At 67.6% G+C, this 56,647-nt stretch carries 48 protein-coding genes (1 of these 48 cut by a window edge); 28 read left to right on the top strand and 20 right to left on the bottom strand.

All coding sequences use genetic code 11. The features are described from left to right. The 4 genes from HMPREF2581_RS09950 to HMPREF2581_RS09935 all read left to right on the top strand — a co-directional run. A protein-coding gene (locus HMPREF2581_RS09950; RefSeq protein ID WP_003137728.1) for a taurine ABC transporter ATP-binding protein crosses the window boundary here: on the top strand, positions 1–75 show its final stretch. Its footprint begins 717 nt before the window's first position; only the last 75 of its 792 coding nucleotides appear in the window; the start codon falls outside the window, past its left edge; its stop codon occupies positions 73–75. Beyond that, positions 65–883: an ABC transporter permease subunit gene (locus HMPREF2581_RS09945; protein ID WP_003114312.1), complete on the top strand. Its 819-nt coding sequence runs from the start codon at positions 65–67 to the stop codon at positions 881–883. Before HMPREF2581_RS09950 ends, HMPREF2581_RS09945 begins: the two co-directional genes overlap by 11 nt. Positions 884–989: 106 nt before the next feature. Next, positions 990–1,823, top strand: coding sequence for a taurine dioxygenase (tauD, locus tag HMPREF2581_RS09940; protein ID WP_003137729.1), 834 nt, complete (start codon positions 990–992; stop codon positions 1,821–1,823). Between the two features lie 162 nt (positions 1,824–1,985). Then, complete coding sequence (locus tag HMPREF2581_RS09935; protein WP_003137730.1) at positions 1,986–4,022, top strand: OPT family oligopeptide transporter; 2,037 nt, start codon at positions 1,986–1,988, stop codon at positions 4,020–4,022. 107 nt (positions 4,023–4,129) lie between these two features. Here the strand turns inward: HMPREF2581_RS09935 and betT are convergent, their stop codons facing one another. From betT to HMPREF2581_RS09920, 3 genes are all read right to left on the bottom strand, one after another. Then, complete coding sequence (gene betT / locus HMPREF2581_RS09930) at positions 4,130–6,091, bottom strand: choline BCCT transporter BetT (protein WP_003119234.1); 1,962 nt, start codon at positions 6,089–6,091, stop codon at positions 4,130–4,132. Positions 6,092–6,280: 189 nt separating this feature from the next. Then, entirely contained in the window at positions 6,281–7,255 is a 975-nt protein-coding gene (locus HMPREF2581_RS09925; protein ID WP_003093063.1) for a sigma 54-interacting transcriptional regulator, read from the bottom strand. A 175-nt stretch (positions 7,256–7,430) separates the two neighbouring features. Next, the gene (locus HMPREF2581_RS09920; protein WP_003093057.1) at positions 7,431–8,210 is read right to left on the bottom strand and encodes a MetQ/NlpA family ABC transporter substrate-binding protein; all 780 of its coding nucleotides are present in this window, start codon (positions 8,208–8,210) and stop codon (positions 7,431–7,433) included. A 437-nt stretch (positions 8,211–8,647) separates the two neighbouring features. Here HMPREF2581_RS09920 and cioA point away from each other — a divergent pair, with 437 nt between their 5' ends. The 3 genes from cioA to HMPREF2581_RS09905 are packed head-to-tail and all read left to right on the top strand — an operon-like array spanning position 8,648 to position 11,309. Then, positions 8,648–10,114 (top strand): cyanide-insensitive cytochrome bd quinol oxidase subunit I, encoded by a 1,467-nt coding sequence (gene cioA, locus HMPREF2581_RS09915; RefSeq protein ID WP_003093054.1) that lies wholly within the window; start codon positions 8,648–8,650, stop codon positions 10,112–10,114. Positions 10,115–10,117: 3 nt separating this feature from the next. Then, entirely contained in the window at positions 10,118–11,125 is a 1,008-nt protein-coding gene (cioB, locus tag HMPREF2581_RS09910; RefSeq protein ID WP_003093053.1) for a cyanide-insensitive cytochrome bd quinol oxidase subunit II, read from the top strand. Positions 11,126–11,138: 13 nt separating this feature from the next. Then, entirely contained in the window at positions 11,139–11,309 is a 171-nt protein-coding gene (locus HMPREF2581_RS09905) for a DUF2474 domain-containing protein (protein WP_003132613.1), read from the top strand. Positions 11,310–11,583: 274 nt separating this feature from the next. On the opposite strand, the gene HMPREF2581_RS09900 is transcribed toward HMPREF2581_RS09905, so the two are convergent. Beyond that, entirely contained in the window at positions 11,584–12,372 is a 789-nt protein-coding gene (locus tag HMPREF2581_RS09900) for an AraC family transcriptional regulator (protein ID WP_003137733.1), read from the bottom strand. Positions 12,373–12,473: 101 nt separating this feature from the next. On the opposite strand from HMPREF2581_RS09900, the gene HMPREF2581_RS09895 reads away from it, so the two are divergent. Next, positions 12,474–13,655 (top strand): MFS transporter, encoded by a 1,182-nt coding sequence (locus HMPREF2581_RS09895; protein WP_003137735.1) that lies wholly within the window; start codon positions 12,474–12,476, stop codon positions 13,653–13,655. A gap of 56 nt (positions 13,656–13,711) precedes the next feature. On the opposite strand, the gene HMPREF2581_RS09890 is transcribed toward HMPREF2581_RS09895, so the two are convergent. Beyond that, complete coding sequence (locus tag HMPREF2581_RS09890) at positions 13,712–14,887, bottom strand: acetyl-CoA C-acyltransferase (RefSeq protein WP_003137737.1); 1,176 nt, start codon at positions 14,885–14,887, stop codon at positions 13,712–13,714. A 181-nt stretch (positions 14,888–15,068) separates the two neighbouring features. Between HMPREF2581_RS09890 and HMPREF2581_RS09885 the strand changes: the two genes are divergently transcribed. From HMPREF2581_RS09885 to HMPREF2581_RS09870, 4 genes are all read left to right on the top strand, one after another. Continuing rightward, positions 15,069–16,751, top strand: a complete 1,683-nt coding sequence (locus HMPREF2581_RS09885) for a fatty acid--CoA ligase (protein ID WP_003137739.1) — start codon at positions 15,069–15,071, stop codon at positions 16,749–16,751. Positions 16,752–16,962: 211 nt separating this feature from the next. After that, positions 16,963–18,888 (top strand): DUF1302 domain-containing protein, encoded by a 1,926-nt coding sequence (locus HMPREF2581_RS09880; RefSeq protein ID WP_003132618.1) that lies wholly within the window; start codon positions 16,963–16,965, stop codon positions 18,886–18,888. Positions 18,889–18,948: 60 nt separating this feature from the next. Further along, entirely contained in the window at positions 18,949–20,316 is a 1,368-nt protein-coding gene (locus tag HMPREF2581_RS09875; protein WP_003103009.1) for a DUF1329 domain-containing protein, read from the top strand. A gap of 333 nt (positions 20,317–20,649) precedes the next feature. Further along, positions 20,650–23,370: a winged helix-turn-helix domain-containing protein gene (locus HMPREF2581_RS09870; protein ID WP_003103006.1), complete on the top strand. Its 2,721-nt coding sequence runs from the start codon at positions 20,650–20,652 to the stop codon at positions 23,368–23,370. Positions 23,371–23,401: 31 nt separating this feature from the next. Here the strand turns inward: HMPREF2581_RS09870 and copA1 are convergent, their stop codons facing one another. Then, on the bottom strand, positions 23,402–25,780 hold the full coding sequence (gene copA1, locus HMPREF2581_RS09865; RefSeq protein WP_003110791.1) for a copper-translocating P-type ATPase CopA1: 2,379 nt from the start codon (positions 25,778–25,780) through the stop codon (positions 23,402–23,404). A 503-nt stretch (positions 25,781–26,283) separates the two neighbouring features. Here copA1 and HMPREF2581_RS09860 point away from each other — a divergent pair. Together HMPREF2581_RS09860 and HMPREF2581_RS09855 are read left to right on the top strand one after the other, a co-directional pair. Beyond that, entirely contained in the window at positions 26,284–27,675 is a 1,392-nt protein-coding gene (locus HMPREF2581_RS09860) for a PhoH family protein (RefSeq protein ID WP_003093038.1), read from the top strand. A 116-nt stretch (positions 27,676–27,791) separates the two neighbouring features. After that, positions 27,792–28,568, top strand: a complete 777-nt coding sequence (locus HMPREF2581_RS09855) for a CHAD domain-containing protein (RefSeq protein ID WP_003110790.1) — start codon at positions 27,792–27,794, stop codon at positions 28,566–28,568. 9 nt (positions 28,569–28,577) lie between these two features. Here HMPREF2581_RS09855 and HMPREF2581_RS09850 read toward each other — a convergent pair whose 3' ends face one another. After that, positions 28,578–28,760 carry a hypothetical protein gene (locus HMPREF2581_RS09850; protein ID WP_003110789.1) on the bottom strand — a complete coding sequence of 61 codons (183 nt, stop codon included), beginning with the start codon at positions 28,758–28,760 and terminating at the stop codon, positions 28,578–28,580. 162 nt (positions 28,761–28,922) lie between these two features. Next, a complete protein-coding gene (locus HMPREF2581_RS09845; RefSeq protein WP_003093032.1) occupies positions 28,923–29,351 on the bottom strand; it encodes an arsenate reductase ArsC in 429 nt (142 codons plus the stop codon). Positions 29,352–29,568: 217 nt separating this feature from the next. Between HMPREF2581_RS09845 and moaC the strand changes: the two genes are divergently transcribed. From moaC to HMPREF2581_RS09795, 10 genes are all read left to right on the top strand, one after another. Then, complete coding sequence (moaC, locus tag HMPREF2581_RS09840) at positions 29,569–30,051, top strand: cyclic pyranopterin monophosphate synthase MoaC (RefSeq protein ID WP_003093030.1); 483 nt, start codon at positions 29,569–29,571, stop codon at positions 30,049–30,051. Continuing rightward, on the top strand, positions 30,048–30,299 hold the full coding sequence (moaD, locus tag HMPREF2581_RS09835; protein WP_003110788.1) for a molybdopterin converting factor subunit 1: 252 nt from the start codon (positions 30,048–30,050) through the stop codon (positions 30,297–30,299). Before moaC ends, moaD begins: the two co-directional genes overlap by 4 nt. 4 nt (positions 30,300–30,303) lie before the next feature. Further along, positions 30,304–30,756 (top strand): molybdopterin synthase catalytic subunit MoaE, encoded by a 453-nt coding sequence (gene moaE, locus HMPREF2581_RS09830; RefSeq protein WP_003093025.1) that lies wholly within the window; start codon positions 30,304–30,306, stop codon positions 30,754–30,756. Between the two features lie 101 nt (positions 30,757–30,857). Continuing rightward, on the top strand, positions 30,858–31,415 hold the full coding sequence (gene moaB / locus HMPREF2581_RS09825) for a molybdenum cofactor biosynthesis protein B (RefSeq protein ID WP_003137743.1): 558 nt from the start codon (positions 30,858–30,860) through the stop codon (positions 31,413–31,415). Then, positions 31,412–32,635, top strand: a complete 1,224-nt coding sequence (gene glp, locus HMPREF2581_RS09820) for a molybdopterin molybdotransferase MoeA (protein WP_003137745.1) — start codon at positions 31,412–31,414, stop codon at positions 32,633–32,635. The genes moaB and glp overlap by 4 nt, the downstream gene beginning before the upstream one ends. 114 nt (positions 32,636–32,749) lie before the next feature. Further along, a complete protein-coding gene (locus HMPREF2581_RS09815) occupies positions 32,750–33,745 on the top strand; it encodes a ubiquinone anaerobic biosynthesis protein UbiU (protein ID WP_003093020.1) in 996 nt (331 codons plus the stop codon). Between the two features lie 11 nt (positions 33,746–33,756). Next, positions 33,757–34,647, top strand: a complete 891-nt coding sequence (locus tag HMPREF2581_RS09810; RefSeq protein WP_003137748.1) for a U32 family peptidase — start codon at positions 33,757–33,759, stop codon at positions 34,645–34,647. Continuing rightward, complete coding sequence (locus HMPREF2581_RS09805; RefSeq protein ID WP_003137750.1) at positions 34,641–35,156, top strand: ubiquinone anaerobic biosynthesis accessory factor UbiT; 516 nt, start codon at positions 34,641–34,643, stop codon at positions 35,154–35,156. The genes HMPREF2581_RS09810 and HMPREF2581_RS09805 overlap by 7 nt, the downstream gene beginning before the upstream one ends. Positions 35,157–35,407: 251 nt before the next feature. Further along, a complete protein-coding gene (locus HMPREF2581_RS09800) occupies positions 35,408–36,970 on the top strand; it encodes an alkaline phosphatase D family protein (protein ID WP_003110915.1) in 1,563 nt (520 codons plus the stop codon). A 36-nt stretch (positions 36,971–37,006) separates the two neighbouring features. Further along, a complete protein-coding gene (locus HMPREF2581_RS09795) occupies positions 37,007–39,349 on the top strand; it encodes an endonuclease/exonuclease/phosphatase family protein (RefSeq protein ID WP_003137752.1) in 2,343 nt (780 codons plus the stop codon). A 321-nt stretch (positions 39,350–39,670) separates the two neighbouring features. Here the strand turns inward: HMPREF2581_RS09795 and tsiT are convergent, their stop codons facing one another. From tsiT to HMPREF2581_RS09765, 6 genes are all read right to left on the bottom strand, one after another. Beyond that, positions 39,671–40,390: a type VI secretion system immunity protein TsiT gene (gene tsiT, locus HMPREF2581_RS09790; RefSeq protein ID WP_003137754.1), complete on the bottom strand. Its 720-nt coding sequence runs from the start codon at positions 40,388–40,390 to the stop codon at positions 39,671–39,673. Next, complete coding sequence (tseT, locus tag HMPREF2581_RS31860; protein WP_003137755.1) at positions 40,387–41,172, bottom strand: type VI secretion system effector protein TseT; 786 nt, start codon at positions 41,170–41,172, stop codon at positions 40,387–40,389. Before tseT ends, tsiT begins: the two co-directional genes overlap by 4 nt. Continuing rightward, the gene (locus HMPREF2581_RS09780; RefSeq protein WP_003104238.1) at positions 41,169–41,552 is read right to left on the bottom strand and encodes a hypothetical protein; all 384 of its coding nucleotides are present in this window, start codon (positions 41,550–41,552) and stop codon (positions 41,169–41,171) included. The genes tseT and HMPREF2581_RS09780 overlap by 4 nt, the downstream gene beginning before the upstream one ends. Next, positions 41,545–42,072 (bottom strand): DUF4123 domain-containing protein, encoded by a 528-nt coding sequence (locus tag HMPREF2581_RS09775; protein ID WP_003110911.1) that lies wholly within the window; start codon positions 42,070–42,072, stop codon positions 41,545–41,547. The genes HMPREF2581_RS09780 and HMPREF2581_RS09775 overlap by 8 nt, the downstream gene beginning before the upstream one ends. After that, positions 42,069–42,464, bottom strand: a complete 396-nt coding sequence (locus tag HMPREF2581_RS09770) for a PAAR domain-containing protein (RefSeq protein WP_003093006.1) — start codon at positions 42,462–42,464, stop codon at positions 42,069–42,071. The genes HMPREF2581_RS09775 and HMPREF2581_RS09770 overlap by 4 nt, the downstream gene beginning before the upstream one ends. 384 nt (positions 42,465–42,848) lie before the next feature. Beyond that, positions 42,849–44,432 (bottom strand): peptide chain release factor 3, encoded by a 1,584-nt coding sequence (locus HMPREF2581_RS09765; protein WP_003093004.1) that lies wholly within the window; start codon positions 44,430–44,432, stop codon positions 42,849–42,851. Between the two features lie 220 nt (positions 44,433–44,652). Between HMPREF2581_RS09765 and ivy the strand changes: the two genes are divergently transcribed. Next, positions 44,653–45,114, top strand: coding sequence for a lysozyme inhibitor Ivy (gene ivy, locus HMPREF2581_RS09760; RefSeq protein ID WP_003093002.1), 462 nt, complete (start codon positions 44,653–44,655; stop codon positions 45,112–45,114). A gap of 99 nt (positions 45,115–45,213) precedes the next feature. Here ivy and fecA read toward each other — a convergent pair whose 3' ends face one another. The 4 genes from fecA to mdrR1 form a co-directional block, all read right to left on the bottom strand. Further along, positions 45,214–47,568, bottom strand: coding sequence for a TonB-dependent Fe(3+) dicitrate receptor FecA (gene fecA / locus HMPREF2581_RS09755; RefSeq protein WP_003137759.1), 2,355 nt, complete (start codon positions 47,566–47,568; stop codon positions 45,214–45,216). Between the two features lie 94 nt (positions 47,569–47,662). Continuing rightward, complete coding sequence (locus HMPREF2581_RS09750; RefSeq protein WP_003137760.1) at positions 47,663–48,616, bottom strand: FecR domain-containing protein; 954 nt, start codon at positions 48,614–48,616, stop codon at positions 47,663–47,665. Beyond that, positions 48,613–49,122, bottom strand: coding sequence for a sigma-70 family RNA polymerase sigma factor (locus HMPREF2581_RS09745; protein ID WP_003092999.1), 510 nt, complete (start codon positions 49,120–49,122; stop codon positions 48,613–48,615). Before HMPREF2581_RS09745 ends, HMPREF2581_RS09750 begins: the two co-directional genes overlap by 4 nt. Before the next feature lie 100 nt (positions 49,123–49,222). Next, positions 49,223–50,104, bottom strand: a complete 882-nt coding sequence (mdrR1, locus tag HMPREF2581_RS09740) for an efflux pump transcriptional regulator MdrR1 (protein WP_003132628.1) — start codon at positions 50,102–50,104, stop codon at positions 49,223–49,225. A 125-nt stretch (positions 50,105–50,229) separates the two neighbouring features. Between mdrR1 and HMPREF2581_RS09735 the strand changes: the two genes are divergently transcribed. Then, the gene (locus HMPREF2581_RS09735) at positions 50,230–51,132 is read left to right on the top strand and encodes a DMT family transporter (protein WP_003092997.1); all 903 of its coding nucleotides are present in this window, start codon (positions 50,230–50,232) and stop codon (positions 51,130–51,132) included. A gap of 17 nt (positions 51,133–51,149) precedes the next feature. Here HMPREF2581_RS09735 and HMPREF2581_RS09730 read toward each other — a convergent pair whose 3' ends face one another. Beyond that, positions 51,150–52,127 (bottom strand): 2-hydroxyacid dehydrogenase, encoded by a 978-nt coding sequence (locus HMPREF2581_RS09730; RefSeq protein ID WP_003137762.1) that lies wholly within the window; start codon positions 52,125–52,127, stop codon positions 51,150–51,152. Positions 52,128–52,221: 94 nt separating this feature from the next. Further along, entirely contained in the window at positions 52,222–53,175 is a 954-nt protein-coding gene (locus HMPREF2581_RS09725; protein ID WP_003092994.1) for a LysR family transcriptional regulator, read from the bottom strand. Between the two features lie 245 nt (positions 53,176–53,420). Between HMPREF2581_RS09725 and HMPREF2581_RS09720 the strand changes: the two genes are divergently transcribed. Beyond that, on the top strand, positions 53,421–54,911 hold the full coding sequence (locus HMPREF2581_RS09720; RefSeq protein WP_003137763.1) for an efflux transporter outer membrane subunit: 1,491 nt from the start codon (positions 53,421–53,423) through the stop codon (positions 54,909–54,911). After that, a partial coding sequence (locus HMPREF2581_RS09715; protein ID WP_070867318.1) for an FUSC family protein occupies positions 54,908–56,647 on the top strand: 1,740 nt, incomplete at its 3' end. The genes HMPREF2581_RS09720 and HMPREF2581_RS09715, both read left to right, overlap by 4 nt.

Genomic DNA, 56,647 nt, shown 5'->3' with positions numbered 1-56,647 from the left:
CCCGAGTTCGGCCGTTTGCGCCAGGCGTTGCTGGACGAATTCCTCGATGTCGCGGAGGCCGAACATGCCCACTGATACCCTCGGACTCGCCGTCGCCAATCCTGTCCCGCGCAAGCGGCGCCTGCCCGGCGACCGTCGGCGCTGGGCCGCCGGTGCCAGCGTGCTGGCCCTGGCCCTGCTGTGGTGGGCGGCGACCCGTTTCGGCTGGGTCGACGTGCTGTTCCTGCCGGCGCCCGAACAGCTCTTCGAAGCCCTGCAACGGCTATGGCAGGAGGGCTACCTCGATGCCAGCCTGCTGCAACACGTCGGCACCAGTCTGCTGCGGGTGCTCCTGGCGCTCGGCGCGGCGGTGCTGACGGCGATCCCGCTGGGCGTGCTGATGGGCCTCAACCCCTTGGCCGGAGCGGCCCTCGATCCGCTGGTGGAGTTCTACCGGCCGATCCCGCCGTTGGCCTACCTGCCGTTGATCGTCATCTGGTTCGGCATCGGCGAGCTGAGCAAGGTGCTGCTGATCTACCTGGCGCTGTTCGCGCCGCTGCTGATCGCTACCGCCGCCGGCGTGCGTCGCGTCGACCGATCGCGGGTGCAGGCGGTGCGCTGCCTGGGGGCCAGCCGCTGGCAGGTGGTGCGCTACGTGATCCTGCCGAGCGCCTTGCCGGAGGTCCTCACCGGCCTGCGCATCGCCCTCGGCGTCGGCTGGTCGACCCTGGTCGCCGCCGAGCTGATCGCGGCCAACCGCGGCCTCGGCTTCATGGTCCAGTCCGCCGCGCAATTCCTCGCCACCGACGTGGTGGTGGTCGGCATCCTGCTGATCGCCGCCATCGCCCTGGCCTTCGAACTGGGGCTGCGCTGGGTCCAGCGGCGCTTCGCCGCCTGGGGTTGAGCGCGAGAGTCCCGAGTCATTTCCGAACCGACCTTCACCCACGCGGCGAAGGCCGGAGCGAGGGCGCGCAGGGCGCGCCCGCAACCTGCCCGACGAGTAGCACGACATGAGCCTGACCATCCAACCCATCAGCCCGGCCCTGGGCGCCATCGTTTCCGGCATCGACCTCGGCGCGCCGCTGGACGACGCCGGCCAGCGGGCCATCGAGCAGGCCCTGCTCGAACACCAGGTGCTGTTCTTCCGCGACCAGTCGCTGGAACCCAGGAGCCAGGCGCGCTTCGCCGCCCGCTTCGGCGACCTGCACATCCATCCGATCTACCCCAGCGTGCCGGAGCAGCCGGAGGTCATCGTCCTCGACACCGCGGTCACCGACGTGCGCGACAATGCCATCTGGCACACCGACGTGACCTTCCTCGAGACCCCGGCGCTGGGAGCCGTGCTCGCCGCCAAGCAATTGCCGCCGTACGGCGGCGACACCCTCTGGGCGAGCAGCACGGCGGCCTACGAGGCGCTGTCGGCGCCGCTGCGGCGTCTGCTGGACGGTCTCACGGCGACCCACGACATCGGCAAGTCCTTCCCCCGCGAGCGCTTCGGCGTCACCGAGGCCGACCTGGCGCGCCTGGAGGAGGCCCGCCTGAAGAATCCGCCGCGCTCGCATCCGGTGGTGCGCACCCATCCGCTCACCGGGCGCAAGGGCCTGTTCGTCAGCGATGGCTTTACCACCCGCATCAACGAACTGGAGCCGGCCGAGAGCGATGCGCTGCTGAAGTTCCTCTTCGCCCATGCCACGCGACCTGAATTCACCGTGCGCTGGCGCTGGCAGGAAAACGACGTGGCGTTCTGGGACAACCGCGTGACGCAGCACTACGCGGTGGACGATTACCGGCCACAGCGGCGGGTCATGCATCGCGCCACCATCCTCGGCGACAAGCCCTTCTGACGACGCCGCGCGCGGGCTTCCTCCGGCGGCCCGCGCCGGCAACTGTCCGTTCCGCCAGCTTTTCCTCTCGAAAAGGTCGCCTCTGCGACATTCGCTGTCGTGTCCCGGCGTGCCGCTCTCGCCTAAGCTTGGCGGGTCCAATTGTTTCGAGAGTTTTCATCCATGCAAGAACGCATCCCGGATGAGCTGACCCTGCCAGAGCTCACCCTGCGTGGCCTGATCCTCGGTGCGCTGATCACCGTGGTCTTCACCGCCTCCAACGTCTACCTCGGTCTGAAGGTCGGCCTGACCTTCGCCTCGTCGATCCCGGCGGCGGTGATCTCGATGGCCGTCCTGCGCTACTTCTCCGGCGCCAACATCCTCGAGAACAACATGGTGCAGACCCAGGCCTCGGCGGCCGGCACTCTGTCCTCGATCATCTTCATCCTTCCCGGCCTGCTGATGATCGGCTACTGGAGTGGCTTCCCGTTCTGGCAGACCGCGGCGATCTGCTCCATCGGCGGCATTCTCGGGGTGCTCTATACCATTCCGCTGCGCCGGGTGATGGTGGTGCAGAGCGAACTGCCGTATCCGGAAGGGGTGGCGGCGGCGGAAATCCTCCGGGTCGGCAGCGACGGCGCCGAGGACGAGGAAGACGCCCGCGCGCCGCGTGCCGCCGGTAACGCGCCGGGGCTCTACGACATCCTCGGCGGCGGCCTGGTGGCGGCGCTGTTCAGCCTCTGGAGCAGCGGCTTCAAGGTTCTCGCCGAAGGCTTCAGCGTCTGGCTCAGTGCCGGGCAGGCGGCGTTCCGCCTTTCCACCGGTTTTTCCCTGGCTCTGGTCGGTGCCGGCTACCTGATGGGCATCACCGCCGGCATCGCGATCCTCATCGGCGTGGTGATCTCCTGGGGCGTCGCGGTGCCGTTGCTGACCGTCAACAGCGTGCCGGCCGACGGCCAGAGCCTGTCGGACCTGGCCACCCAACTGTGGAGTTCGCAGGTGCGCTTCCTCGGCGCCGGCACCATCGGCGTGGCCGCGCTGTGGACCCTGGCGACCCTGTTCAAGCCGATGGTGCGGGGCGTCTGGGCCTCCCTCGGGGCAGTGCGCGGCAATAGCCAGGCGAGCAGCCTGCGCACCGAGCTGGACATGCCGGCCAAGTGGATCCTGCTGATCGCCGGGATACTGCTGGTCTCGCTGTTCGTGGTCTTCAGCCACTTCCTCGGTGCCGCCGCGCCGGACATGGCCAGCCCGCAGTTCTGGAGCCTGGTGGCGGTATGCGTGGTGTTCGCCTTCTTCTTCGGCTTCCTGATCGCCGCCGCCTGCGGCTACATGGCCGGCCTGGTCGGTTCGTCGAGCAGTCCGATCTCGGGGATCGGAATCATCGCGGTCATCCTGGTGTCGTTGCTGATACTCGGCTTCGGCAGCATCGAGGGCGGCCTGCTGGACCGCCAGAACGGCAAGCTGGCGATCGCCCTGGCGCTGTTCACCACCTCGGTGGTGCTGGCCATCGCGGCGATCTCCAACGACAACCTGCAAGACCTCAAGACCGGCTACCTGGTCGGCGCCACGCCCTGGCGCCAGCAGGTCGCGCTGATCGTCGGCTGCATCGTCGGCGCGCTGGTGATCCCCCCGGTGCTGGAACTGCTCTACAGCGCCTACGGCTTCACCGGGGCCCTGCCGCGCGAGGGAATGGACCCCGGCCAGGCCCTGGCCGCGCCGCAGGCGACCCTGATGACGGCGATCGCCAGCGGGATTTTCCACGACGCGCTGAACTGGAACATGATTCTCATCGGCGTCGCCCTGGGCATCGCCCTGATCCTCGTCGACCTGCTCCTGCGCCGTACCGGCAAGGCCTGCCTGCCGGTGCTGGCGGTGGGCCTGGGGATCTACCTGCCGCCGACCATCGGCATGACCCTGGTGGTCGGCGCGCTGATTTCCTGGCTACTGGAAAATGCCCTGAAGAAGCGCGCGGCGGCAGCCGGGGTCGACGAAGAGACCTATGCCGAAGAGCCGAAGCGACGCGGCGTGCTGCTGGCCTCGGGGCTGATCGTCGGCGAGAGCCTGATGGGCATCCTGCTCGCCGGGGTGATCGGCGCCACCGGCGAGGACGCGCCGCTGGCGCTGGCCGGCGCCGGCTTCGCGGGCATCGCCCAGTGGCTGGGACTGGTGGTATTCGTCGCGATCTGCGTGCTGTTCTACCGGCGAGTGCTGGCGCGCTGAGGGATTCGTGGCTGCACGGGGAGGGGATGTTGCCGCTAGCGTCATTCCCTGCGGTCAGGGACGGAGGATGAGGGAAGGGGCGCCCTGCGCGCCCCCTTTTCCTGCACTCAACGCACCAGGTGCAGGAACTGCAGGTGCCGCTCGTACTGGTCGAGCATGTCGTTGATGATCTGCTCCTTGGTGTAGCCCATCAGATCGTAGTCCTGGCTACCTTCGGCGAGATGCACCTCGGCACGGAAGTAGCGGCGATTCTTCAGGTGCAGGCCGCCCATGCCGGCACGCGCGAAGGACGGCGTGAAGTAGCCGCGCATCAGCACCTGGTAGAGGAACCGATGCTGCTCGCCATGACCGATCTCCAGGCTCAGCGAGGCGTTGCCCGGGTCGAGCTGGGCGTCCACCGCCAGGCCCTTCTCGCGGAACACCTCGGAAACCTCGCTGATCGCCGGGCGCACAACGTCGTTCATGAAGCGGTACACCTCGTCCCGCGAGGGGAAGTGCACGGCCTGCGACAGGCGTCGCTTCCAGCCGCCGGAGCGCTTGCCGTTGCCGCTCATCAGCGGCGCCAGGGAGTGGCTCCGCGCCCGCTGGCGCTGCGACTCCATGTAGAAGGCCTTGTGCAGGCCCCACATCATCAATAGCAGGATCAGCGAGAAGGGCAGGGAGGTCAGCACCACCGCCGACTTCAGCGCGTCGATGCTGCCGGCGAACAGCAGCCCGCCGGTGACCAGCGCGGTGACCGAGCCCCAGAACACCCGCAGCCACTTCGGTCCGTCGTCGTCGGCGCTGCCGCCGTGGGCGGAGAGGGTGGAGAGGACCACGGTGCCGGAGTCCGCCGAGGTGACGAAGAAGACGAAGCTGACCAGCACAGTGACGGTGATCACCGCGCGGCTCCAGGGGTAGTTCTGGAGCATCTGGTAGAGGGCCATCGACGGCTGCTCGATGGCCACCCGGCCGAGTTCGCTGGCGCCGCCGAGGGCCTGCTCCAGGGCGCTGTTGCCGAAGATCGACATCCACGCCAGGGTGAAGCCGAGCGGGATGAACAGCACGCCGAAGACGAATTCGCGGATCGTCCGGCCGCGCGAGATGCGCGCGATGAACAGGCCCACGAAGGGCGCCCAGGCGATCCACCAGGCCCAGTAGAACACCGTCCACGAGCCCAGCCAGTCGCTGGGACCACCGTAGGCGTAGAGGTCGAAGCTCTTGCCCGGCAGGTGGCCGAGGTAGTCGCCGACGTTCTGCACCAGGGTGTTGAGCAGGTGCTGGGTCGGACCGGCGAACAGCACGAACAGCAGCAGGCTGCAGGCCAGCAGCATGTTGATGTCGGAGAGGATGCGGATGCCCTTGTCGACCCCGGAGACCGCCACCGAGATCGCCGCGCCCATCATCAGCACGATGAGCGCCATCTGCACCGGGTGGGTATGCGGGATGGCGTACAGGTAGTCCAGCCCGGAGTTGAGCTGGAGCACGCCGAAGCCCATGTCGGCGCCGAGGCCGAACACCGTGGCGATGATGCCGAAGCAGTCCACCGTGTAGCCGATCGGCCCGTTGATGCGCTTGCCGATCAACGGGTAGAGCGCCGAGCGCAGGGCCAGTGGCAGGTTGTGGCGGTAGGCGAAGTAGGCCAGGGCCATCGCCACCAGGGCGAACACGCCCCAGCCGTGCAGGCCCCAGTGCAGGAACAGCAGTTCCATGGCCTGCCGCGCGGCTTCCTGGGTTCCGGCCTCGCCTTGCGGCGGCTGGAGGAAGTGGGTCAACGGCTCGGATACGCAGAAGAAGAACAGGGTGATGCTGATGCCGGCGGCGAACAGCATGCCGGCCCAGGACAGGTAGCTGAATTCCGGCTCGTCGTGGTCGGCACCGAGCTTGATCTTGCCGTAGCCGGAAAGCGCGGTGACCACCACGAAGATCAGGTACAGCGTCATCGCCAGCAGGTAGTACCAACCGACGGTCTGCGAGGCCCAGGTCTGTGCGGCCAGCAGCCATTCGCCGGCGCGCTGGGGGAAGCCGATGACCACCGCGGCGAACAGCAGGATCAGGATCGCCGCACCGTAGAACACCGGGGGATTCATGCGGATGGGCGTGGGGGTGGAGGGGGTGGCGGAGGGCGATTGTGCGTCAGTCAAAACAGGCTGGTCTCCTCGTCCTTAATTTGATCAAGCGTTCAATATAAACACGATCAAGGGCTCGGGAGCCAATCCTTCGGACGTATGGAAGCCTTCGGCGCCGCGCTTTTCCCGCACGTTCGCCGAAGGATTCCTTCAGTTCGCCGCCAGTCCCAGGCGCCGCCTTCCCGCCTCCTCGTCGCCGCCTGCCTGCTCGGTGGCCAGTTGCAGGAGCAGGGCCTGTACCTGCTCCAGCGACGGCGCTCTGGCTTGGCCGAGCAGGCGCCGCAGACCGGCCAGCGATGGGTCTGGCGTTGCCCCGCCAAAATTCAGATGCTGCGGCAGGATTTCTTCCTTGTCGCTGACCAGCAGGGCGAAGTGGACGACGTTTTCCAGCTCGCGGATGTTGCCTGGCCAGGGATAGCTCTCGAGGACCCGCTGGGTTTCCACGCCGATGGCCGGCACCGGCAGGTCCAGGCGCTGGGCATAGACGCCGATGAAGTATTCCGCCAGCGGCAGGATGTCTCCCGGACGTTCGCGCAATGGCGGCAGGCTCAGGCGGCCGTCGTGCAGGTACTGCTGCAGGCCGGCCAGGAACTTGCCGGCGCGCACCGCCTGGTCCAGGTCGACGCTGGTGGCGGTGACCAGGCGCACGTCATGGGGAATCGGCTGCTGCGCGCCGACCCGCAGCACCTCGCGTTCCTCCAGCGTCTGTAGCAGCCTGGCCTGCAACGTCAGCGGCAGGTCGCCGATCTCGTCCAGGTACAGGGTGCCGCCATTGGCCGAACCGAACCAGCCGGCGCGGCTGCCGACCGGGCCGTTGTGGGCGCCGGGGGCGTAGCCGAACAGCTCGGCTTCGGCGTGGTTGCGACTGAGGGCGCTGCAACTGACCGCGACGAACAGACCGGCGCGTTCGCTGTGGCGGTGGATCTGCCGGGCGAGCAGCTCCTTGCCGGTGCCGGTCTCGCCTTCGATCAGCACCGGCTGGCCCTGCGGCGCGAGGCGCTCGAGTTCTTCGCGGACCCGGTGCGAGCGTGGGTCGAAGAACACCAGGGCCTTGGCGCGGATGCTCAGCGGACTGCGGTCGGCGTCGGGGAAGGTCAACGGCGCGGGGCGTGGTTTCTCGCTCATGGGTAACTCCTTGACGGCACGGGGCGCCTCCAGCGCCTGCGCCGCGACGACGGACCGGGACGGCTGCGGGCGGGGGCCGTTGCGGAAAAAGAAACGCCGGTGCAAGCCATGCGACACCGGCGTGAACAAGGGGCGCTGCAACGGCGCCCAGCGTGGGAGTCGGGACGGGCTGGGGTCAGAAGGCCGGGACCACCGCGCCGGCATATTTCTTCTCGATGAAGGCTTTCACTTCCGGGCTGGTCAGCGCGGCGGAAAGCTTCTTCAGGGCGTCGCTGTCCTTGTTGTCCGGACGCGCCACCAGGTAGTTCACATAGGGCGAGTCGCGGTCTTCCAGGACCAGCGCGTCCTTGGCCGGGTTGAGCTTGGCCTCCAGCGCGTAGTTGGTGTTGATAAGGTCCAGGTCGACCTGGTCCAGCACGCGTGGCAACAGGGCCGATTCGAGTTCCTTGAACTTCAGGTTCTTCGGGTTCTCGGCGATGTCCTTGGGCGTGGCCAGGGCGTTGTTCGGGTCCTTCAGCTTGAGCAGGCCGGCCTTCTGCAACAGCAGCAGGGCGCGCCCGCTGTTGCTGCCTTCGTTGGGGATGGCGACGGTGGCGCCGTCGGGCAGCTCGGCCAGCGACTTGTATTTCCTCGAATAGCCACCGAAGGGTTCGACGTGTACGCCGACCACGGTGACCAGGTTGGTGCCCTTGCCTTTGTTGAAGTTCTCCAGGTACGGCAGGGTCTGGAAGTAGTTGGCGTCCAGGCGCTTCTCGGCGACCTGCACGTTGGGCTGCACGTAGTCGGTGAACACCTTGATCTGCAGGTCGACGCCTTCCTTCGCCAGGGTCGGCTTGATCAGCTCAAGGATTTCCGCATGGGGGATCGGCGTGGCGGCGACGATGAGCTTTTCCGCGGCGCTGGCGGAAACGCTGATGACGGAGGCCAGGGCAGTCAGCAGGAGCAGTTTTTTCATTCTTCGATCCTTGTAGGGCGATGTCCGCCGCTGCGCGCAGGGCGGTGAAGGAGGGGCGCCAACACGCGAGGGGCGGCTTGAAGGGGAGAGTAGCGACTCTTTTTATTCCATAAAAATATTATTTATTTATTTTTATATTCTATTAATGAATATGCGAGAGCTGAGGCAATTTGTCTCGCGACAACCGACCACAGCAGGACGGTCTAGGCTAACGGGTAAGATTTTCGTACCGAATTGCTCTGCATCAAGGCGGGTGGTCCGGGAATCTGCTTGCGACCCTTCCCGCATTCCTGCCATCCAGGGCTGCGGTCGCTTTCCAATGACAAGAACGATAGCTGAAGGATGTGTTCCAAAACCTTGCGTAGCGTTGCGCGTGAGGAAGCACGGCCGAATCCGCACGTAAGCCGGAAGGGCCGAGAACCTGAAGAGGAGTTGCCATGTTCGGATTGGAGGCTATCGACCTTGCCCGCATCCAGTTCGCGTTCACCGTGTCCTTCCACATCATCTTCCCGGCGATCACCATCGGGTTGGCCAGCTACCTGGCCGTACTGGAAGGCCTCTGGCTGAAAACGAACGAAGAGGTCTACCGCGACCTCTATCATTTCTGGTCGAAGATTTTCGCGGTCAACTTCGGCATGGGCGTGGTGTCCGGGCTGGTCATGGCGTACCAGTTCGGCACCAACTGGAGCCATTTCTCCGACTTCGCCGGGTCCATCACCGGTCCGCTGCTGACCTACGAGGTGCTCACCGCGTTCTTCCTCGAGGCCGGTTTCCTCGGTGTCATGCTGTTCGGCTGGAACCGCGTGGGACCGGGCCTGCATTTCTTCGCCACGGTGATGGTGGCGATCGGCACGCTGATCTCGACGTTCTGGATCCTCGCTTCCAACAGCTGGATGCAGACCCCGCAGGGCTTCGAGATCGTCGACGGCCGGGTGATCCCGGTGGACTGGGTGGCGGTGATCTTCAACCCGTCGTTCCCCTACCGCCTGCTGCACATGTCGGTCGCCGCGTTCCTCGCCACCGCCTTCTTCGTCGGCGCCTCGGCCGCCTGGCACTTGCTGCGCGGGCGCGACAACCCGGCGATCCGCAAGATGCTCTCGATGGCCATGTGGATGGCGCTGATCGTCGCCCCGGTACAGGCGCTGATCGGCGACGCCCATGGCCTCAACACCCTGGAGCACCAGCCGGCGAAGATCGCCGCGATGGAAGGCCACTGGGACAACAGCAGCGGCGAGCCGACCCCGCTGATCCTGTTCGGCTGGCCGGACATGCAGCGCGAGGAAACCCGCTTCAAGGTGGAGATCCCGGTGCTCGGCAGCCTGATCCTCAAGCACAGCCTGACCGAGCCGATCCCGGCGCTGAAGGACTTCCCGCCGGAAGACCGGCCGAACTCCACCGTGGTGTTCTGGTCGTTCCGGATCATGGCCGGCCTCGGCATGCTGATGATCCTGGTCGGCGTCTGGAGCCTGTGGCTGCGCTGGCGCGGCCAGGACAAGCTGTTCAACTCGAAGGCCTTCCTGCGCCTGACCCTGCTGATGGGACCGTCCGGCCTGATCGCGATCCTCGCCGGCTGGTTCACCACCGAGATGGGCCGCCAGCCCTGGGTGGTCTACGGACTGATGCGCACCGCCGACGCCTCCTCGGCGCAGAGCGTGACGCAGATGAGCCTGACCCTGCTGACCTTCGTGGTGGTGTACTTCTCGCTGTTCGGCGTCGGTATCGGCTACATGATGCGCCTGGTGCGCAAGGGCCCGGTCACCCATGAGGGACGCGAGACCAACCCGGGAGGCGCCGGGCAGAAGCGCACGCCGGCGCGGCCGTTGTCGGCCGCCGGCGAAGGTTTCGACGAAGAGCACGACGGCCACGCGCAAGCGGCCGACCGCGACCAGGACAAGAGGAACTGAGACATGGGTATCGATCTTCCCCTCATCTGGGCGGTCATCATCATCTTCGGCATCATGATGTACGTGGTGATGGACGGCTTCGACCTGGGCATCGGCATGCTCTATCCGTTCTTCAAGGACAGCGGCGACCGCGATGTGATGATGAACACCGTGGCGCCAGTCTGGGACGGCAACGAGACCTGGCTGGTGCTGGGCGGCGCGGCGTTGTTCGGGGCCTTCCCGCTGGCCTACGCGGTGGTCCTGTCGGCGCTCTACCTGCCGTTGATCTTCATGCTCGTCGGGCTGATCTTCCGCGGCGTCGCCTTCGAGTTCCGCTTCAAGGCCAAGCCGGCCAAGCAGCACATCTGGGACAAGGCGTTCATCGGCGGTTCGCTGGTGGCGACCTTCTTCCAGGGCGTGGCGCTGGGCGCCTTCATCGAAGGCATCCCGGTGGAGAACCGCAGCTTCGCCGGCGGTTCGCTGGACTGGATCGCGCCGTTCCCGCTGTTCTGCGGCCTGGCCCTGATCGTCGCCTACACCCTGCTTGGCTGCACCTGGCTGATCATGAAGACCGAAGGCCGCCTGCAGGAGCGCATGCACGACCTGGCGCGCCCGCTGGCGCTGGTGCTGCTGGCGATCATCGGGGTGGTCAGCCTGTGGACGCCGCTGGCCCATGCCGAGATCGCCGCACGCTGGTTCAGCCTGCCGAACCTGTTCTGGTTCCTGCCGGTGCCGATCCTGGTCCTGGTGACTTTCTATGCGCTGCTGCGCTCGGTGGCCAACAACGACCACGTGAAGCCGTTCGTGCTCACCCTGGTGTTGATCTTCCTCGGCTACAGCGGCCTGGGGATCAGCCTGTGGCCGAACATCATCCCGCCGGCGGTGAGCATCTGGGAGGCCTCGGCGCCGCCGCAGAGCCAGGGCTTCATGCTGGTCGGCGCGCTGTTCATCATTCCCTTCATCCTCGGCTACACCGCCTGGAGCTACTACGTGTTCCGCGGCAAGGTGAAGCACGGCGATGGCTATCACTGAGGAGGCGCCGCATATGGTCCGTACGCCGAGTCATCCCGAACGAGATAACGCGGCCAAACCACCGCTCTGGCGACGCCTGGCCTGGTTGGCGGGCATCTGGACCGCCAGCGTGCTGGCCCTGGGCGTCGCCGCCTGGCTGATGCGCCTGTTCATGAGCGCGGCGGGGCTGGGCGTCCCGCACTGATCGACGATCCCATCCGGGCGCTCCGGCGCCCTTTTCCGAGAGCCCTCCGCTGGAGGGCTTCTTTTTGTCCGCCGATCCGCCAGTGCTCGGTGTTGCGCCGTAGGGCGTCAATCCTCGCGTTCCCGCCTTGCACCATGGCGGATAACCGCGCTGCGGTTATGCGCCCTACGGGAGCCTTGGCGGCGGATGCGCCCTAGCGGCGCCTTGGTAGGGCGGATAACGACGCAGGCGTTATCCGCCGAATTGCCATGGCTTGGCGTTGCGCCGTGGGGCATCAGTCCTCGCGGCCCCTGACCCGTGCCAGTTGCTCCAGTCGCCCCAGGTAGTCGCGCGGGGTTTCGCCGAGCAGGCGACGGAACATGCTGCTGAAGGCCCGCGTACTACCGTAGCCGAGGTCGCGGGCGACCACCTGCACGCTGTCGCCGGCCAGCAGGCGCGGCAGGGCTTCGGTCAGGCGCAGTTGCTGGCGCCACTCATGGAAGCTCATCTGCAATTCCTGGGCGAACAGCCGCGCCAGGGTGCGCGAGCTGGCGCCGACCCGCAGGCCCCAGTCATCGAGGGTCAGCCCCAGTTCCGGCTGTTTCAGCAATGCCTGGCAGATCGCCTGCAAGCGGCGGTCGCGGGGCATCGGCAGGTACAGCGGCATCCGTTCGAGGTTGGCGATCTCGCTGAGGATCAGCCCTTGCAGGCGCTGGCGGAAGTCGTCCAGGCGCGGCTGGCTCTCGAGGTGGATGGCGCGCAGGATCATTTCCCGCAGCAGCGGCGTCACCGCCAGTACGCAACAGTCGCTTAGCGGTGTCGGCGTTTCGGGTTGCTCGATGAACAGGGTGCGCATGTGCACCTCGCCGGACATGAATATCTCGTGCTCCACCCGGGGCGGAATCCATACCGCGCGGGTCGGCGGGATCACCCAGGCGCCGTGGTGGGTGGCCAGGCGCATCAGGCCGCGAGCGGCGTAGAGGAACTGCGCCTGCGGGTGGAAATGCCGCCCCAGGTGATGGCTGTCGGGGAAGTCGAGGGAGATGGCGGCCAGCAGGCCGTCCGGGCGGTGCTCGATCAGCATGTCCGTTTCGATGACCTCGCTGTCCTGTCTGCGCTTTTCGGTCAACCTATCATGCCCGGGTCATGACGCCCATTCCTCACCGACCATTCAGACCGCACGCCATGAACCGACCTCGAACCGTTATCCGCTTCATCAACGCCGCGCATGTCATCGACCACATGTTCATGCTGATCTTCCCCGCCGCCGTGCTCGGCATGGCCGGCAGCTTCGACCTCGACTACGCCGGTCTGATCGGCCTGTCGCTGGGCGGTTTCATCGCCTTCGGCGCCTGTTCGCTGCCGGCCGGCTGGCTGGGCGATACCTGGAGCCGGCGGCGGATGATGCTGCTGTTCTTCTTCGGTATCGGCGCCGCCGCACTGCTCACCGGGCTGGCTGGCAGCGTACCGATGCTGGTGACCGGGCTGACCCTGATCGGGGTATTCGCCGCGATCTACCACCCGGTCGGCACCGCGATGCTGGTGGCACACGCGGAGAACCGCGGCCGCGAGATCGGCATCAACGGTATGTGGGGTAACCTCGGGGTCGCCTTCGCCGCGCTGCTTACCGGCTTTCTCACCGCGCACTTCGGTTGGCGTGCGGCGTTCATCCTGCCCGGCGGGGTGGCCATCCTGCTCGGCATCGGCTTTTTCTTCTGCGTGCGCGAGGAGCCATCGCCGCACCTGTCGGCCAAGGCCGCGGCGCGTGGCGAGGACAGCGAGGGTCTGTCGATGCGCCGGGTGTTCGGCGTGCTGGCGCTGGTCACCGCCACCGGCGGGGTGGTGTTCAACGCCAGCACCGTGACCTACCCGAAGCTGTTCCAGGAGCGCCTGAGCGACTGGCTGGCGTCGCCGCAGACCCTTGGCGTGGTGGTCAGCCTGGCCTATGCCTTCGGCGCGGTGGCGCAACTGATCATGGGCCGCCTGATCGATCGCCTGAACCTGAAGTTGCCGTTCGTCTTCCTCACCTTCTGCCAGGTGCCGCTGCTGCTGGCCCTGGCCTACGGCCACGGCAGCGCAGTGGTACTGTTCGGCGCGCTGTTCATGTTCGCGGTGTTCGGCCAGGTGACGGTGAACGACGCGATGGTCGCCCACTTCGTCGCGCCGCAGTGGCAGGCGCGGGTCTTCGCCCTGCGCTATTTCCTGTCGTTCGGCGCCAGCGCGGCGGCGATCCCGATGATCGCCTACCTGGAGCCACGGCAGGGGCTGCTGGGGTTGTACCTGGTACTGGCGGGCTTCGCCGCGCTGACCTTCGCCGCGGCGCTGGTGTTTCCGCGTCCGGCGCGCAGCGCCGCGGTGGGCACCTGAGGAAGAGGGCGCCCGGACAGTGCGAGCCGGCCGGGCGCCGATGGCTCAACGCCGTATCAGAGCAGTTCGACCGCCACGGCGGTGGCTTCGCCGCCGCCGATGCACAGCGAGGCGACGCCGCGCTTGCCGCCTTTCTGGCGCAGGGCGTTGATCAGGGTGAGGATGATCCGCGAGCCGGTGGAGCCGACCGGATGGCCCTGGGCGCAGGCGCCGCCATAGACATTGACCTTGGCATGATCGAGGCCGTGTTCGCGCATGGCGAGCATGGTGACCATGGCGAAGGCTTCGTTGATCTCGAACAGGTCGACGTCGTCCTTGTTCCAGCCGGTCCTGGCGAACAGGTTGGTCATCGCGCCGATCGGCGCCAGGGTGAACTCGCTCGGGTCCTGGCTCTGGGTGGCATGGCCGACGATTCGCGCCAGCGGCTTCAGGCCACGGCGCTGGGCTTCCTCGGCGGTCATCAGGACCAGCGCGGAGGCGCCGTCGGAGATCGAGCTGGCATTGGCGGCGGTGATGGTGCCGTCCTTGCGGAACGCCGGCTTGAGGCTCGGGATCTTCTCCAGGTTGGCGGTCAGCGGTTGCTCGTCGTCCTTCACCACGCTCTCGCCCTTGCGGCTGGTGACGGTGACCGGGACGATTTCCGCCGCCAGCGAGCCATCGGCGATGGCGGCCTGGGCGCGCTTGAGCGATTCGATGGCATAGGCGTCCATCTCCTCGCGGGTCACGCCGTACTTGTCGGCGGTCTCCTGGGCGAACGAACCCATCAAACGGCCGGTACGGGCGTCCTCGAGGCCGTCGAGGAACATGTGGTCCTTGATCTCGCCGTGGCCCATGCGCAGGCCGCTGCGGGCTTTCTCCAGGACATAGGGCGCGTTGGACATGCTTTCCATGCCACCGGCGACCATCACCTGGTTGGTGCCAGCCTTGAGCAGGTCGTGGGCCAGCATCACCGCCTTCATCCCGGAGCCGCACAGCTTGTTGATGGTGGTGCAGCCGGTGGCGGCGGGCAGGCCGGCCGCCAGCGCGGCCTGGCGGGCCGGGCCCTGCTTCAGGCCGGCGGGCAGGACGCAACCCATGATCACTTCCTGTACGTCCTCGGCGGCGATGCCGGCGCGCTGCACCGCTTCGCGGATCACGACGGCACCCAGGTCGACCGCGGAAACGCCGGTCAGGCTGCCCTGGAAGCCGCCCATAGGAGTACGGGCGCCGGCGACGATGACGATATCGGACATGGAACGTTACCTCTTGTTCTGGATAGGGTCTGAACGATTCAGTGGGCGGATTCTATCTTGTGACCGGGAGGCTCCGAAAGGTCACGGGGCAAATCACTCTTTTGACTGATGAACAAAGCCCGCCGACGGCTCTAGAGTCGGCCTCATCCTGACAACGAACCCGCTCCCAGGTGTACGCCCCATGCTGAAGACCCGTCTCATCCCGGCCGCCGCCGGCGCTTATCAGTATCCGTTGCTGATCAAGAGCCTGATGCTTTCCGGCCGTCGTTACGAAAAGAGTCATGAAATCGTCTACCGCGACCAGTTGCGCTACAGCTACGCCACCTTCAACGAGCGCGTCGCGCGCCTGGCCAACGTACTCAGCGAGGCCGGGGTGAAGGCCGGCGACACGGTGGCGGTGATGGACTGGGACAGCCATCGCTACCTGGAATGCATGTTCGCCATCCCGATGATCGGGGCGGTGCTGCATACCATCAATATCCGCCTCTCCCCGGAGCAGATCCTCTACACCATGAACCACGCCGAGGATCGCTTCGTGCTGGTGAACAGCGAGTTCGTCCCGCTCTACCAGGCGGTGGCGGGGCAGCTGGCCACGGTGGAGCGGACCATCCTGCTCACCGACGGCGCGGAGAAGAGCGCGGAACTGCCCGGCCTGGTCGGCGAATACGAGTCGCTGCTGGCCGCGGCCAGCCCGCGCTACGACTTCCCCGATTTCGACGAGAACTCTATCGCCACCACCTTCTACACCACCGGCACCACCGGCAATCCGAAAGGTGTGTATTTCAGCCACCGGCAACTGGTCCTGCACACCCTGGCGATGGCTTCGACCATCGGCAGCCTGGACAGCATCCGCCTGCTCGGTACCAGCGACGTGTACATGCCGATCACCCCGATGTTCCATGTCCACGCCTGGGGCACTCCGTACGTGGCGACCATGCTCGGGGTCAAGCAGGTCTATCCCGGGCGTTACGATCCGGAACTGCTGGTCGAACTGTGGAAGCGCGAGAAGGTCACCTTCTCCCACTGCGTGCCGACCATCCTGCAGATGGTGATGAACGCCAGGGCCGCCCAGGGCGTGGACTTCAAGGGCTGGAAGGTGATCATCGGCGGGAGCGCGCTGAACCGCTCGCTCTACGAGGCGGCCAAGGCGCGCGGCATCCAGCTGACCGCCGCCTACGGCATGTCGGAGACCTGTCCGCTGATTTCCTGCGCCTACCTCAACGACGAACTGCTGGCCGGAAGCGAGGACGAGCGCACCACCTACCGGATCAAGGCCGGCGTGCCGGTGCCGCTGGTGGATGCGGCGATCATGGACGAACAGGGCCGCTTCCTCCCGGCCGACGGCGAGTCCCAGGGCGAGCTGGTGTTGCGCTCGCCATGGCTGACCCAGGGGTATTTCCGCGAACCCGAGCGCGGCGAGGAGTTGTGGCGCGGCGGCTGGATGCACACCGGCGACGTGGCGACCCTGGACGGCATGGGCTTCATCGAGATCCGCGACCGCATCAAGGACGTGATCAAGACCGGCGGCGAGTGGCTGTCCTCCCTGGAGCTGGAAGACCTGATCAGCCGCCATCCGGCGGTACGCGAAGTGGCGGTGGTCGGGGTGCCCGATCCGCAATGGGGCGAGCGCCCGTTCGCCCTGCTGGTGGTGCGCGAGGGCCAGCAACTGGACGCCCGGGGCCTGAAGGAGCACCTCAAGCCTTTCGTCGAGCAGGGCAACATCAACAAGTGGGCGATCCCCTCGCAGATCGCGGTTGTTACCGATATTCCCAAGACCAGCGTCGGCAAGCTGGACAAGAAGCGCATCCGTATCGAGATCGCCCAGTGGCAGGAAGCTGGCAGCGCCTTCCTGTCGACCGTCTGACGGGGCTTTCCTACACCGCTGAAACGCCCGGAGGCCAAGCAAACGCTTGGTCTCCGCGTTTTCGCGACCGCCCGGTCATTCTCCATCCGCCGCAAAGGCGCGAGCCAGAGTGGTTGCGCCGCGCAAATCACACTTTCGAGGGATCAAGCGGCAGGCAGCGCTAGCTATAGTCCACGCACTCATAACAAAAAACACACATGGAGTAGCGTCGATGACAACCCGTAATCCGTTCTCGCGTCGGGCCCGGTTGCCGTTGGCCGTCAGCCTGGCTTCCTCGCTGGCGGCTCCGGCCTTTGGGGTGACCTTCAACATCGGGGAAATCGAAGGTTCCTTCGACTCGGCGTTGTCGGTCGGGGCCAGCTGGTCGACCGCCAAGCCGAACAAGAACCTGATCGGTGTGAACAACGGCGGCAAGGGACTTTCCCAGACCTCCGACGACAGCCACTTGAACTTCAAGCGTGGGGAAACGTTCTCGAAGGTCTTCAAGGGCATCCATGACCTCGAGCTGAAGTACGGCGATACCGGTGTGTTCCTGCGCGGCAAGTACTGGTACGACTTCGAACTGAAGGACGAGCACCGCGAGTTCAAGGACATCGACGACAGCGGCCGCAAGACCCTGGCCAAGTCCTCCGGCGCCGAACTGCTCGACGCCTTCATCTACCACAACTATGCCATCGGTGACCTGCCGGGCAGCGTGCGCCTGGGCAAGCAGGTGGTGAACTGGGGCGAGAGCACCTTCATCCAGAACGGCATCAGCGCCATCAACCCGATCGACGTCACCGCCTTCCGCCGGCCCGGCTCGGAGATCAAGGAAGGCCTGATCCCGGTGAACATGTTCTACCTGTCGCAGAACCTCACCGACAACCTGTCCGCCGAAGGCTTCTACCAGATCGAGTGGGACCAGACGGTGGTCGACAACTGCGGCACCTTCTTCTCCCAGCCGGACGTGGTGGCCGATGGCTGCGACCAGAACCTGGCGGTGCTGACCAACAACAAGGCGTCCATCAACCTGCTCAACAACGTGCTCGCCGGGGCTGGCCTGAGCGTTACCCCGTCGCCCTGGGACGAGGGCATCCTGGTCCGCCGCGGGCCGGACCGCGACGCTCGCGACAGCGGCCAGTACGGCTTCGCCCTGCGCTACTTCGCCGACGAACTGAACACCGAGTTCGGCGCCTACTACATGAACTACCACAGCCGCCTGCCGATCTTCAGCGGCCAGGGCGCCTCGGCCAGCACCATGGCGGCGATCAACGACCTCGCCACCCGCCTCGCCGCGATCAACCCGGCACTGGCCGCCCAGGCCGCGGCGGCGGCCACCGCCGGCAACTCCAGCTACTTCATCGAGTACCCGGAAGATATCCGCATGTTCGGCCTGAGCTTCTCCACCACGTTGCCCAACGGCACCGCGTGGAGCGGCGAAGTCAGCTACCGGCCCAACGCGCCGGTGCAGCTGAACACCACCGACATCCTCTTCGCCGGCCTCGACCCGGTGAGCATCGGCGGCAACCGCCCCTACGACAACGCCTCGGTGCTGAACGGCCAGGCCGGGCAGGACCTGCACGGCTATCGGCGCAAGGAGATCACCCAACTGCAGACCACCCTGACGCACTTCTTCGACCAGGTGATGGGCGCCGAGCGCCTGACCCTGGTGGGCGAGATCGGCTGGACCCACGTCGGCGGCCTGGAAAGCACCTCCAAGGCACGCTACGGGCGTGACCCGGTCTTCGGACCGGGGCCGCTGCCGGGGACCATCTCCGGCCTGGCCAGCTGCCAGGCGCTGAACATCAGCACGCTGGGCACCGCCGAAGCGAACAACGTCAGCCGCTACTGCGAGAACGATGGCTATACCACCTCGGACGCATGGGGTTATCGCGCCCGTGCGATCTGGGACTACAACGACGTGTTCATGGGCGTGAACCTCAAGCCCAGTGTGGCCTGGTCGCACGACGTCGATGGCTATTCGCCCGGCCCCGGCGCCAACTTCGAGGAAGGCCGCAAGGCGGTCAGCCTGGGGGTGGACGCGGAGTACCAGAACACCTACACCGCGAGCCTCTCCTACACCAACTTCTTCGACGGCAAGTACACCACCGTGGACGATCGCGACTTCGTCGCGCTCAGCTTCGGCATGAACTTCTGATGTACGCCGGCCCGGTGCGAACCGGGCCGGCGAGCAGGACTTAACGAGGACGACGAGCGAATGAAAACAACGAAGATTCTTCTGCATACCGGTGTACTGGCCCTGAGCCTGCTGGCCACCCAGGTGATGGCGGCGGTATCCGCCGACGAGGCGGCCAAGCTCGGCACCAGCCTGACTCCGTTGGGGGCGGAGAAGGCCGGCAACGCCGACGGCAGCATCCCCGCCTGGGATGGCGGCCTGGCGACCAACGCCGGCAGCGTCGACAGCCGTGGCTTCCTCGCCAACCCCTATGCCAGCGAGCAACCGCTGTTCACCATCACCGCGCAGAACGTCGACCAGTACAAGGACAAGCTGACTCCCGGCCAACTGGCCATGTTCAAGCGCTACCCGGATACCTACAAGATCCCGGTATACAAGACCCACCGCAGCGCCACCGTCCCGGCGGCGGTGCAGGAGGCGGCCAAGCGCAACGCCACCACCACCAAGCTGGTGGAAGGCGGCAACGGCCTGGAGAACTTCGATACCGCCAACCCGTTCCCGATCCCGCAGAACGGCCTGGAGGTGATCTGGAACCACATCACCCGCTATCGCGGCGGCAGCGTCCGGCGCCTGGTGACCCAGGCCACTCCGCAGGTCAACGGCTCCTACCAGCTGGTCTACTTCCAGGATGCCTTCACCTTCCGTACCAACCTGAAGGACTACAACCCGAACAAGCCGAGCAACGTGCTGTTCTACTTCAAGCAGCGGGTCACCGCGCCCTCGCGCCTGGCCGGTAACGTGCTGCTGGTCCACGAGACCCTCAACCAGGTCAAGGAGCCGCGCCTGGCGTGGCTCTACAACGCCGGCCAGCGCCGCGTGCGGCGGGCTCCGCAGGTGTCCTACGACGGTCCCGGCACCGCCGCCGACGGCCTGCGCACCTCGGACAACTTCGACATGTACAACGGTGCGCCGGACCGCTACGACTGGAAGCTGGAAGGCAAGAAGGAAATCTACATTCCCTACAACAGCTACAAGCTCGACGATCCGAAGATCAAGTACAGCGAAATCGTCAAGGCCGGCCACATCAACCAGGACCTGACCCGCTACGAGCTGCACCGCGTCTGGCATGTGGTCGCGACCCTGAAGCCGGGCGAGCGGCACATCTACGCCAAGCGTGACTTCTACATCGACGAGGACACCTGGCAGGCCGCCGAGATCGACCATTACGACGGTCGCGGCACCCTGTGGCGCGTGGCCGAGGCGCATGCCGAGCAGTACTACGACAAGCAGGTGCCCTGGTACGCGGTGGAAACCCTCTACGACCTGCTCTCCGGCCGCTACCTGGCGCTGGGCATGAAGAACGAGGAGAAACAGGCCTACGACTTCAACTACAGCGCTTCGGAAAGCGACTACACCCCGGCGGCGCTGCGCCAGGAAGGGGTACGCTGAGAAACGGCGTTCCTAGCCACGAAGAAACCGGCCTTGTGCCGGTTTCTTCGTTTTCGCGGGTGGCGCTGCCGCTCCGGCCGTCAATTCATTACAAAGTGTTTTCCCACCTCGCCCGCGGATTCCGTCGTCGCCATCCTCCCGGCGGGCACCTGTGTGACCGGGAAACGTTTGCCGCGCCTGGACCGCGCCGGGAAACCGGTCTTTCCTTGGTTATCGAGCTGAAGCGCCGGTGCGCTATTTCGTCCGAGCCGATGGATAGTGCTTCAAATAGCCATCACTTGTGGTTAGTCTCCGGAGCGTTCACGCCCCATACATAAACCAAGAAACCGGGTGATGACTGACTTCTCGCGTACCTTCTCGGGCACTCCATCCGCCGTCCTGCCGACGGCCAACCGCTTTTTCCGCCCCCCGCTGCCGTCGGCCCATGTGGCGCGCCCGCGTCTTTGCCGTCGACTGCGCGACGGACTGGACGGTCGCCTGCTGCTGATCGCCGCGCCCGCCGGATTTGGCAAGAGTTCCCTGGCCATCGAGTTCTGCGAAAGCCTCGACCCGCGCTGGCAGAGCCTCTGGCTGGGACTGAGCAGCCGCGAGAGCGATCCCGGACGTTTCCTCGAACGCCTGCTCGATGGCTTGCGACAGTACCACCCGACCCTGGGCGAAGAGGCCCTCGGCCTGCTGAAGATGCGCCAGCGCCACCAGCCGTTCGCCTTCGAGACCTGGCTCGACGACCTGCTCGACGAACTCGCCCCCTGCCTGGACCCGCAGCGTCCCCTGCTACTGGTGCTGGACGACTACCACCTGGCCCAGGGCGCGGTGCTCGACCGTTGCCTGCAATTCCTCCTCAATCACCTGCCCGAGGGCCTGGTGCTGCTGGTCACCAGCCGGCAGCGGCCGGACTGGCACCTGGCGCGCCTGCGCCTGTCGCGGCAATTGCTCGAACTCAGCGAACAGGACCTGCGCCTGACCGCCGAGGAGAGCGGGGCGCTGATGGCCGCCAGCGGCCTCGAACTCGACGAGGACGCGCTGGACGCGCTGCTCGAGCGCAGCGAAGGCTGGGTCGCCGGGCTGCGCCTCTGGCTGCTGGCGCGCGGCGATCCAGAGGAGCAGGTCAGTCCCGGGGTACACGGCGCCGACGAGCTGATCCGCGACTACCTGCTGGAGGAGGTGATCGAGCGGCAGCCGCCCGAGGTCCAGGCGTTCCTCGCCCAGACCGCGCGCTTCGAGCGCTTCTGCGCCGAACTCTGCGATACCGTGCGCGAGGCCGGCGACAGCGCGGCGATCCTCGACCACCTGCAGCAGCACCAGGTCTTCCTCGTGCCGCTGGACGAAAACGGCCAGTGGTTCCGCTACCACCACCTGTTCTCCGACCTGCTGCTGGCGCGTCCCTTGCCCGACTTCGGTCCGTCCGCCGGCTCCCTGCACCTGCGCGCCTGCGGCTGGTTCAGCCGCCATGGCCTGCTCGACCAGGCGGTGGAGCAGGCGCTGCGCGCCGGCCAGCCGGACGTGGCGGCGAGCCTGGTGCAGAACCTGTCGGAAGAGCAACTGCTGGCGGAGCAGAACATCGCCACCCTGCTGCGCTGGAAGATGGACCTGCCGGACAGCCTCCTGGCGAGCACGCCGCGCCTGATCCTGCTGTACGGCTGGGCGCTGGCGCTGGCCTGCCAGCTGGATGCCGCGGAAGAGCTGGCTGGCCAACTGGCGCGTTTCCTGCCGGCGCCGGACGAGTCTGCGCAGCGCGACCTGCTGGCCCAGTGGCAGGCCCTGAGCGGGGTGATCGCGCGCGGCCGCGGCGACATCGACAAGGCCGAGGCGCACTGCCGCGAGGCCTTGCAGGACCTCGCCGGGGAGCGCTATGGCACCCGCCTGCAATGCCTGTCGACGCTGAGCAACCTGGCGGTGACCCGTGGCGACTTCTGGCAGGCGCGCAACTACAACCGCGACGCCCTGGAGTTCGCCCAGCGCTACGGCAACCCGCTGTTCGAGGCACTGGTCCATTACGACCGCGCCCGCGTCCTCCAGGCGCGCGGCGAGGTGGCGCGCGCTGAGGAGGAGGTGCGCCAGGGCCTGGAACGCCTCCAGCACCTGCCGGCGCAACGCCGCTACGCGGTGCGCGGGCGGCTCCTGCTGTACCGCGGCTACCTGCGCAGCCTGGCGCTGCAGCCGGACGAAGCGCGCAAGTGGATCAAGCAGGGAATCGAGGAAACCCGCAGTTGCCGGGATGTCAGCCTGGTGATCGGCTATTGCGTCCTGGCCAGCCTGGAAGGGCGCCTGGGCAACTACGCGGCGGCGTTCGCCCGGCTTGGCGACGTCGAGCGGCTGATGCATGCCTGGGATATCCCGCCGATCTACTACCTGGCGGCGATCACCCTGATCAAGTGCGAACTCTGGCTGGCCCAGGGCCAGACCGAACTGGCCGGCGTCTGGCTACAGCGCCTGGGCGGCACCTACGGCGGGCAGGCGGCCACGCCGCCGGAATGCAGTCCGCTGCTGCCGCTGCATGTGGAGTTGCTCCAGGCCGGCCTGGAGCGCCGCGAAGGACGCCCGGAGGAGGCCGCCCGGCGTCTGGATCGGCTGGCCCGCTCGACGCGGGAGAACGGCGCATTGCTGCCGGCTCGCCTGGCCCTCGGCCAACTGGCCGCGCTGCACCTGGAGCAGGGCCGCGAGCGCGAGGCGCTGGCGACCCTGCAACAAGCCATGGAGGGCGCAGTCGGCGGAGCCTTGCTGCCGCTCCACGAATTGCTCGTGCAGCAGCCGGAATGGTTGCGCGAACAGTTGCAGCGCTTCCCTGCCTGTCCCGGCGCCCAGCGCATGCGCGCGCTGTTGCCGGAGCCGCCCGCCGAGCCCGCGGGCAGTGCGGGCGAGGTGCTCAGCGGGCGCGAACTGGCGGTGCTGGAGCTGATCGCCCAGGGGTTGTCCAACCAGGAGATCAGCGAGCGGCTGTTCATCTCGCTGCATACGGTGAAGAGCCACGCCCGCCATATCAACGACAAGCTCGGCGTCGAGCGCCGCACCCAGGCGGTGGCGCGGGCCAAGCACATGGGGTTGTTGCGCTAGGCGCGCCACCCCATGTGCCTGGCGTGCTGGCTCAGGGCTTCCAGCGTCGCAGGAGCAGGGCGTTGCCGACCACGCTGACGCTGGAGAAGGCCATCGCCGCGCCCGCCACCATCGGGTTGAGCAGGCCGAAGGCCGCCAGCGGGATGCCGATCACGTTGTAGATGAAGGCCCAGAACAGGTTCTGGCGGATCTTCGCGTAGGTCCGCCGCGAGATGTCCAGCGCCGCCGGCACCAGGCGCGGGTCGCCGCGCATCAGGGTGATGCCGGCGGCGTGCATGGCCACGTCGGTGCCGCCACCCATGGCGATGCCGACGTCTGCGGCGGCCAGCGCCGGGGCGTCGTTGATGCCGTCGCCGACCATCGCCACCACCCGGCCCCGGCCTTTCAGCTCGGCGACCGTGGCGGCCTTGTCCGCCGGCAGCACTTCCGCGTGTACGTCGTCGATGCCCAGGGCCTTGGCCACCACCGCCGCGCTGCCGCGGTTGTCGCCGGTGATCAGGTGGCTGTGGATATCCCGTTCGCGCAGGGCCTCCACCGCTTCGGCGGCGCCGTCCTTGAGGCTGTCGCCGAAGGCGAACAGGCCGAGCACGCGTTTCTCCGGAGCCAGTTCCAGCAGCCAGGACAGGGTGCGGCCCTCGGCCTCCCAGTCCGCGGCGGCACTCGCCAGCGCGCCGGGCTTGAGTTCCTGCTCGTCGAGCAGGCGGCGGTTGCCTAGGGCCAGCCGGCGACCCTCGACCTCGCCCTGGATGCCGCGACCGCTGAGGGCCTGGCTGGCGTTCACCGGCGGAACCTCCAGGTCGCGCTCGGCGCAGCGCTCGAGCACGGCCTTGGCCAGCGGGTGCTCGCTGCCGCGTTGCAGGGCGCCGGCGAGCCTGAGCAGTTGCTCCTGATCGTCGCCGCCGAGGTGGATGATCTGCGGTCGCCCGGAGGTCAGGGTGCCGGTCTTGTCGAAGGCCACGCTGGTGACCGCATGGGCGACTTCCAGGGACTCGGCGTCCTTGATCAGGATGCCGTGGCGTGCGGCCACGCCGGTGCCGGCCATGATCGCGGTCGGGGTGGCCAGGCCGAGGGCGCAGGGGCAGGCGATCACCAGCACCGCCACGGCGTTCACCAGGGCCTGCTCCAGGCCGACCCCGGCGACCAGCCAGGCGCCGAGGGTGACCAGTGCGATGAGGATCACCACCGGGACGAAGACCTGGCTGACCTTGTCCACCAGCTTCTGGATCGGCGCCTTGGCGGCCTGGGCGTCTTCCACCAGGCGGATGATCTTCGCCAGCACCGTTTCCCCGCCGAGCGCGGTGGTGCGCAGGAGCAGGCGGCCTTCGCCGTTGATCGCGCCGCCGGTGACCTTGTCGCCGGGAGCCTTGGGCACCGGCAGGCTCTCGCCGGTGATCAGCGCCTCGTCGGCGTGGCTGCTGCCGTCGAGCACCTCGCCGTCCACCGGGAAGCGTTCGCCGGGACGCACCACCACCTCGTCGCCGAGGCGCAACTCGGCGATCGCCACCTCTTCCTCGCGACCGTCGCGCAGGCGCACCGCGCGCTCCGGGCGCAACGCCTCGAGGGCGCGGATGGCGCTGGCGGTCTGGCGCTTGGCGCGGCTTTCCAGGTACTTGCCGAGGAGGATCAGGGCGATCACCACGGTCGAGGCTTCGAAGTAGAGGTGCGGCATGTGGCCGGGCGGGGCGGTCAGCCAGAGGTAGACGCTGAGGCCGTAGCCGGCGCTGGTGCCGAGGGCGACCAGCAGGTCCATGTTGCCGGCACCGGCTTTCACCGCGCGCCAGGCGGAGACATAGAAGCGCGCGCCGATGACGAACTGCACCGGGGTCGCCAGGAGGAACTGCGCCCACGGCGGCAGCATCCAGTGCAGGCCGGCCCATTCCACCAGCATCGGCAGCACCAGCGGCAACGCCAGCAACAGCGCGGCGATCACCCACCAGCGTTCGCGGCGCAGGCGGCGCTCGGCATCGTCCTGGCGTGGTTGCCCCGCGTCGAGCAGGCGGGCCTTGTAGCCGGCCTGTTCCACCGCCTGCAGCAAGGCCTGGCTGTCCACGGCGCCGAGCAGGTCGAGGTGGGCGCGCTCGCTGGCCAGGTTGACGCTGACCTCGCGTACGCCGGGCACCTTCTTCAGCGCCCGCTCGACCCGGCCGACGCAACTGGCGCAGGTCATGCCCTCGATGGACAGTTCCAGGCTGCGCGCCGGAACCTGGTAGCCGGCCTGCTCGACCGCCGCCACCAGGGCCGGCAGGCTGTCCGCCGGGGCCTGTACGCGGGCCTGCTCGCTGGCCAGGTTGACCGAGGCGGCCGCGACCCCGGGCACTTTCTTCAGGGCTCGTTCGACACGGCCGGCGCAGGACGCGCAAGTCATGCCGCTGACCGGCAGATCGAGCTCGGTTAGCGTGGCGCTGTTCATGAGTCCTCCTTGGAATGGACAGAAGTGGCACCGCAGACGCCCTGGGAGGCGCCGGTGAGATCTGTCGCCAGGTTCAGCCTTGACATCGTGTCAAGGTCAAGCCCCGGATTCATACAGGAAGGCGGCGCAGGGCGCAGTGGCGGCTTTATGTCGCAGGGGCAGGGGGGAGGGGGAATGGCGCTGGAAAACCGTTGCGGCACGGAAAAGCGCAGGGTTTTCACAGGGGTGGGACCGATAACACTAGACCTCGCGAAGGGCTGCGCCAAGGTATTTCGTCGCTTGCGGAAAAAAAACCTGCTGATGACGAAAAGTACTTTTTACCGTCATATTTTTTGCGGTATTTGTGGAACCGTAGACCGCCGAACCCTGCAGCACAGGTGGCGGCCCCGGCCCTCACCTCTGCTGTCAGGCTCTCCCCACCGGAAGAGAGAAGGCGGCTCGCCCCCCGGCGGAGCGCCGACCCGGCATTCCGTCGCCAGGCCCTTAGCAGAAGGTGATCGCGTATGGATGACCACGGACGTTCCCGCCCCACCCAGCCCACCCTGTACGTCCTCGATACCAATGTCCTGATCCACGATCCGAATGCCCTGTTGAACTTCCAGGAACACCGCGTCGCGATCCCGATGACGGTGCTCGAAGAGCTGGACAAGCTGAAGACCGGAAAGCACACCATCGCCGCCGAGTGCCGCCAGGCCATCCGCCTGATCGACCAGGTACTCGGCGAGGCCACGCCCGAGCAGGTCGAGGGAGGGGTACCGATCCAGCGTGGCAAGAACGGCCCCAGCGGCAGCCTGTCGATCCTCATGAGCAAGCGTGCCGAGCCCATCACCTGGCTGCCGGAGCACCTCAACGACAACAAGATCATCAACCAGTTGGTCGAGCTGAAGAGCCGCCACAGCGGCGTACGCGTGGTGCTGGTGACCAAGGACATCAACATGCGCCTGAAGGCGCGCGCCTGCGGGGTGGACGCGGAGGACTACCACACCGACCAGCTGATCGACGACGTGGCCCTGCTGTCGCGCGGCTACCATTCCCTCGCCGGCTCTTTCTGGGACCGCGTGAGCAAGGTCGAGACCCGCCAGGACCACGGCCGTACCTGGCATCGCGTGCAGCTCACCGACAACCTGCCGGCGGTGCACATCAACGAGTTCATCGTCGACGAACAGGGCTTCGTCGGCTGGATCAAGGGCATCCAGCAGGACGAGCTGACCATCCTCGACCTGCACCAGGAGCCGCTCCTGCACCAGGAAGCCTGGGGCCTGCGGCCACGCGACGTGTACCAGTCGCTGGCGCTGTACGCGCTGCTCGACCCGGACATCCACCTGGTCAACCTGTCCGGTGCCGCCGGTTCCGGCAAGACCATCCTGGCGCTCGCCGCGGCCATCGAGCAGACCATGGTCAGCAAGCGCTACCGGCGCATCATCGCCACCCGCAGCGTGCAGGGCCTGGACGAGGACATCGGTTTCCTGCCCGGCACCGAGGCGGAAAAGATGGAGCCCTGGCTCGGCGCCATCACCGACAACCTCGAAGCGCTGCACATGGACGACGAATGCACCCATGGCAGCGTCGACTACATCCTCAGCAAGGTGCCGTTGCAGTTCAAGTCGCTGAACTACATCCGCGGGCGCAGCTTCCAGCAGAGCCTGATCCTCATCGACGAATGCCAGAACCTCACGCCGCACCAGATGAAGACCATCATCACCCGCGCCGGCAGCGGTTCGAAGGTGATCTGCCTGGGCAACCTGGCGCAGATCGACACGCCCTACCTGTCCGCCACCAGCTCCGGCCTGACCTACCTCACCGAACGCTTCAAGGACTTCCCCCACGGCGTGCACGTGACCCTGCAAGGGGTGCCGCGCTCGGTGCTGGCGGAGTACGCCGAGGCGCATATGTAACCACGCAGCGTCGCAGGCGTTGCGCTGCGCCCGGCCTCGAGCCGGGCGCAGCGGCTGGCGTTCACGGATCTGCAACATGTCCTAGACTTCGGGCCCCAGTTCCGGGAGTCCGCCGTATGGCTTTCGCCGCATCCGTGATTCGCACCGTTTCCGGCCTCGAAGTCGAGGTCATGCATGCCTATGCCAGGATCGTCGAGGGCACCGACCCGGAAGCGCTGCACGATCTGCGCGTCGCCGCCAGGCGCCTGCGCAGCCTGTTGAAACCGTTGCGCCTGGGGGCTCTGGCCGAGGACCTGGATCGCGCGGCGAAAGCCCTCGGGCAGGCCACCAATCCGATCCGCGACATGGAAGTGATGGCGGCCGAGCTGGAGCGCCATGGCCTGCTGATTCCGGCTTCGCTGCGCAGGCAGGCGGTGCTCCGCTGGTATCGGCAGGCAGGGAGCAGTCCACAGATCAAGGATTTGCTGGACGCACTGGACGCCTGGCCGGACGGTGTCCGGCGGGCGATGACGGAAGGTCGCCTCGACGATCTCGAGGCGGAGGCGAGCAAGCGAATCAGGCACCAGTTGCGCAAGCTGCTGGCGGCGCTCGACGATCCCGGACACGATCTTCACGACATCCGCCTGTTGGTAAAGCGCGCACGTTATTCGCAGGAGGCCTACCCGGACCTCTGCCCTCTGCCGGGAAAGGTGCTCGACACGCTGAAAACGCTACAGACCATGCTGGGGGATTGGCACGACCACCAGCAATGGTGCCTCAGGGCCGAAGAGCAGGCCGACCTGCGCCCCCTGAGCGCGGAATGGCGCAGGTCCGAGGCCGCCGCCCTGGACCGGGCCGAGGAATCCGTTCGGCGCCTTGCCAGGTTGCTGGGGAAAGCCATCGGCCGCACCTGAGCGGGTCGGCTACCTGGCCTGGCGGATTATCCGGGGCTTGGGCGAACCGGGCAGCGCGTGGGGGGCTTCGATCCGCTCGCGCAGTTTGCGCAGATATTCCCGACCTTCCCGTTCGGTATGGAAGGGGATGCGATAGGCGCCGACCTGGACGATCCATCCGCCCTTGGTCGAAGGGTGCATTCGCAGTTGCATGGGGCACCTCCCTGTGGGCCCTGTCCAGCGCTCCCGGCGCGGTATAGGTATTGACCAACGCTAGTCGAGCTTTCTCGACGTCGTCATCAAACCTTCATCTACCTGTCAGGACTGGCAGGTCGCCGGGAGGCACGGCGACTGGGGCGTCGCTGGTGGCGCGGCTCAGGAGCGTTCCCCATGGGGGCGGTTCTTCACTGCCAGGAACAGCCGTACCCGGTCGTTCAGCTCCTGCAGGACATGGCTGAATCCTTCCAGGCCTTCCTGGAGGGTCGGGTCGCTGCAGCTCCAGGCGAGGGTCTGGGCGGAGTGCGGCAACTGTGCGAGTTCGTCGGTGTCTTTGTCGCAGAGGTCGATGAGATAGTCGAAGGACTCCCCGGCGAAGGTCTCCAGCGGCTTGCTACTCAACCCTTGGGTCGGGATGCCGGCGTGTTCGAGCACGCTCAGGGTGCGCGGGTCGACGCCAGCGGGGCGCACGCCGGCGCTGAACGCGGCGAAATGTTCGCCGTCGGTGTGCCGCAGGATGGCCTCGGCGATCAGGGAGCGGGCGTCATTGGCGATACAGACGAAGAGTACGCGCAGTCGGTCCGTCATCTTTCCGTTCTCCGGAGCGGGAAGCCTGTTGCGATCTTAGTCCGATCGTCACGGACCGGCAGGGCTGTCAGGAAAATTTCACCGGGTGGTCATTCGCCAACGAGGGCATACCTCTTTCTGTATACAATCATTCCCCTTCAGAATCCGGCCAAACCATCCCCGCTCGCGTCCCAGGGCTTACAATGACTGGCCAGTACCTTCCATCAGGAGCACCCACGTGCTGACCCATCTCGATTCCCAGGGCCGCGCCAACATGGTCGACGTCACGGAAAAGGCCGTGACCTCCCGTGAAGCCACGGCCGAGGCCGTGGTGCGCATGCGCCCGGAAACCCTGCAACTGATCCAGGACGGCGGCCATCCCAAGGGCGACGTCTTCGCCGTGGCGCGGATCGCCGGCATCCAGGCGGCCAAGCGCACCCACGAACTGATCCCGCTGTGCCATCCGCTGCTGCTCACCAGCGTCAAGCTCGAACTGCAGGCCGAGGCGCCGGACGCCGTGCGCATCCGCGCGCGTTGCCGGCTGGCCGGGCAGACCGGCGTGGAGATGGAGGCGCTCACCGCCGCCAGCGTCGCGGCCCTGACCATCTACGACATGTGCAAGGCGGTGGACCGCGGGATGGTCATCGAGCAGGTCCAGTTGCTGGAGAAGCTCGGCGGCAAGAGCGGCCACTACCGCAAAGAGGAGGAAGGGCAGGCATGATCCGCGTGCAGTATTTCGCCCGTTACCGAGAAGCCCTCGGCGTCGACGGCGAGCAGTTGAACTGGGACGCCGGGCTGGCGACCCTCGGCGCCTTGCGCCAGCTCCTGGTGGAGCGCGGCGGGGCCTGGGAGCGTACCCTCGGCGAGCAGAACCTGATGTGCGCGCGCAATCAGGAACTGTGCGGCCTCGACGAGCCGTTGCAGGACGGCGACGAAGTCGCCTTCTTCCCCACCGTCACCGGAGGTTGAACCCATGGCCATCCGCGTCCAGCAGGCCGCTTTCGATCCGGGGCAGGAGCTTAACGCCCTGCATGCGCAGAACGTCGGCATCGGCGCGGTGGTCGGCTTCGTCGGCTACGTGCGCGACTTCAACGACGGTCGCGAGGTCGGCGGGATGTTCCTCGAACATTATCCGGGCATGACCGAGAAGGCCCTCGGCAAGATCGCCGCCGAGGCCGGGCAGCGCTGGCCGCTGCTGCGCCTGGAGATTCTCCACCGCATCGGCCGCCTGGAGCCGGGCGAGCCGATCGTCTTCGTCGGTTGCGCCAGCGCCCACCGGCAGGCGGCGTTCGACGCCTGCAACTTCGTCATGGACTACCTGAAGACCCGCGCGCCGTTCTGGAAGAAGGAAGACACCGCCGAAGGCCCGCGCTGGGTCGAAGGCCGCTGCAGCGACCAGGCCGCCGCGCAGCGCTGGGAGGAGTGACGGCTACCTCCTCGCGCCGCCGGCTTACCTCTTCGGAGGAATAGCCAGCCGGGGGCCCGCGGTTCAGGCTGAGGCATCGCCCGTTCCGAGGACTCCCTTCCATGAGCCACCTGGCCACCTCCACCTTCCAGCCGCTGAACATCGCCATCCTCACCGTCAGCGACACCCGTACCCTGGAAACCGATACTTCCGGCCAGACCCTCGCCGACGCGCTGCTGGCCGCCGGTCATCGCCTGCACCAGCGGAGCCTGAAGTCCGATGACATCTACCAGATCCGCGCGGTGGTCTCGGCCTGGATCGCCGACCCCGAGGTACAGGTCGGCCTGATCACCGGCGGCACCGGCTTCACCGCGCGGGATAACACCCCGCAGGCGGTCGGGCCGCTGTTCGAGCGCGATGTGGAGGGCTTCGGCGAACTGTTCCGCCAGGTCTCGCAGCGCGAGATCGGCACTTCCACCATCCAGTCGCGAGCGCTGGCCGGGCTCAGCAACGGTACCCTGGTGTGCTGCCTGCCCGGCTCGCCGGGCGCCTGTCGCACCGCCTGGAACGAGATTCTCCTGGCGCAACTGGACAGCCGCACCCGCCCGTGCAATTTCGTCCCGCACCTGAAGACCCCGCCAGCCGTGGCGCCGGTGGCCGGCTGCGGGTGCCGCTCGTGAGCGCTTGCGCCTGCGATGGCGGCCAACTGCGCCCGCTCGACGAGGCGCTGGCCGAACTGCTGGCGCGCGCGCCGCGCCCGCCAGCCTGCGAGAGCCTGGCCCTGGAGCGGGCGCTGGGACGAGTGCTCGGCGAGGACCTGCTGGCGCCGATGGACCTGCCGCATTGGGACAACAGTGCGATGGACGGCTACGCCTTGTGCTCCGCCGACCTGCCGCGCAGCGGCGGCAGCCTGACGGTCGGCGCGCGGATCGCCGCCGGCGACACCCGCGGCATGAGTCTGCCGCTGGGCCAGGCGGCGCGGATCTTCACCGGCGCGCCGCTGCCGACCGGCGCCGACTGCGTGGTGCCGCAGGAACTCTGCGTGGTCGACGGCGAGCGCGTGCAGTTGCCGCCGGTGAGCGCCGGCCAGCATGTGCGCCGGCGCGGCGAGGAGTTGCGCCGCGGCGCGCCGGTGCTGCGTGCCGGACAGCGCTTGCGCCCGCAGGAACTCGGCCTGCTGGCGAGTCTCGGCGTCGCCACGGTCTCGGTGCGTCGGCGCTTGCGCATCGGCCTGCTGAGCAGCGGCGACGAATTGCGCGAGCCCGGCCAGACACTGTTGGCCGGGCAGATCTACAACGCCAACCGTTACTGCATCGGCGCCTTGCTGCGCGGCCTCGGCTTCGAGGTGCACGACGAGGAAGTGCTCGCCGACGAACTGGTGGCCAGCCGCGATGCGCTCAGCCTGGCGGCCTCCGAATGGGACGCGCTGGTCACCAGCGGCGGGGTCTCGGTAGGCGAGGAAGATCACCTCAAGCGCGCCATCGCCGAACTTGGCGAGGTCAACCTGTGGCGCCTGGCGATCCAGCCGGGCAAGCCGTTCGCCTTCGGCTCCGTGGCCGGCAAGCCTTGGCTGGGCCTGCCCGGCAACCCTGCGGCGGCGCTGGTCACCGCATTGCTGGTGGCGCGTCCGTTCCTGCTTCGCCAGCAGGGACTGTTCGACGTAGTGCCGCGGCCGCTGCCGCTGCCGGCGGCCTTCGACTGGCCGCAACCGCGGGCGCGTCGCCAGTACCTGCGGGCGCGGCTCGATGAGCGGGGGCGGGTGGAAATCCACCCGCAGCAGGGCTCGGCGATGCTGCTTGCCGCCAGTTGGGCGGACGGGCTGGCGGTGATCGAGCGCGGCGCCACCCTGGGCGTGGGTGATGCGATCGACTTTCTGCCGTTCTCCGCACTGATGGCCTGAGGCCTTCTTGATCCCGGTCAAGCGCCGACCGGGAGCGTCTTTCTAGAGTGTGGCGCTTGTGCCCCGGGGTTGCCCACTGCCGCGGAGCGCGTTTTTCGCCAGAGGAGCAACCCCATGCAACTGGTCTGTCCGGCGGGCAGCCTGCCCGCCTTGAAGTCGGCCCTGCGACAGGGCGCCGACGCCATCTACGTCGGTTTCCGCGACGACACCAACGCCCGCCATTTCGCCGGCCTCAACCTTGACGAACGCCAGTTGCAGGAAGGCCTGCGGCGAGTCCACGAGGCCGGGCGGCAGCTCTACGTAGCGGTCAACACCTATTCCAGCGCGCAGGGCTGGGAGCGCTGGCAGCGCGCGGTGGACCAGGCCGCCGACCTCGGCGTCGATGCGTTGATCGCCGCCGACGTGGCGGTGCTCGGCTATGCCGCGAAGCGTCATCCGCGGCTCAACCTGCATCTGTCGGTGCAGGGCTCGGCAACCAATGCCGCGGCCCTGGCCCTCTATCACGAACGCTACGGCATCCGTCGCGCGGTCCTGCCCCGCGTGCTATCGCTGGCGCAGGTACGCCAGGTGGCGGCCGGCAGCCCGGTGCCGGTGGAAGTGTTCGCCTTCGGCAGCCTGTGCATCATGGCCGAGGGCCGCTGCCACCTGTCCTCCTACGTCACCGGCGAGTCGCCGAACCTCTGCGGCGTCTGTTCGCCGGCCAGGGCGGTGCGCTGGAGCGAGGAACCGGAGGGGTTGACCTCGCGCCTCAACGAAGTGCTCATCGACCGCTACGCCGCCGGCGAGGCGGCCGGCTACCCGACCCTCTGCAAGGGCCGTTTCCTGGTCAATGGCCAGCGCTTCCATGCGCTGGAGGAACCGACCAGCCTGAACACCCTGGACCTGGTCCCGCAGCTGGCGGAAATCGGCGTGGCGGCGGTGAAGATCGAAGGCCGCCAGCGCAGCCCGGCCTACGTCGAGCAGGTCACCCGGGTCTGGCGCCAGGCGCTGGACAGCTACGCCAGCGCGCCGGGCGCCTATAGCGTGCAGCCGCAATGGCAGCGCGCGCTGGCCGGACTTTCCGAAGGGCACCAGACCACCCTGGGCGCCTATCACCGTTCCTGGCAGTGAGGACCGCCGCGATGAAACTGAGCCTGGGACCGCTGCTGTTCTACTGGGACAAGCGGCAGATATTCGATTTCTACGCCGAGATGGCTAGCCAGCCGCTCGACGTCATCTACCTCGGCGAGACCGTCTGCGCCAAGCGCCGGGCGCTGTCCCTGAACGATTGGCAGGCGCTGGCCCGCGAGCTGGCGCAGGCGACCCGTGCCGAGCTGGTGCTCTCCGGGCTGGCGCTGATCGAGGCCGCTTCGGAGCTGTCCAGCCTGCGCCGGCTATGCGAGAACGGCGAACTCCGGGTCGAGGCCAACGACATGGCCGCCGTCTATTACCTCAGCCAGCGCGGCGTGCCCTTTGTCGGCGGTCCGGCGCTGAACCTCTACAACGGTCATGCCCTGGCCGAACTGTATTCCTGGGGCATGCGCCGCTGGATTCCGCCGGTGGAAGTCTCCGGCAAGCTGCTGCGCGGGGTGCTCGACCAGGCTGCGCAGCTGGGCCTGGAGCAATTGCAGACCGAGGTCTTCGCCTACGGTCACCTGCCGCTGGCCTACTCGGCGCGCTGCTTCACCGCGCGGGCGGAGAACCGGCCCAAGGACGACTGTCAGTTCTGCTGCCAGCAGTATCCCGAAGGTATTCCGCTGCTCAGCCAGGAGGGCGAGGCGCTGTTCACCCTCAACGGCATCCAGACCATGTCCGGCAAGGTCAGCAACCTGCTGGCCGACTACCGCTCGCTGGAACATAGCGGCGCCGACCTGCTACGCCTGAGCCCTCGGGCGCAGGGCATGGCCGAGGTGATCGCGGCCTTCGACCGGGTACGCCAGGGTGCCGCTCCGCCGCTCGCCGTGGAAGGCTGCAACGGCTACTGGCACGGCCGGCCGGGGATGCTGCGGGCAGAGGAGGCGGGGCTATGCTGAACCGCCAACGCCTGCTCCTCGGCGTCGCCGGACGCCTGTTGCCGCTGGCGGCGAAGGTTCCGCGCGGGCTCCAGCACCTGGTCCTGCAACGGGTCGCCAACCGGCTGTTCGCCCAGCCGCTGGAGGAGGGCGCCTTCGACCTGCTGGAAGGTCGCTGGCTGCGCCTGGAAGTCAGGGACCTCGGCGTCGGCTGGTGCGTCACCCGGGTACCCGGCGGCCTGCGCCTGGTCGAACGGCCACGGGCCAGCGTGACCATCCGCGGCGACTGGCGCGACTTCCTGCTGCTGGCCAGCCGGCATGAGGACCCGGATACCCTGTTCTTCCGCCGCCGCCTGGTGATCGAGGGCGACACCGAGCTGGGCCTGGCGGTCAAGAACCTCCTCGACAGCCTCGATCCGGAGCACCTGCCGCCCTGGTTGTGGAGCGCCGTGGAACGGGCCGGGCGGGCCGTGCAGGAGGAGCGCGGCGAGGCGCCCCAGGGGCCGGTCCAGGGGGCGCGGGGCGGCTGAGGTCGGTGGAAAGGGGCGTATAGCGACGCCAATGTCGCTGGGCGCGCCCCTCCGATTGGGTGTATTCCCTGAAGCCTGAAACTCACTGAGGCTCTTTTCAGCGAGGCAACGCCCGGTTCGTTGCCGCATGGGCGGCGCGGAGCGAATGGGCGTTTCCCCTGACCAAACGGATAGCCTGTCTGTCCCCGTAACGCCCCTGTCAACTTGCCCCGGTAAACCGGACCTTCGTGAAGCCTGCGGAGAACTCCGGTATGAGTGGGATGGACCTCAAGCGCCGCCGCGTCGTGCAAGGCCTGGGCGCTGGACTGCTGTTGCCGGCGCTGGGCGCGCCGGCGGTGATCGCCTCGCCCAGGGCGCGGCCGAAGCTGACCGATGGCGTGCAATCCGGCGATGTGCAGGGCGACCGCGCGCTGGTCTGGAGCCGCACCGACCGCCCGGCGCGGATGATCGTCGAATGGGACACCCGTAGCGTCTTCAGCGAGCCGCGCCGGCTGGTCTCGCCGGTCACCGACGAGCGCCTCGACTACACCGCGCGCATCGACCTGCGTGGCCTGCCAGCCGACCAGTCGATCTTCTACCGGGTGCGCTTCGAGGATGCCCGCGACGGCAGCCTGAGCAAGCCCTGGTTCGGCCACCTGCGCAGTGCGCCGAGCGAGGCGCGCAATATCCGTTTCGTCTGGAGCGGCGACACCTGCGGGCAAGGTTTCGGGATCAATCCGGATATCGGCGGCATGCGTATCTACGAAGCCATGCGCCGGCGCCAGCCGGATTTCTTCCTGCACAGCGGCGATACCATCTATGCCGATGGGCCGATCCCCGAACGCATCGAGACCGAGAGCGGGCGCATCTGGCGCAACCGGGTGACCGAGGCCAAGAGCAAGGTCGCCGAGACCCTCGACGAGTTCCGCGGCAACTACCGCTACAACCTGCTCGACGACAACCTGCGCCGCTTCAACGCCGAGGTGCCGCAGATCTGGCAATGGGACGACCACGAGACCACCAACAACTGGTCCTCCAGCAAGCAGCTCGACGAGCGCTACCAGGTGAAGGACATCGACGTGCTGGCGGCCCGCGCGCGCCAGGCGTTCCTCGAATACGCGCCGCTGCGCTTCCAGCGCCAGGGGCGCGACGGGCGGATCTACCGCAAGGTCGCCTACGGCCCTTTGCTCGACGTGTTCGTCCTCGACATGCGCAGCTACCGCGGCGGCAACAGCGCCAACCTGCAGGCGCGGCGCAGCGCCGCCACCGATTTCCTCGGCCGTGAACAGTTGCAATGGCTCAAGCGCGAGTTGCGCGGTTCGCGCGCGCAGTGGAAGGTGATCGCCGCCGACATGCCGATCGGCCTCTGCGTGCCCGATGGCAAGGACGCCCAGGGCCGCGACCGCTGGGAGGCCATCGCCAATGGCAACGACGGTGCCGCCCTCGGTCGCGAGCTGGAGATCGCCGACCTGCTGCGCTTCGTCCAGCGCGCCGGGGTGCGCAACACCGTCTGGCTGACCGCCGACGTGCATTACTGCGCAGCCCACCACTACAGCCCGGAGCGCGCCGCGTTCAAGGACTTCGCGCCGTTCTGGGAGTTCGTCGCCGGGCCTCTCAATGCCGGTAGTTTCGGACCCAACGCGCTGGATGGCACGTTCGGCCCGCAGGTGATGTTCCAGAAGGCCCCGCTGGTCCAGAACAGCTCCCCCTTCGCCGGCTACCAGTTCTTCGGCGAGGTGGAGATCGATGCGCAAAGCCGCGCGCTCACCGTCACCCTGCGCGACCTCGACGGCGAGCCGGTGTTTTCCCAGGAACTGCAGCCCGACGGCGCCTGAGCCGCGGCTACCCCATTCCGATAAAGGAGTATCCCGATGCACCTCTTGCGTAACGCCGCCCTGCTGGGCGGCCTGGCCCTGCTGGGCCTGCCGGTGGCCAACGCCGCCGAGCTGATCATCTCCGAGTATGTCGAAGGCAGCGGCAACAACAAGGCGCTGGAGTTCTACAACAGCGGCAGCCAGGTCCTCGACCTCTCCGCCTACCGCGTCGAGTTCTATTTCAACGGCGCCAGCGCGGCGGGCCGCAGCATCGACCTGAGCGGCAGCCTGGCGCCGGGCAAGACCTTCGTCCTCGCCAACGGCGTGGCCGACCCGGCGTTGCTGGCGCTGGCCAGCCAGCGGGTGGAGGGCAGCTGGTTCAATGGCAACGATGCGGTGCTGCTGCGCCGGCGCAGCGGCGAGATCCTCGACAGCCTCGGCCAGGTCGGCTTCAACCCCGGCACGACCTGGGGCAGCGGCGATGTGCAGACCCTCGACCGGAGCCTGGTGCGCAAGGCCGACATCCGCGACGGCGACAGCGATCCCAGCGACGCCTTCGACCCGGCGGCGCAATGGCTGGGCTACCCGCGCGACACCTTCGCCAACCTCGGCCAGCATGGCGCTGGTGAGCCCGGCGGCGGCGAGGAGGCCGGCCTGCGACCGATCCATGAGGTGCAGGGCGCCGGCGCCGAAAGTCCGCTGGTGAACCAGCGGGTCGCCATCGAGGGCGTGGTGGTCGGCGACTTCCAGAACGCCAGCGAGCTGAAGGGCTTCTACGTGCAGCAGGAAGATGCCACGGTGGACGGCGACCCGGCGACCTCCGAAGGCATCTTCGTCTACGACGGCGGCAACGGCAGCGACGTCAAGCTCGGCGACCGCGTCCGGGTGACCGGCCAGGTCCGCGAGTTCAACGGCCTCACCGAACTGGTCGGGCCGCTGCAGGTCAGCGTCCTGGCGAGCGGCGTGGCCTTGCCGACGCCGGCCGGCATCAGCCTGCCGCTGGCCAGCGCCGATGCGCTGGAGCGCTACGAAGGCATGCGCGTGCAGCTCCGCCAGACGCTGACCGTCAACGAGGTCTACAACCTCGGCCGCTACGGCGAGGTCCTGCTGTCCTCCGGCGGCCGCCAGATGACTCCGACCAACGTGGTGGCTCCCGGCGAACAGGCCAAGGCCATGCAGGCGCGCAACGACCTCGACCGGATTCTCCTCGACGACGGCCGCAGCGGGCAGAACCCCGACCCGATCCGCTACCCGGCGCCGGAACTGAGCGCCTACAACAGCCTGCGCGTCGGCGATCGCACCAGCGCCATCGACGGCGTGCTCGACTACTCGGCCGGCAGCTACCGTATCCAGCCGTTGCAGACGCCGACCTTCGAGGCGGCCAATCCGCGTCCGGCCCAGCCGGCGGTGGAAGGGCGCCTGCGGGTGGCCAGCTTCAACGTGCTCAACTACTTCAACGGCGATGGCAAGGGCGGCGGTTTCCCCACCTCGCGCGGAGCCAACACGGCCGAGGAGTTCCAGCGGCAGAAAGCGAAGATCGTCGCGGCGATCCTCGCCTCGAAGGCGGACATCGTCGGCCTGATGGAGATCGAGAACGACGGCTACGGCGAGTTCAGTGCCATCGCCGACCTGGTCAACGGCCTCAACGCCAGCCTGCCCCAGGGCCAGCGCTATGCCTTCGTCAACCCGAACCGGGCGAAGCTGGGCAGCGACGAGATTGCCGTGGGGCTGATCTATCGCGGCGACAAGGTCCGCATCTATCGATCCGCGGCGGTGCTCGACAGTTCGGTGAACCCGGAGTTCGACGACACCCGCAACCGTCCGACCCTGGCCCAGACCTTCCAGGAGATCAATGGCGGCGAACGCCTGACCATCGCGGTGAACCACCTGAAGTCGAAGGGCTCGGCCTGCGACGGTGACCCGGACACCGGCGACGGCCAGGGCAACTGCAACCTGACCCGGGCGCGCGCCGCCCAGGCCCTGGTGGACTGGCTGGCGGGCGATCCGACGGGCGCCAAGGAACCTGACCGCCTGATCATCGGCGACCTCAATTCCTATGCCAAGGAAGACCCGGTGAACGTCATCCGCGGCGCCGGCTACACCGACCTGGTGGCGCGTCAGGCGGGCGCAGGAAAGGGCTACTCCTACGTGTTCTCCGGGCAGTCCGGCTACCTCGACCACGCCCTCGCCAACGCCAGCCTGGCGCGCCAGGTACGCGGCGCGGTGGAGTGGCACATCAACGCCGACGAGCCCCGGGTGCTGGACTACAACGTCGAGTTCAAGACCCCTCGGCAGCAGGACAGCCTGTACAACGCCGAGCCGTACCGGGCCTCCGACCACGACCCGGTGGTGATCGGTATCGACCTGCGCCGGGTGGCGATGAAGAAGCACCGCAGGTAGGCAGCGGATAGCGCCCGTGGCGTTGGTCGCCATGCAGAAAGGCCACCCGAGGGTGGCCTTTCTGCATGGCACATGGGCCTGGTAGGGCGAATAACCGCTTGCGGTTATCCGCCGTTGTGGTGGGATCTCGGCGGATAATACCGGTGGCGTTATTCGCCCCACGGAACGGAGCCCCCTTCAGGGTGGCCTTCCAGTGTGGCACGTGGGCCTGGTAGGGCGAATAACCGCTTGCGGTTATCCGCCGTTGCGGCGGGATACCGGCGGATAACGCCGGTGGCGTATTCGCCCCACGGAACGGAGGCCCTCCAGGTTCGTACGTCGTCAACCGCGCAGCGGCGGCAGGTAGCCCAGTTCCATCAGCTTGATGTCCGCTTCGCCGACGCGCTCGAAATGTTCGCGACGGGTTTCGTCCATCGGTTCGCGGCCGTTCAGCAGCAGGGTGCCACGGCCGGGAATGTCGACCAGCTCCGTAGCCGCCGGGAAGTCCGTGGCCCTTAGCGGATGCGGGCAGAAGCCGATCCAGCCGATGCTGCGGCGGTCCGGGAAGGTCCGCTGGTGTACGAAATACGTATGCGGAGCGAGCATGCCCCAGGTCGTTTCGGGCCAGATTTCCAGCGCCGCGAGGAAGATCGCGACGAAGGAGGAAGCCGGTGCGTCGAACACCTGCAGCAGGCTGCCGGCATCTTCCAACTGGAGCCTGGTCGAGACGGCCCTGCCGCTGGCCTCGTAGTCCAGCGACAACCCGCCCTTGAACGGATCCTCCTCGCCGTTCCATAGCACCAGTTCCACCGCCCGGGTGCGCCGGTCACGCGACAGGGCCTTGGCGAGATCCTGGCGGTGCTCGGTGACGTTGTGGCTGAGGGCGTCGCGCAGGGAGTCGCCGCACAGGTACCAGTTCTCCAGCACCGGATGGAGGGGCGCGAGGGCATCGAGGAAGCGCTCTATCCGTTGCAGGTGCTGGTCGTCGTCCAGTTCGAGGAGCCGTGCCGGATCGAAGTACAGCTCGAATATGTAGCGCCTGAAAGCCTTGGCGTCCGTCATGCGCAATACCCCGGGTTCTCTTCGCAAAACCTTTTCATCTCTTCCTGTTCCTTCGCGCGGGTTTCCTGGTAGTCGTCGTGCTCGTCCGTTCCCGGCATCGGATTCCAGAATGCCTTCAGGTTGGCCAGTCCCATGCGCAGGTACTCCGCGGCGCAGTACTCGTAGACGATCCGCTGCAGGAAGTGCCATTCGACGAACACCGGCGGGATCGGTCGGGCCTTGTCGCTGTGGACCTCGGCCTTCTGCAGCAGGTCCGACTTCACCTTGGCCCGCGCCCAGGGCCTGGGCACGCCGAGCAGCGGGACGAACAGGAAGGCGTAGTTGGCCTTCGCCTCCAGCAGGGTGCAGCGCGGCTCGTCGAAGCCGTCCCACCAGGTGCCGCTCCAGAACCATTCGTGGGGAAACGGGAAATTGGTCACCCACTGCTGGTAGCGCGCGGACAGGTCCGACATGCTGTGGCCCTTGCCGTTATTGGCGATGGCCATTTCGCCCCGGGACGGCGGGCACTCCACGCAGTCCTTGTCGCGGCCCTGGCTCTTGCTGCAATCGCGCTCGGCTTCCCGGGTCCGGTCGCGGCTCAGCGTGCCGGTCTCGGTCCTGGGCAGGGTCTGCGGAACCGGCATCGGACGCGGTACCGGCCTGGGCAGCGCGCCGGGGGCCGGTCGCGGCAGCGGGCGCGGCGCCGGCATCGGCAAGTGCGGCCGGGGCGGCGCGGGTAGTTCGAAGGGCAGCCGCGGACCCATGCGGGGCAGCGGTCGGAAAAGCGCGCCTATGCCGCTCATGCCGGTCTCCCTGAGGTTTCGTACGCGCGCCACTTCTGGCTGGCCAGGCGAAACTCGACGATCCGTTCGTAGTCCTGGAAGCGTTGTTCCGGGCTGTCAGCCAGCGGCCGGCGCATGTGCGCGAGAAACGCCGGCGTGTCCTGGAAAGCGGGGAAGGCCAGGCCGTGCAGAAGAAAGCGTTCGATCGTCCCGGGCTCTTCGATACCCAGTTCCAGCGCCGTCGCGCGCAGCTCGCCGAGTTGCCGGATGGCGGGCAGCAGGCCGCGTCGTTCGAGCCAGGCGGGAGCCTCCCGGCGTACCTCCAGCAGGACCCGCTCGATGACTTCGTCGTCGCGGACCCGCTGCAGGCGATCCAGTTGGCCGGCATCCAGTTCAAGCATCGGCGGTCCGCTCCGTTTCCCGGTCATAGACGAGGTAGCCGCCCTGCAGGGGCTGCCAGACCTGCCAACGCTCCAGCGGCGCCATCACTTGCGTCCATTGCCGCGCGGTCATGACCTGTTCCAGCGCCCGGCGCACTTCCGGGCTGTAGTAGCGCAACAGCGCCCGGCGGCCGTCGGGCATGCGGGTGAAGAGCAGCCCGGCGAAGTGTTTCGCGAGGTTTTCGAAGGACGCCCGGCTCCACAGCCAGGAGGCCATGGGCGAGCGGCGGTCCCAGTCGCGCAGCCAGCCGAGGAACTCGCCCGATGACGAAAGCGGGGCGCTGTCCATGAATTCGATCAGGACCGGCCCGGCATGGGCGATTTCGTCCAGCTCGCTCCCGGCCAGCAGCCAGCGCGAGCTGATTTCCCCCGCGGCCTTTTCCAGGCGGGTGTCCAGGGTCAGGTAGCGGGCGCCGTCCGCCAGGGCGAACAGGCGGCTGTCCGGCGTAGGCGCCGCGAGCGCCGGCTGGAGCCGGCTCACGGTGCGCCGCCGAGGCTTTCCAGGGGCACCAGGGCCTGGTTGCGGCGTGCCGCCAGCAGCAGGCATTGCAGGCACAGCTTCGGTGGGGCGAGGGCGAGAGCGGGTGCGCCGCCGCCGCTGTTGCCGATCAGCACCGTGCCCGCGCCGCCGACCACCAGGTTGCCGTGGGTGCCGACGCTACCTACCACGGTGGCGGGCTTGCCGTTGATCAGTACGTTGGCGATGACGTTGGCGCTGAGGGTGGCGCCGCAGGCGGTGGCGTCGCCCTGGCGGGCGGCGGACCGATGGTCGAAGAAGACGTCGGGCGAGCCGCCGACGATCGGGTTGCTGCCGTGGCCCGGCAGCGGACACGCGGTCGGATCGCCCAGGCGCGCAGCGGGTTTGCCGCTCATGCTCAAGTCCCTATGAGATAAACCCTGGCACTCTGCCGTGCCACTCGGGGGCGGACAACCTATCTGAACTGCTCAGGAGGCACCTTCGGAAACGGCTTGGGCAACCGCGTCCTTGCCTGGTGGCGCTTGAAGGGATTTCCTACCTGGAAGTCTCGTCACCCGCCTGCGAAAGGCGCAGGCGTACGGAGCGATGGCGCGATGGGGAGGGGAGCCTGGGAGGAGGGAAGGAGGCGTTTCGCGCAGCGTCGCGTTCGCTTTGCCTGCGCAGGGGCTGTCCGCCGATACCGCGCTGGAGCGACGGATAGCCGCGATAGGGTTATCCGCCCTGCGCCGAGACCGCCGCGGGAGGAGACAGGGAGGCTGTCCCTGGCTCCTCCCGTGCGATCAGTGATGCTCGCGCGTCGCGCGGAAGCGGATGTCCGGCCAGCGTTCTTCCATCAGGCTGAGGTTGACGCGGGTCGGCGCCAGGTAGGTGAGGTGCCCGCCGCCGTCCACGGAGAGGTTCTCGAAGGCCTTGTCCTTGAACTCCTTGAGCTTCTTCTCGTCGTCGCACTCGATCCAGCGTGCCGACCAGACGTTGATCGCCTCGTAGGCGCACTCGACCTTGTATTCCTCCTTCAGGCGGCTGGCGACCACGTCGAACTGCAGCACGCCCACCGCACCGAGGATGATGTCGTTGTTGCGCTCGGGGAAGAACACCTGGGTCGCACCTTCCTCGGCCAGTTCCTGCAGGCCCTGGCGCAACTGCTTGGACTTCAGCGGGTCTTTCAGGCGCACGCGGCGGAACAGTTCCGGGGCGAAGTGCGGGATGCCGGTGAAACCGAAGTTCTCGCCTTCGCTGAAGGTGTCGCCGATCTGGATGGTGCCGTGGTTGTGCAGGCCGATGATGTCGCCGGCATAGGCCTCTTCCAGTTGCTCGCGCTCGGAGGAGAAGAAGGTCAGCGCGTCGGCGATCTTCACGTCCTTGCCCAGGCGCACGTGGCGCATCTTCATGCCTTTCTCGTACTTGCCCGAGCAGATGCGCATGAAGGCGATGCGGTCGCGGTGCTTGGGATCCATGTTCGCCTGGATCTTGAACACGAAGCCGGAGAACTTCTCCTCGGTCGGCTCCACGCTGCGTTCGTGGGTGGCGCGCGACAGCGGCTGCGGCGCCCAGTCGACGATGCAGTCGAGGACCTGGTCGACGCCGAAGTTGCCCAGCGCGGTGCCGAAGAACACCGGGGTCATCTCGCCCTTGAGGAAGGCGTCCTTGTCGAATTCGTGGCAGGCGCCCTGCACCAGCTCCAGCTCCTCGACGAAATTGTCGTAGAGATCGCCGAGGTGGGCGCGGGCTTCGTCGGAGTCGAGCTTTTCGATGACCTTGGTCTCGATGCGCTCGTGGCCGTGGCCCGGGACGTAGACGATGATCCTGTCGTCGGCCAGGTGGTAGACGCCCTTGAAGTCCTTGTAGCAGCCGATCGGCCAGGTGATCGGCGCGGCCTTGATCTTCAGCACCGCCTCGATCTCGTCGAGCAGCTCGATGGGGTCGCGGATGTCGCGGTCGAGCTTGTTGATGAAGCTGACGATGGGCGTGTCACGCAGCCGGCAGACTTCCATCAGGGCGATGGTCCGCGGTTCGACGCCCTTGCCGCCGTCGAGCACCATCAGCGCCGAGTCCACCGCGGTCAGGGTGCGGTAGGTGTCTTCGGAGAAGTCTTCGTGGCCGGGGGTGTCGAGCAGGTTGATCATGTGCTCGCGGTAGGGGAACTGCATCACCGAGGTGGTGATGGAGATGCCGCGCTGCTTTTCCATCTCCATCCAGTCGGACGTGGCGTGGCGGTCGGACTTGCGCGACTTCACGGTACCGGCGACGGCGATCGCCTTGCCCATCAGCAGGAGCTTCTCGGTGATGGTGGTCTTACCGGCGTCGGGGTGGGAAATGATCGCGAAGGTACGGCGCTTCGCGACTTCGGCGGCCTGAGTGGTCATGGATGCGTGCCTGCTGGAATCCGTTGGCGTGGGCGCGGGACGGCCCGGAAAAACGCGGGATTATAGCGGTAAAACGCGGCGCGTCGGGATGCCTGTCATCCGGCGATCGATGGAATTGCCGGTGGACAGCGAACTTGTCGCAGTCGTGCCGTTCCAAGCAGCCAGCGGCGGCCACCGCCGGATAGACTGCTTTCATTTCACCCGATCGAAGGAAATCACCATGAACGGAGTATCCAGACTGCTCTCCCTGGCGTTGCTGGGCGCGGCGCTGCACTGGGCGCCGGCGCAGGCCGAGGAGCAGCCGCGGCTGTTCGAACTGCTCGGCCAGCCCGGCTACAAGGCCACCTGGCATGCCATGTTCAAGGGCGAGAGCGACGTGCCGAAATGGGTTTCCGACGCCAGCGGCCCGAGTTCCCCGTCCACCAGCCTGAGCCTGGAGGGCCAGCCCTACGTCCTGGCCAACAGTTGCAAACCCCACGATTGCGGCAACAACCGCCTGCTGGTGGCGTTCCGTGGCGACAAGAGTGCCGCCTACGGGCTGCAGGTGAGCCTGCCGGACGAGCCCGCCGAAGTCATGCAGACGCCGAGCAAGTACGCCACCTATCGCTGGTACGGCGAACCCTCCAGGCAGGTCCGCGAGCTGCTGATGAAACAGTTGGAGAGCGATCCGAACTGGAAGTGACGCCGGGCCTGAGGGGGACCAGGCCCGGCGGCGGGAAGGGCGGATGATCGCTGGCGATCGTCCGCCGTTGCGCCATGCGCTCGCTCCCGCGGTCTTCCTTCAGAAACCGACCGAGGCCTGTACGTACAGGGTGCGCGGCTGGCCGACGTAGAGGCCCTTGTTGTTGTCGTCGAACGAGCGGGTGTAGTAGCGGCGATCGAACAGGTTCTTCACCCCCAGGCCGAGCTTGAGGTCGTTCAGTTGCGGGCCGAAGTCGTAGGTGCCGCGCGCGCTCCAGACCATCCAGCCGGCGATCCGCCCGGTGCTGCCGTCGGCGCTTTCGCTCTCGGTGTTGGCGTTGTCGGCGTACTGGCTGGTCTGGAAGCTGCCGTCGAGGTTGTAGCTCCAGGCGCCGGTGCGGTAGTTGGCGCCAAGGGTGCCCTTGTGCTTCGAGGAGAACGGCACCTGGTTGCCCTTGTTCGGCCCGTCCTCGCGAATGCTCGCGTCGACGTAGGCGTAGCTGGCATAGACGTCGAAGCCGGAGAGCAGCGGGTCGAGATCGGCCAGGTCGTAGGCGATCGCCGCCTCGATGCCCTTGTGCCGGGTCTTGCCGCGGGCGGTCACGCTGTCGGTCTGCTGGTTGCTCTCGTACTGGTTGTCGAAGTTGATCAGGAAGGCGCCCAGTTCGGCGCGCAGGATGCCGTCGTCGTAGCGGCTGCCGAGTTCCCAGGTGCGGGCCTTCTCCGGCTCGATGTCGCCGCTCTGCACCGCCTTGCCCATCTGGCTGTACTGCACGGTGCCGAACGAGCCCTCGGTGTTGGCGTAGAGGTTCCAGCTCGGCGTGAGGTGGTAGATCACGTTGAGCGCCGGCAGCGAGGCGTTGTAGCGGCCGCTGTCCTTGCTGTTCTTCAGTAGGTTCTTCTGTTCGGAATCGATCTTCTCGTAGCGGATGCCGGGGGTGATGGTCCAGTTGCCGATATCGATGCGATCGTCGATGTAGAACGCGTTGGCTTCGGTGCTGCCGCGGGTGTCGCGGTCGTTGCGGCTGCCGGTGCTGGGTAGCTGGCCGCTGTCGGCGCGGGTCCAGTAGCGCAGCTCGTGGCTGGCTTCGTTGACGTAGCGGTGGCCGATGCCCACTTCGTGGCGACTTTCGCCCAGCTCGAAACCCTGGCTGAAGCGGGTTTCCAGGCCTCGCACCCAGTATTCGCGCGGCGACAGGGTGAGGTTGCGGCCCTGGTCGAGGTAGCCGCTGCGCAGGGTCTTGGTGAAGAAGCCGGTGACGTTGAGCTTCTGGCTGGCGTTGGGGGTGTATTCGTAGCTGGCGCTGGCCAGGGTACGGCGGCCCCAGAACTTGTCGTAGGGACGGGTCGACTGGTACGGATCGTCGCGGTAGGCCGCGGCGCTGAGGCCGCCGGGCATGTCGGCCTCGCCGTCGTAGTACTGGGTCATCGCCGAAAACGCGTGTTCGTCGCTGGGCTGGAAGCGGCCCTTGAGAATCAGGTCGTCGATCCGCGTATCGCTGTGCTCGCGCCAATCGCCGCCGCGGGTGCCGGAGTAGAGCAGGGCGCCGCCGAGGCCGTTGGCGCCGGTGCCGCCGATCAGCACGTTGTGGGTGGTCTTCAGGCCGTCCTGGCTGGAGCTGGGGCTGAGTTCGCTGTGCACGTCGAGCTTGGTGGCGAAGTCCTCGGGGATCGCCCGGGTCACGAAGTTGACGATGCCGCCGACGTTCTGCGGCCCGTAGCGCACCGCGCCGCCGCCGCGGACCACGTCCACCGCGTCCATGTTGCCGATGGACACCGGCGCCAGCGACAACTGTGGCTGGCCGTAGGGGGCGAAGGGCACCGGGATGCCGTCCATCAGCACCGTCGAGCGCGACGCCAGGCGCGGGTTGAGGCCGCGAATGCCGAAGTTCAATGCCAGGTCGTGGCTGCCGGTGCCGTTGTTGAGCGGCGCGCTGACCCCGGGAATGCGCTCCAGCACTTCGCGGGTGCTGGCCGCGCCTTGGGCCTGGAACTGCTCGCGGCGGACCACGTCGCGCGCACCGGGATGCTCGAAGACGTCGGCGGCGCTGGCGTCGGCCAGCCAGTCGCCGACCACGGTGAGCGCCTGCAGGTTGGCCGGGTCTTCCACCGGCAGCGCCTCCAGGGTATAGGCGCCGTCGCCGCGGGCGCGCGCCTCCAGGCCGGAGCCGGCGAGCAGGGCGGCCAGGGCTTCCTCCAGGGTGTACTCGCCGTCCAGCGCCTGGCTGCGCCGCGCGGCGGTCTGTTCCGGGCTGAAGGCGATCAGCACGCCGGCCTGGCGGCCTAGGTGGTTCAGCGCCTGCTCCAGCGGCTCGGCGGGCAGCCGGTAGTACTGGCGGGCATCGGTGCGGATCTCGGCGGCGCAGGCGCTGCCGGCGGAAACCAGGACGGGACCGCCGAGGCAGGCGAGGAGCAGGGCGCGGCTGAGCGGCGACAGGGCGCGTGACGGGAACATGAGGGACACTCCAGTGGATCTTTCGAGGTTGGCTTTCCTCCTCTGTCACGCGAGGTGGGGAAAAAGGCTCAGGTACGCGAAAATATCTTTTCGCTCATTCGCGCGGGTGCACGCCGACCCAGTAGCGGGTGACGCGCCGTACCTCCACAGGCAGCACCGCCGGCAGGGTGGCGAGGATCCGCTCGCTATCGTCCAGCGGATAGCTGCCGGAAATCCGCAGGCCGCCGATGCGCGGGTCGCAGCCCAGCCGGCCGGGGCGGTAGCGCGCGACTTCGGCGAGGAATTCGTCCAGGCGCATGCCGGCGGCCACCAGCATGCCGTCGGTCCAGGCGCCGCTGCCGACCGGCAACGGCTGCGGAACGCCGAGTCGCTCGCGGTCGAAGTCCAGCTGCCGGCCGCTGGGCAGCAGCAGGCCCTGGCCGGCGTGGTTCTCCACCTGCACCGCGCCTTCGTGGACGGCGACGCGGGTGCGTCCGGCGAACTGGCGCACGTCGAACCGGGTGCCCACCGGTCGCAGCCGGCCTTCCGCGCTGTACACGTGCAGCGGGCGCGGGTCGTGGCCGGTGCTGAGCTGGATTTCCCCGCGCAGCAGGAGCAGGCGCCGTTCGCCGGCATCGAAGCGGACATCCACCGCCGTGTCGCTGTTCAGCTCGAGGCGACTGCCGTCGGCCAGGGCCAGGCGCCGGCGTTCGCCGACGCCGGTGGCATAGTCGGCGCTCCAGCGCTGCAGGCTGCCGCTCTCGCGCAGGCCCCAGGCGCTGCCGCCGGCGGCCAGGACCAGCAGCAGGGTCTTCAGCGCGCGCCGGCGTTGCGGCGAATGCGGTGCGTTGATGGCGGCCAGGGCCAGTGGCGTGCCTATCCCGGCCAGGCGCTGGTTGACCGCCTCGATGTGGCTCCAGGCCTGCTCGTGTTCCGGGGCCGCCTGGCGCCAGCGCTGCCAGGCCTGGCGCAGGCGTTCGTCGTCGGCGCCGCCCTGCAGCTCGACCAGCCAGCGCACGGCCTGTTCGGCCACCTGCGGCGGCACCTTGGGTGCGGCGGGCAGGCTCATGGCAGCTCGGCGAAGTAGCAGCGTTGCGCAGCCTTGAGCATGTAGCGCTTGACGCTGCTCAGGGAGATGCCCAGCTGCGTGGCGATCTCGGCGTAGCCCAGGCCGTCGAGCTGGGCCAGCAGGAAGGTCTCCTTGGCCAGCGGCGGCAGGCCGTCGAGCAGACGGTCCAGCTCGACCAGGGTCTCCAGGACGATGGCGCGGGTCTCTTCGCTGGGGACTTCCCGCTCGGGCAGGCTGGCCAGGGCTTCCAGGTAGGCGCGCTCGACGTCCTGGCGGCGGTAGTGGTTGCACAGCACGCGGCGGGCGATGGTGGTGAGGAAGGCGCGCGGTTCGTCGATGCGCGCGGCCTGGCGCGAAACCAGGACCTTGACGAAGGTGTCCTGGGCCAGGTCGGCGGCGTTCTGCGGGCAGCCGAGGCGGCGCCGCAGCCAGCCCGTGAGCCAGTGGTGGTGGTCGCTGTAGAGGGTATGCAACGCGGCCGCATGGGCGAGGTCGGCGCTCGACACCTGGACATTCCCGGAGCAGAAGGATTAACGAATGATAATAGTTATCATTTTATGCTGCGGGAATGCCTGCCTACAACCGCAGGCTGTCGGCGCCTGGCTTTCAGGAGGCTTTCAGGGCGGCGCGGTACTGCCCCGGGGTGGCGCCATGGGCTTCGCGGAAGCGTCGGTTGAAATGGCTCGGACTGGCGAAGCCGCAGGCCAGCGAGACCTCCTGGAGCGACTGCGCGGAGTACGCCAGCAGGTCGCGGGCCCGCGCCAGGCGTCGTTCCAGCACGTAGCGGTGCGGCGGCAGGCCGAAGGAGACGCGGAACATGCGCGCGAAGTGGTACTCGGAGAGCGCCGCCAGCTCCGCCAGCGACCCCAGTTCCAGCGGCTGCTCCAGGTGGCTTTCGATGTAGTCGGCCAGGCGCCGCCGCACGTGCGCGGCCAGCCCGCCCTGCCAGCGCACGTCGGTACGCCTGCCGCACCCGGTGAGCAGCAGGTGGTCCACCGCCTGGTGGGCGAGGCTGGTGCATAGCAGGCGCTCGCCGGGTTCGTTCCAGTCCTGTCGTTCCAGGGTCCGGCACAGGGCGGCCAGCGGCTCGTCCTGGATGTAGGTGCGCTCCTCCAGTTGCAGGCTGCGCGGTTCGCAATCGAGGGTGCGTACCGCCGCGCCGGCCAGGCGTTCCGGGCTGATGTACAGGTGCATGAAGCCCAGGCCGCGTGTCACCGCCCAGTCGGAGTGGTGTTCGGCCGGCATCACGCAGAAGCGATCGGGGCCGCCATAGAGCCCGGGACGATCGCGGCGGAAGGTCTGCCAGCCGCCCTGCAGGTAGAGCGACAGGGTGTGATGGCCGGGGTCGCTGTAGCCGAGGATCTCCGCTTCGTCGCGGTACCAATGGGCGAGCGCCAGGCCGTCGCTGAGCGTGCTGCTGCGCAGCAGGCGCGCATTGGAGGTCCGGTCGAGGGTGCGGAATACCTGGAAATCGCTGGGTTGGTGCATGCCGGCCATGCTACCCGCGCCCGGACGCTGCCGCGAGAGGCGGCGGATGAAAAGCGCAAGAATGGACAATGGTCGCGCCCGGCTTCGCCCGCAGACTGACGGCATCCTGTCGTTGCGGAGTCACCATGAATCTTTCGCTGTACCTGCTCACCGTGCTCATCTGGGGCACCACCTGGATCGCCATCAAGCTGCAGATGGGCCCGGTGGCGATCACCCTGTCGATCGCCTACCGCTTCGCCCTGGCGGCGCTGGTGCTGTTCGCCGTGCTGCTGCTCGGCCGCCGCCTGCAAAGGCTGGACGCACGGGGCCAACGCCTGTGCATGGCCCAGGGCGTATGCCTGTTCTGCCTGAATTTCATCTGCTTCTATACCGCCAGCCAGTGGATTCCCAGCGGCCTGGTGGCCGTGGTGTTCTCCACCGCCACCCTGTGGAATGCGCTGAACGCCCGCCTGTGGTTCGGCCAGCGCATCGCGTCGAACGTGATGGCCGGTGGCGGTCTCGGCCTGCTCGGCCTGGGGCTGCTGTTCTGGCCGGAACTGGTGGGTCACCAGGCCACCCCGGAAACCTTCTACGGCCTCGGCCTGGCCCTGCTAGGCACGCTGTGTTTCTCCACCGGCAACATGCTTTCCAGCCTGCAACAGAAGGCCGGCATCCGCCCGCTCACCGGCAATGCCTGGAGCATGCTCTATGGCACCCTGATCCTCCTGGCGCTGTGCCTGTTCCAGGGCGTGCCGCTGAATTTCGACTGGAGCGCGCGCTACGTCGGCTCGCTGCTGTACCTGGCGATCCCCGGCTCGGTGATCGGCTTCACCGCCTATCTGACCCTGGTCGGGCGCATGGGCCCGGATCGCGCCGCCTACTGCACCGTGCTGTTCCCGGTGGTGGCGCTGAACATCTCGGCCTTCGCCGAGGGCTACCGCTGGACCGCACCGGCGCTGGCCGGGCTGGTCCTGGTGATGCTCGGCAACGTCTTGGTGTTCCGCAAGCCGAAGGCGCCGGCGCTGGCCGGGCCGGCGCGCTCGACCTAGCGGAGAGCGAGGCGCGCTCAGCCGCGTCGCCACACCTGCGGATTGACCAGGTCCAGCGGCCGCTCGCCGCGCAGGGCCGCCTCGAAGTTCTGCAGCGCCCGCTCGGCCATGGCCCGGCGGGTCTCGTGGGTGGCCGAGCCGATGTGCGGCAGGGTCACCACGTTGTCCAGGGCGAACAGCGGCGATTCGGCCAGCGGTTCCTTCTCGTAGACATCCAGGCCGGCGCCGAGGATGCGTTTCTCCCGCAGGGCGGCGACCAGCGCGGCCTCGTCGACCACCTGGCCGCGGGCGACGTTGACCAGGATCGCCGAGGGCTTCATCAGGCCCAGTTCGCGCGCGCCGATCAACCGCCGGGTCTGCGCTCCCAGCGGCACCACCACGCAGACGAAGTCGGCCTCGCCGAGCAGTTCGTCGAAGCCGAGGAAGCGCGCGCCGAGTTCCTGTTCCAGTTCCGGCTTGCGGTTGTTGCCGTGGTAGAGCACCTGCATGCCGAAGCCGAAACGGCCGCGCCGGGCGATGGCCGCGCCGATCCGGCCGAGGCCGAGGATGCCGAGTTTCTTGCCATGCACATCGGTGCCGAACTGCGGGGCATCGACGGTGCGCTTCCAGTTCCCGGCCTTGACCCAGGCGTCCAGTTCGGCGACCCGTCGCGCGGCGCTGATCAGCAGGGCGAAGCCGAGGTCGGCGGTGGTCTCGGTGAGGACGTCGGGCGTGTTGGTGAGGGCGATGCCGCGGCGGTTCAGGTAGTCCAGGTCATAGTTGTCGTAGCCGACCGAGACGCTGGAGATGACTTCCAGCTGCTTCGCCTGTTCCAGTTGCCTGGCGCCGAGCGGCCGGCCGACGCCGATCATGCCGTGGGTATCGGGCAGGGCGGCGGCGTACTGGGCGTCGATGTCGCCCTGTTTCGGTTCGAGCACGCGGACGTTGAACTGGCGTTGCAGGCGTTCGAGATGCTCGGGGGCGAGGCGACTGAAGACGAAGACGTTCTTTTTCATGACGGGACTCTGCAAGCGGGAGCGAAAGCGCCGACCATACCACCGCCATCGAAGCGGCGGGCAGGGGCCCGCCACTGGGCGGGCGATTATCGGCTCAGGAGGGTCTTCCGAGTTCCAGGCCCAGCTCCACCAGCGCCGCTTCGTCGCGCTGGAGCAGGCCGGGCAGGCTTTCCTTGAGGTATTCCACCCAGGTCTTGATCTTCGCGTCGAGATACTGCCGCGAAGGGTACAGCGCATAGACGTTGAGCTGTTGCAGGCGGTGTTGCGGCAGTACCCGCACCAGGGTGCCCTTGCCCAGGTCCTCGATGGCCGAATACACCGGCAGGATGCCGATGCCCAGCCCGGAGCGGATTGCCTCGGTCATGGCGTCGCCGACATTGACCTGGAACGGCGAGGCGCCGATGGAGACCATTTCCTGGCCGTTGGGACCGTCGAACAGCCAGCGATCCAGCGGCACCACCGGGCTGACCAGACGCAGGCAGTCGTGGCTGGCCAGCTCCGAAGGCTCGCTCGGCGTGCCGTTCAGGCGCAGGTACTCCGGCGAGGCGCAAAGAATGCTGTAGGTCTCGCCGATGCGCTGGGAAATGAAGCCGGAATCGGGCAGCTCGGAGGCCACCACGATGGCCACGTCGAAGCCCTCGTCGAGCAGGTCCGGCACGCGGTTGGCCATGGTCAGGTCGAAGGTCACGTCGCGGTACTGCTGGCGGTAGCCGGCGATGGCGCGGATCACGTAGTGCTGGCCGATGCCGGTCATCGAATGCAGCTTCAGCTTGCCGGCGGGGCGGGCATGGGCGTCGCTGGCTTCGGCCTCGGCTTCCTCGACGTAGGCGAGGATCTGCTCGCAGCGCAGCAGGTAGCGCTGGCCGGCCTCGGTGAGGGCGATGCGACGAGTGGTACGGTTGAGCAGGCGGGTGCGCAGGTGCGTCTCGAGGTTGGCCACCGCCCGCGAAACATAGGCGGTGGTGGTGTTGAGCTGCTGGGACGCCGCGGTGAAGCTTCCGGTTTCCGCCACGCAGACGAAGGCTCGCATGTTTTGCAGGGTGTCCATCGACGGGGCCTCCTAGGCACGCGCAGAAGTGTGTCAGATTGTTGCGAGGGCGGATTATTTCACATTACGCAATAAACAATCGCACTTGAGCCAGCTTATCAGCAGCCGCCAGCCTCTTAAAATTCATCGGCCCCCGAGCGCACGAACGCTCGAGCGGGTTGAACGGCGCCCGTACCGTTCAAATTCCGTGCTTCGCCCCTCCAGGATCAGACAACGTGCCGCGTGCTCTCAGGAAGGAACTGACCTTGGTCGGCTCCTTCGTCGGTTTTCTCGTCGTTTTCTCCGCAATATCCGGTTGTGTCAGTACAGGCGATATCGCCCCCCAGGCCGCCACGCTCGACGCCAACGCCCTGGCCACCGACCATGCGATCCAGGCTGCCGCCCGCGAGGCCGGCTGGCCGCAGGCGCAGTGGTGGAAGGTGTATGCCGATCCGCAGTTGGACGCCTGGATCGAGAAGGCGCTGGACGGCAATCCAGGCCTGGCGGTAGCCCATGCGCGGGTACGCCAGGCGAAGTCCATGGCCGGGCTGGTGGAGTCCATCGAGTCGCCGCAGATCGAGGGCAAGGGCTCGCTGGTCCGCCACCGCTGGCCGGACGACTATTTCTACGGCCCCGGCGACCTGGCGCGGACCACTTCCTGGAACAACTCCACCGAGATCGCCCTGAACTACAAGCTCGATCTCTGGGGGCGCGACCGCAGCGACAGCGAGCGCGCCGTCGACCTGGCCCACATGGCCGCCGCCGAGGCGCGCCAGGCGCAGCTCGAGCTGGAGGGCAACATCGTGCGCGCCTACGTCCAGCTCTCGTTGCAGTACGCCGAGATGGACATCGCCAAGGCCATGCTGCAACAGCAGCGCGACATCCTCGCCCTGGCCCAGCGTCGCCTGCGCGGCGGCATCGGCACGCATTTCGAGGTCAGCCAGGCGGAAGTGCCGCTGCCCGAGACCGAGCGCCGCATCGAGGTGATCGACGAAGAAATCCAGCTCACCCGCAACCTGCTCGCCGCCCTGGCCGGCAAGGGCCCGGGCGAGGGCAGCACGATCCGCCGGCCAAGCCTGAACCTGGCGGCGCAGCCGAGCCTGCCCAGCGCCTTGCCGGCCGAACTGCTCGGTCGCCGCCCGGATGTGGTCGCCCGCCGCTGGCAGGTCGCCGCCCTGGCCAAGGGCGTGGACGTGGCGCGCGCCGACTTCTACCCCAACGTCGACCTGATGGCCTCGGTCGGCTTCAGTGCCGTCGGCGGCGGCATGCTGGAGTTCTTCCGCAGCGCCAAGTACACCTACAGCGCCGGCCCGGCGGTGACCCTGCCGATCTTCGACGGCGGCCGCCTGCGTTCGCAGTTGGGCGAGGCGGCGGCCGGCTACGACGCGGCGGTGGAGCAATACAACCAGACCCTGGTGGATGCGCTGAAGAACATTTCCGACCAGTTGATCCGCCTGCATTCGGTGGACATCCAGAAGGACTTCGCCGCGCAATCGGTGGCTTCCGCGCAGAAGACCTACGATATCGCCACCCTGGCCTACCAGCGCGGCCTCACCGATTACCTCAACGTGCTCAACGCGCAGACCCGGCTGTTCCAGCAGCAACTGGTCCAGGAGCAGGTGCAGGCCGCCCGGCTGGCCGCCCATGCCAGCCTGCTCACCGCCCTCGGCGGCGGCGTCGGGGCCGGCGCCGATACGCCGGCGCAGCGGAAGCTGGCGCCGGAGAACGTCCCGGTCAGAGCGGTATCTTCGCGATGAGTGGCCGCTCCGCTGGTTTCGCCCTGCCCAGCCGCGACGAGTGGCGGCGCGCGCTGGCCGAGTGGGCGCGCAGCGACGGGGCGACCTGGATCTACGTGTTCAAGGTGCTCTGCGCGGCCTTCCTGACCCTCTGGCTGGCGATGCGCCTGGAGTTGCCGCAACCGAGCACGGCGACCATCACCGTGTTCATCGTCATGCAGCCGCAGAGCGGCCAGGTGTTCGCCAAGAGCTTCTACCGCATCCTCGGCACCCTGGTCGGCCTCAGCGTGATGGTCACCCTGATCGCCCTGTTCGCCCAGGAGCGGGTGCTGTTCCTGCTCAGCTCGGCGATCTGGATCGGTCTCTGCACCGCCGGGGCCGCCCGCTACCGTGACTTCCGCTCCTACGCCTGCGTGCTCGCCGGCTACACCGCGACGCTGATCGGCATCCCCGCCACCAGCCATCCGGAAGGCGCCTTCATGCAGGCGATCTGGCGGGTCCTGGAAATCAGCCTGGCGATTCTCTGCTCGGGGGTGGTCAGCGCGGTGATCATGCCGCAGACCACCAGCGCGGCGATGCGCAATGCGCTGTACGTGCGCTTCGGCCTGTTCGCTGCGTTCGTCCTCGACAGCCTGCGCGGGGTCGGCGGGCGCGAGCGCTTCGAAAGCAGCAACGTGGCCTTCGCCGCCCAGGCCGTGGGCCTGGAGACGATGCGCGCGGCGAGCGCCTTCGAGGATCCGCACATGCGCCTGCGCAATGGCCGGCTGATTCGCCTGAGCAGCGAGTTCATGGCCATGAATACCCGTTTCCACGCCCTCCACCAACTGCTCGAACGCCTGCGCGCGCAGGGCTCCACCCAGGTGCTGGAAGCGTTCGAACCGTGCCTGGAGGAAATCACCGGGCTGCTCGAGGAGATCCGTGGCCGCGCCGTCACCGACCATGACGCCGAGCGCTTCGCCCAGCGCCTCGCCGACTGCCGCGAACGCCTGATGGCGCGCATCCGCCAGGCGCGCGGAGAACTGCTGGCGCGGGAGCCGGGCGAAGAGGCGCGGCTGGACTTCAATACCGCCGCCGAGCTGCTCTACCGTTTCGCCGAGGAGATGCACGACTACGCCCTGACCCATGCCTCGCTGGCCGCCCACCGCCACGAGCGCGAGCAGTGGAAGGACGCCTTCACCGCCAAGGCCAACGCGGTGGCGGCGGCAGTGGCGGGGATGCGCACCGGGTTGATGATCCTGCTGTTCGGCTGTTTCTGGATCTACAGCACCTGGCCCAGCGGCGGCACCTTCGCCCTCAACGCGGTGGCGGTCTCGGCGTTGGCCTCGGCGGCGCCGAACCCGAAGAAGGTCGCCATGCAGATGGCCATCGGCACCATGGCGGCGGCGCTGCTCGGCTTCAGCGAGATGTTCTTCGTCTACCCGCACATCGACGGTTTCCCGCTGCTGTGCCTGGTGCTGGCGCCGGTGTTCGCCCTCGGCGCGTTCATCTCCTCGCGGCCGCAGTGGGCCGGCTACGGTCTCGGCCTGCTGGTGTTCTTCTGCTTCGGTTCGGTGCCGGCGAACCTGACCGTCTACGACCCGGCCCACGTGATCAACGAGTACATCGCCCTGATCCTCTCGATGCTGCTCTCGGCCGCGGCCGCCGCGGTCATTCTGCCGCCCAACAGCGCCTGGCTGTGGAAGCGCCTCGAGCGCGACCTGCGGATGCGCGTGGTGTTCGCCATCAGCGGCAGGAGCAGGGGGCTTGGCTCGGCCTTC

Source organism: Pseudomonas sp. HMSC057H01 (assembly GCF_001836405.1).
GTDB classification, from domain to species: domain Bacteria; phylum Pseudomonadota; class Gammaproteobacteria; order Pseudomonadales; family Pseudomonadaceae; genus Pseudomonas; species Pseudomonas aeruginosa.
Note: the sequence above shows the minus strand (reverse complement) of the source record. Positions and strands in the feature narration are given on the sequence as shown.

Coding starts and splice junctions, on each gene's coding strand:
- betT (WP_003119234.1), bottom strand. CDS start 6,091: ATGAATCCCCCGGTGTTCTACGGTGCGGCGATCCTGATCCTGCTGTTC.
- HMPREF2581_RS09800 (WP_003110915.1), top strand. CDS start 35,408: ATGAGTGGGATGGACCTCAAGCGCCGCCGCGTCGTGCAAGGCCTGGGC.
- ivy (WP_003093002.1), top strand. CDS start 44,653: ATGAACGGAGTATCCAGACTGCTCTCCCTGGCGTTGCTGGGCGCGGCG.
- HMPREF2581_RS09875 (WP_003103009.1), top strand. CDS start 18,949: ATGAAAACAACGAAGATTCTTCTGCATACCGGTGTACTGGCCCTGAGC.
- cioA (WP_003093054.1), top strand. CDS start 8,648: ATGTTCGGATTGGAGGCTATCGACCTTGCCCGCATCCAGTTCGCGTTC.
- HMPREF2581_RS09815 (WP_003093020.1), top strand. CDS start 32,750: ATGCAACTGGTCTGTCCGGCGGGCAGCCTGCCCGCCTTGAAGTCGGCC.
- tseT (WP_003137755.1), bottom strand. CDS start 41,172: ATGAGCGGCATAGGCGCGCTTTTCCGACCGCTGCCCCGCATGGGTCCG.
- HMPREF2581_RS09805 (WP_003137750.1), top strand. CDS start 34,641: ATGCTGAACCGCCAACGCCTGCTCCTCGGCGTCGCCGGACGCCTGTTG.
- fecA (WP_003137759.1), bottom strand. CDS start 47,568: ATGTTCCCGTCACGCGCCCTGTCGCCGCTCAGCCGCGCCCTGCTCCTC.
- HMPREF2581_RS09810 (WP_003137748.1), top strand. CDS start 33,757: ATGAAACTGAGCCTGGGACCGCTGCTGTTCTACTGGGACAAGCGGCAG.
- HMPREF2581_RS09850 (WP_003110789.1), bottom strand. CDS start 28,760: ATGCAACTGCGAATGCACCCTTCGACCAAGGGCGGATGGATCGTCCAG.
- HMPREF2581_RS09780 (WP_003104238.1), bottom strand. CDS start 41,552: ATGCTTGAACTGGATGCCGGCCAACTGGATCGCCTGCAGCGGGTCCGC.
- HMPREF2581_RS09725 (WP_003092994.1), bottom strand. CDS start 53,175: ATGGACACCCTGCAAAACATGCGAGCCTTCGTCTGCGTGGCGGAAACC.
- moaE (WP_003093025.1), top strand. CDS start 30,304: ATGGCCATCCGCGTCCAGCAGGCCGCTTTCGATCCGGGGCAGGAGCTT.
- HMPREF2581_RS09770 (WP_003093006.1), bottom strand. CDS start 42,464: ATGAGCGGCAAACCCGCTGCGCGCCTGGGCGATCCGACCGCGTGTCCG.
- HMPREF2581_RS09765 (WP_003093004.1), bottom strand. CDS start 44,432: ATGACCACTCAGGCCGCCGAAGTCGCGAAGCGCCGTACCTTCGCGATC.
- tauD (WP_003137729.1), top strand. CDS start 990: ATGAGCCTGACCATCCAACCCATCAGCCCGGCCCTGGGCGCCATCGTT.
- HMPREF2581_RS09905 (WP_003132613.1), top strand. CDS start 11,139: ATGGTCCGTACGCCGAGTCATCCCGAACGAGATAACGCGGCCAAACCA.
- HMPREF2581_RS09945 (WP_003114312.1), top strand. CDS start 65: ATGCCCACTGATACCCTCGGACTCGCCGTCGCCAATCCTGTCCCGCGC.
- HMPREF2581_RS09730 (WP_003137762.1), bottom strand. CDS start 52,127: ATGAAAAAGAACGTCTTCGTCTTCAGTCGCCTCGCCCCCGAGCATCTC.
- HMPREF2581_RS09920 (WP_003093057.1), bottom strand. CDS start 8,210: ATGAAAAAACTGCTCCTGCTGACTGCCCTGGCCTCCGTCATCAGCGTT.
- HMPREF2581_RS09870 (WP_003103006.1), top strand. CDS start 20,650: ATGACTGACTTCTCGCGTACCTTCTCGGGCACTCCATCCGCCGTCCTG.
- HMPREF2581_RS09895 (WP_003137735.1), top strand. CDS start 12,474: ATGAACCGACCTCGAACCGTTATCCGCTTCATCAACGCCGCGCATGTC.
- HMPREF2581_RS09880 (WP_003132618.1), top strand. CDS start 16,963: ATGACAACCCGTAATCCGTTCTCGCGTCGGGCCCGGTTGCCGTTGGCC.
- HMPREF2581_RS09885 (WP_003137739.1), top strand. CDS start 15,069: ATGCTGAAGACCCGTCTCATCCCGGCCGCCGCCGGCGCTTATCAGTAT.
- HMPREF2581_RS09795 (WP_003137752.1), top strand. CDS start 37,007: ATGCACCTCTTGCGTAACGCCGCCCTGCTGGGCGGCCTGGCCCTGCTG.
- HMPREF2581_RS09860 (WP_003093038.1), top strand. CDS start 26,284: ATGGATGACCACGGACGTTCCCGCCCCACCCAGCCCACCCTGTACGTC.
- HMPREF2581_RS09890 (WP_003137737.1), bottom strand. CDS start 14,887: ATGTCCGATATCGTCATCGTCGCCGGCGCCCGTACTCCTATGGGCGGC.
- HMPREF2581_RS09900 (WP_003137733.1), bottom strand. CDS start 12,372: ATGCTGATCGAGCACCGCCCGGACGGCCTGCTGGCCGCCATCTCCCTC.
- cioB (WP_003093053.1), top strand. CDS start 10,118: ATGGGTATCGATCTTCCCCTCATCTGGGCGGTCATCATCATCTTCGGC.
- tsiT (WP_003137754.1), bottom strand. CDS start 40,390: ATGACGGACGCCAAGGCTTTCAGGCGCTACATATTCGAGCTGTACTTC.
- HMPREF2581_RS09855 (WP_003110790.1), top strand. CDS start 27,792: ATGGCTTTCGCCGCATCCGTGATTCGCACCGTTTCCGGCCTCGAAGTC.
- HMPREF2581_RS09935 (WP_003137730.1), top strand. CDS start 1,986: ATGCAAGAACGCATCCCGGATGAGCTGACCCTGCCAGAGCTCACCCTG.
- moaB (WP_003137743.1), top strand. CDS start 30,858: ATGAGCCACCTGGCCACCTCCACCTTCCAGCCGCTGAACATCGCCATC.
- moaD (WP_003110788.1), top strand. CDS start 30,048: ATGATCCGCGTGCAGTATTTCGCCCGTTACCGAGAAGCCCTCGGCGTC.
- HMPREF2581_RS09735 (WP_003092997.1), top strand. CDS start 50,230: ATGAATCTTTCGCTGTACCTGCTCACCGTGCTCATCTGGGGCACCACC.
- HMPREF2581_RS09750 (WP_003137760.1), bottom strand. CDS start 48,616: ATGAGCCTGCCCGCCGCACCCAAGGTGCCGCCGCAGGTGGCCGAACAG.
- mdrR1 (WP_003132628.1), bottom strand. CDS start 50,104: ATGCACCAACCCAGCGATTTCCAGGTATTCCGCACCCTCGACCGGACC.
- HMPREF2581_RS09925 (WP_003093063.1), bottom strand. CDS start 7,255: ATGAGCGAGAAACCACGCCCCGCGCCGTTGACCTTCCCCGACGCCGAC.
- copA1 (WP_003110791.1), bottom strand. CDS start 25,780: ATGAACAGCGCCACGCTAACCGAGCTCGATCTGCCGGTCAGCGGCATG.
- HMPREF2581_RS09845 (WP_003093032.1), bottom strand. CDS start 29,351: ATGACGGACCGACTGCGCGTACTCTTCGTCTGTATCGCCAATGACGCC.